At 61.6% G+C, this 55,956-nt stretch carries 54 protein-coding genes, 1 tRNA gene and 1 riboswitch (2 of these 56 running past the window's edge); of the genes, 27 read left to right on the forward strand and 28 right to left on the reverse strand.

The genetic code is table 11. From position 1 onward, the window contains the following. Positions 1-364, forward strand: partial view of an alpha/beta fold hydrolase gene (locus tag CLV85_RS08770; RefSeq protein ID WP_100389147.1) — the end only. The gene continues 581 nt to the left of window position 1, outside the view; the window shows 364 of its 945 coding nt (coding positions 582-945); its start codon lies off the left edge, out of view; it ends in the stop codon at positions 362-364. Positions 365-420: 56 nt separating this feature from the next. Here CLV85_RS08770 and CLV85_RS08775 read toward each other — a convergent pair whose 3' ends face one another. Continuing rightward, positions 421-2,043, reverse strand: coding sequence for a bifunctional NAD(P)/FAD-dependent oxidoreductase/class I SAM-dependent methyltransferase (locus CLV85_RS08775; RefSeq protein WP_100389148.1), 1,623 nt, complete (start codon positions 2,041-2,043; stop codon positions 421-423). 107 nt (positions 2,044-2,150) lie between these two features. On the opposite strand from CLV85_RS08775, the gene CLV85_RS08780 reads away from it, so the two are divergent. Next, positions 2,151-2,702: a helix-turn-helix domain-containing protein gene (locus CLV85_RS08780; RefSeq protein WP_100389149.1), complete on the forward strand. Its 552-nt coding sequence runs from the start codon at positions 2,151-2,153 to the stop codon at positions 2,700-2,702. Between the two features lie 46 nt (positions 2,703-2,748). Here the strand turns inward: CLV85_RS08780 and CLV85_RS08785 are convergent, their stop codons facing one another. Continuing rightward, positions 2,749-3,600 carry a M23 family metallopeptidase gene (locus tag CLV85_RS08785; RefSeq protein ID WP_100389150.1) on the reverse strand — a complete coding sequence of 284 codons (852 nt, stop codon included), beginning with the start codon at positions 3,598-3,600 and terminating at the stop codon, positions 2,749-2,751. Positions 3,601-3,679: 79 nt separating this feature from the next. Further along, positions 3,680-4,870: a RimK family alpha-L-glutamate ligase gene (locus CLV85_RS08790; protein WP_100389151.1), complete on the reverse strand. Its 1,191-nt coding sequence runs from the start codon at positions 4,868-4,870 to the stop codon at positions 3,680-3,682. 18 nt (positions 4,871-4,888) lie between these two features. Here CLV85_RS08790 and CLV85_RS08795 point away from each other — a divergent pair, with 18 nt between their 5' ends. After that, complete coding sequence (locus CLV85_RS08795) at positions 4,889-5,377, forward strand: ATP-dependent zinc protease family protein (RefSeq protein ID WP_100389152.1); 489 nt, start codon at positions 4,889-4,891, stop codon at positions 5,375-5,377. A 120-nt stretch (positions 5,378-5,497) separates the two neighbouring features. Further along, positions 5,498-6,631: a baeRF11 domain-containing protein gene (locus tag CLV85_RS08800; RefSeq protein ID WP_100389153.1), complete on the forward strand. Its 1,134-nt coding sequence runs from the start codon at positions 5,498-5,500 to the stop codon at positions 6,629-6,631. 65 nt (positions 6,632-6,696) lie between these two features. On the opposite strand, the gene CLV85_RS08805 is transcribed toward CLV85_RS08800, so the two are convergent. Both CLV85_RS08805 and CLV85_RS08810 read right to left on the reverse strand, forming a co-directional pair. Next, positions 6,697-7,221, reverse strand: a complete 525-nt coding sequence (locus CLV85_RS08805; RefSeq protein ID WP_100389154.1) for a DUF427 domain-containing protein — start codon at positions 7,219-7,221, stop codon at positions 6,697-6,699. Positions 7,222-7,270: 49 nt separating this feature from the next. Continuing rightward, positions 7,271-7,906 (reverse strand): phosphatase PAP2 family protein, encoded by a 636-nt coding sequence (locus tag CLV85_RS08810; RefSeq protein WP_229820204.1) that lies wholly within the window; start codon positions 7,904-7,906, stop codon positions 7,271-7,273. Positions 7,907-8,101: 195 nt separating this feature from the next. Between CLV85_RS08810 and CLV85_RS08815 the strand changes: the two genes are divergently transcribed. Beyond that, positions 8,102-8,911, forward strand: a complete 810-nt coding sequence (locus CLV85_RS08815) for a DUF1206 domain-containing protein (protein ID WP_100389155.1) — start codon at positions 8,102-8,104, stop codon at positions 8,909-8,911. Position 8,912: 1 nt separating this feature from the next. Here CLV85_RS08815 and CLV85_RS08820 read toward each other — a convergent pair whose 3' ends face one another. Then, complete coding sequence (locus tag CLV85_RS08820; RefSeq protein ID WP_169925784.1) at positions 8,913-9,590, reverse strand: phosphatase PAP2 family protein; 678 nt, start codon at positions 9,588-9,590, stop codon at positions 8,913-8,915. 181 nt (positions 9,591-9,771) lie between these two features. Between CLV85_RS08820 and CLV85_RS08825 the strand changes: the two genes are divergently transcribed. Further along, complete coding sequence (locus CLV85_RS08825; protein WP_100389156.1) at positions 9,772-10,776, forward strand: diacylglycerol/lipid kinase family protein; 1,005 nt, start codon at positions 9,772-9,774, stop codon at positions 10,774-10,776. On the opposite strand, the gene CLV85_RS08830 is transcribed toward CLV85_RS08825, so the two are convergent. Then, positions 10,773-11,957: an FUSC family protein gene (locus CLV85_RS08830; RefSeq protein WP_229820202.1), complete on the reverse strand. Its 1,185-nt coding sequence runs from the start codon at positions 11,955-11,957 to the stop codon at positions 10,773-10,775. The genes CLV85_RS08825 and CLV85_RS08830 overlap by 4 nt on opposite strands. Then, on the reverse strand, positions 11,954-12,634 hold the full coding sequence (locus tag CLV85_RS08835; RefSeq protein WP_100389157.1) for a helix-turn-helix transcriptional regulator: 681 nt from the start codon (positions 12,632-12,634) through the stop codon (positions 11,954-11,956). Before CLV85_RS08835 ends, CLV85_RS08830 begins: the two co-directional genes overlap by 4 nt. Positions 12,635-12,805: 171 nt before the next feature. On the opposite strand from CLV85_RS08835, the gene CLV85_RS08840 reads away from it, so the two are divergent. Both CLV85_RS08840 and CLV85_RS13435 read left to right on the forward strand, forming a co-directional pair. Continuing rightward, a complete protein-coding gene (locus CLV85_RS08840; protein ID WP_100389158.1) occupies positions 12,806-12,979 on the forward strand; it encodes a CsbD family protein in 174 nt (57 codons plus the stop codon). Between the two features lie 51 nt (positions 12,980-13,030). Continuing rightward, positions 13,031-13,192 carry a DUF2207 domain-containing protein gene (locus CLV85_RS13435; RefSeq protein ID WP_147433359.1) on the forward strand — a complete coding sequence of 54 codons (162 nt, stop codon included), beginning with the start codon at positions 13,031-13,033 and terminating at the stop codon, positions 13,190-13,192. Positions 13,193-13,527: 335 nt separating this feature from the next. Here CLV85_RS13435 and CLV85_RS08845 read toward each other — a convergent pair whose 3' ends face one another. Beyond that, complete coding sequence (locus tag CLV85_RS08845; protein WP_100389159.1) at positions 13,528-14,229, reverse strand: polyamine aminopropyltransferase; 702 nt, start codon at positions 14,227-14,229, stop codon at positions 13,528-13,530. Positions 14,230-14,369: 140 nt separating this feature from the next. Here CLV85_RS08845 and CLV85_RS08850 point away from each other — a divergent pair, with 140 nt between their 5' ends. Continuing rightward, positions 14,370-15,095, forward strand: coding sequence for a tyrosine-protein phosphatase (locus CLV85_RS08850; protein ID WP_100389160.1), 726 nt, complete (start codon positions 14,370-14,372; stop codon positions 15,093-15,095). Positions 15,096-15,137: 42 nt separating this feature from the next. On the opposite strand, the gene CLV85_RS08855 is transcribed toward CLV85_RS08850, so the two are convergent. From CLV85_RS08855 to CLV85_RS08875, 5 genes are all read right to left on the reverse strand, one after another. After that, the gene (locus tag CLV85_RS08855) at positions 15,138-16,109 is read right to left on the reverse strand and encodes an FHA domain-containing protein (protein ID WP_189621806.1); all 972 of its coding nucleotides are present in this window, start codon (positions 16,107-16,109) and stop codon (positions 15,138-15,140) included. A 2-nt stretch (positions 16,110-16,111) separates the two neighbouring features. After that, complete coding sequence (locus CLV85_RS08860) at positions 16,112-16,375, reverse strand: hypothetical protein (RefSeq protein WP_100389322.1); 264 nt, start codon at positions 16,373-16,375, stop codon at positions 16,112-16,114. A 172-nt stretch (positions 16,376-16,547) separates the two neighbouring features. Continuing rightward, a complete protein-coding gene (locus CLV85_RS08865) occupies positions 16,548-17,114 on the reverse strand; it encodes a DUF4395 domain-containing protein (RefSeq protein ID WP_100389161.1) in 567 nt (188 codons plus the stop codon). An 82-nt stretch (positions 17,115-17,196) separates the two neighbouring features. Next, positions 17,197-17,652, reverse strand: a complete 456-nt coding sequence (locus tag CLV85_RS08870) for a TlpA family protein disulfide reductase (RefSeq protein ID WP_100389323.1) — start codon at positions 17,650-17,652, stop codon at positions 17,197-17,199. A gap of 155 nt (positions 17,653-17,807) precedes the next feature. Then, the gene (locus CLV85_RS08875; protein ID WP_157847487.1) at positions 17,808-18,608 is read right to left on the reverse strand and encodes an SDR family NAD(P)-dependent oxidoreductase; all 801 of its coding nucleotides are present in this window, start codon (positions 18,606-18,608) and stop codon (positions 17,808-17,810) included. A gap of 225 nt (positions 18,609-18,833) precedes the next feature. Between CLV85_RS08875 and CLV85_RS08880 the strand changes: the two genes are divergently transcribed. The 10 genes from CLV85_RS08880 (at position 18,834) to CLV85_RS08925 (ending at position 29,220) form a co-directional block, all read left to right on the forward strand. Then, on the forward strand, positions 18,834-20,564 hold the full coding sequence (locus tag CLV85_RS08880; RefSeq protein ID WP_100389163.1) for a dihydroxyacetone kinase family protein: 1,731 nt from the start codon (positions 18,834-18,836) through the stop codon (positions 20,562-20,564). 47 nt (positions 20,565-20,611) lie between these two features. Next, complete coding sequence (locus CLV85_RS08885; protein WP_100389164.1) at positions 20,612-21,073, forward strand: ribose-5-phosphate isomerase; 462 nt, start codon at positions 20,612-20,614, stop codon at positions 21,071-21,073. Positions 21,074-21,075: 2 nt separating this feature from the next. Further along, positions 21,076-21,894 carry a triose-phosphate isomerase family protein gene (locus tag CLV85_RS08890; RefSeq protein ID WP_229820200.1) on the forward strand — a complete coding sequence of 273 codons (819 nt, stop codon included), beginning with the start codon at positions 21,076-21,078 and terminating at the stop codon, positions 21,892-21,894. Positions 21,895-21,905: 11 nt separating this feature from the next. Then, the gene (locus CLV85_RS08895; protein ID WP_100389165.1) at positions 21,906-22,622 is read left to right on the forward strand and encodes a GntR family transcriptional regulator; all 717 of its coding nucleotides are present in this window, start codon (positions 21,906-21,908) and stop codon (positions 22,620-22,622) included. Positions 22,623-22,904: 282 nt separating this feature from the next. Further along, positions 22,905-23,669, forward strand: a complete 765-nt coding sequence (locus CLV85_RS08900) for an SDR family NAD(P)-dependent oxidoreductase (RefSeq protein WP_100389166.1) — start codon at positions 22,905-22,907, stop codon at positions 23,667-23,669. Between the two features lie 99 nt (positions 23,670-23,768). Continuing rightward, positions 23,769-24,707: a sugar phosphate isomerase/epimerase family protein gene (locus tag CLV85_RS08905; RefSeq protein ID WP_229820198.1), complete on the forward strand. Its 939-nt coding sequence runs from the start codon at positions 23,769-23,771 to the stop codon at positions 24,705-24,707. A 128-nt stretch (positions 24,708-24,835) separates the two neighbouring features. Further along, on the forward strand, positions 24,836-25,816 hold the full coding sequence (locus tag CLV85_RS08910) for an ABC transporter permease (RefSeq protein WP_147433361.1): 981 nt from the start codon (positions 24,836-24,838) through the stop codon (positions 25,814-25,816). 46 nt (positions 25,817-25,862) lie between these two features. After that, complete coding sequence (locus tag CLV85_RS08915) at positions 25,863-26,864, forward strand: substrate-binding domain-containing protein (protein WP_100389169.1); 1,002 nt, start codon at positions 25,863-25,865, stop codon at positions 26,862-26,864. A 15-nt stretch (positions 26,865-26,879) separates the two neighbouring features. Then, on the forward strand, positions 26,880-28,394 hold the full coding sequence (locus CLV85_RS08920; RefSeq protein ID WP_100389170.1) for a sugar ABC transporter ATP-binding protein: 1,515 nt from the start codon (positions 26,880-26,882) through the stop codon (positions 28,392-28,394). A gap of 28 nt (positions 28,395-28,422) precedes the next feature. Continuing rightward, on the forward strand, positions 28,423-29,220 hold the full coding sequence (locus CLV85_RS08925; RefSeq protein ID WP_205030347.1) for a cyclase family protein: 798 nt from the start codon (positions 28,423-28,425) through the stop codon (positions 29,218-29,220). A 26-nt stretch (positions 29,221-29,246) separates the two neighbouring features. Here CLV85_RS08925 and CLV85_RS08930 read toward each other — a convergent pair whose 3' ends face one another. Continuing rightward, positions 29,247-30,650: a threonine/serine exporter family protein gene (locus CLV85_RS08930; RefSeq protein WP_229820195.1), complete on the reverse strand. Its 1,404-nt coding sequence runs from the start codon at positions 30,648-30,650 to the stop codon at positions 29,247-29,249. 192 nt (positions 30,651-30,842) lie between these two features. Between CLV85_RS08930 and CLV85_RS08935 the strand changes: the two genes are divergently transcribed. Next, positions 30,843-31,799 carry a DUF368 domain-containing protein gene (locus CLV85_RS08935; protein WP_100389172.1) on the forward strand — a complete coding sequence of 319 codons (957 nt, stop codon included), beginning with the start codon at positions 30,843-30,845 and terminating at the stop codon, positions 31,797-31,799. Positions 31,800-32,185: 386 nt separating this feature from the next. Here CLV85_RS08935 and CLV85_RS08940 read toward each other — a convergent pair whose 3' ends face one another. After that, complete coding sequence (locus CLV85_RS08940; RefSeq protein ID WP_100389173.1) at positions 32,186-33,370, reverse strand: DNA cytosine methyltransferase; 1,185 nt, start codon at positions 33,368-33,370, stop codon at positions 32,186-32,188. Positions 33,371-33,496: 126 nt separating this feature from the next. On the opposite strand from CLV85_RS08940, the gene CLV85_RS08945 reads away from it, so the two are divergent. After that, positions 33,497-35,671 carry an ATP-binding protein gene (locus CLV85_RS08945; RefSeq protein WP_100389174.1) on the forward strand — a complete coding sequence of 725 codons (2,175 nt, stop codon included), beginning with the start codon at positions 33,497-33,499 and terminating at the stop codon, positions 35,669-35,671. Between the two features lie 223 nt (positions 35,672-35,894). On the opposite strand, the gene CLV85_RS13530 is transcribed toward CLV85_RS08945, so the two are convergent. Then, positions 35,895-36,968 carry a helix-turn-helix transcriptional regulator gene (locus tag CLV85_RS13530; protein WP_229820194.1) on the reverse strand — a complete coding sequence of 358 codons (1,074 nt, stop codon included), beginning with the start codon at positions 36,966-36,968 and terminating at the stop codon, positions 35,895-35,897. Positions 36,969-37,045: 77 nt separating this feature from the next. On the opposite strand from CLV85_RS13530, the gene CLV85_RS08955 reads away from it, so the two are divergent. The 4 genes from CLV85_RS08955 to CLV85_RS08970 all read left to right on the forward strand — a co-directional run bounded on the left by CLV85_RS08955 (position 37,046) and on the right by CLV85_RS08970 (position 42,565). Then, positions 37,046-37,660 (forward strand): hypothetical protein, encoded by a 615-nt coding sequence (locus tag CLV85_RS08955; protein ID WP_100389175.1) that lies wholly within the window; start codon positions 37,046-37,048, stop codon positions 37,658-37,660. A gap of 146 nt (positions 37,661-37,806) precedes the next feature. Continuing rightward, positions 37,807-38,829 (forward strand): 3-oxoacyl-ACP synthase III, encoded by a 1,023-nt coding sequence (locus tag CLV85_RS08960; protein ID WP_100389176.1) that lies wholly within the window; start codon positions 37,807-37,809, stop codon positions 38,827-38,829. Continuing rightward, positions 38,823-41,603 carry an alpha/beta fold hydrolase gene (locus CLV85_RS08965; protein ID WP_100389177.1) on the forward strand — a complete coding sequence of 927 codons (2,781 nt, stop codon included), beginning with the start codon at positions 38,823-38,825 and terminating at the stop codon, positions 41,601-41,603. Before CLV85_RS08960 ends, CLV85_RS08965 begins: the two co-directional genes overlap by 7 nt. Next, a complete protein-coding gene (locus CLV85_RS08970) occupies positions 41,600-42,565 on the forward strand; it encodes an NAD-dependent epimerase/dehydratase family protein (protein ID WP_100389178.1) in 966 nt (321 codons plus the stop codon). The genes CLV85_RS08965 and CLV85_RS08970 overlap by 4 nt, the downstream gene beginning before the upstream one ends. 343 nt (positions 42,566-42,908) lie before the next feature. Here CLV85_RS08970 and CLV85_RS08975 read toward each other — a convergent pair whose 3' ends face one another. Further along, entirely contained in the window at positions 42,909-44,468 is a 1,560-nt protein-coding gene (locus tag CLV85_RS08975) for an MFS transporter (RefSeq protein WP_100389179.1), read from the reverse strand. 165 nt (positions 44,469-44,633) lie between these two features. On the opposite strand from CLV85_RS08975, the gene CLV85_RS08980 reads away from it, so the two are divergent. Then, the gene (locus CLV85_RS08980; protein WP_100389180.1) at positions 44,634-45,221 is read left to right on the forward strand and encodes a helix-turn-helix domain-containing protein; all 588 of its coding nucleotides are present in this window, start codon (positions 44,634-44,636) and stop codon (positions 45,219-45,221) included. A 288-nt stretch (positions 45,222-45,509) separates the two neighbouring features. On the opposite strand, the gene CLV85_RS08985 is transcribed toward CLV85_RS08980, so the two are convergent. The 4 genes from CLV85_RS08985 to thiM form a co-directional block, all read right to left on the reverse strand. Beyond that, a tRNA-Pro gene (locus CLV85_RS08985) sits at positions 45,510-45,583 on the reverse strand. A 76-nt stretch (positions 45,584-45,659) separates the two neighbouring features. After that, entirely contained in the window at positions 45,660-47,189 is a 1,530-nt protein-coding gene (locus tag CLV85_RS08990) for a bifunctional hydroxymethylpyrimidine kinase/phosphomethylpyrimidine kinase (protein ID WP_100389181.1), read from the reverse strand. Beyond that, the gene (gene thiE, locus CLV85_RS08995; protein ID WP_100389182.1) at positions 47,186-47,896 is read right to left on the reverse strand and encodes a thiamine phosphate synthase; all 711 of its coding nucleotides are present in this window, start codon (positions 47,894-47,896) and stop codon (positions 47,186-47,188) included. The genes CLV85_RS08990 and thiE overlap by 4 nt, the downstream gene beginning before the upstream one ends. Positions 47,897-47,919: 23 nt before the next feature. Continuing rightward, positions 47,920-48,729 carry a hydroxyethylthiazole kinase gene (thiM, locus tag CLV85_RS09000; protein ID WP_100389183.1) on the reverse strand — a complete coding sequence of 270 codons (810 nt, stop codon included), beginning with the start codon at positions 48,727-48,729 and terminating at the stop codon, positions 47,920-47,922. After that, positions 48,721-48,812: riboswitch (TPP riboswitch) on the reverse strand. Its footprint overlaps the gene before it by 9 nt. A 243-nt stretch (positions 48,813-49,055) precedes the next feature. On the opposite strand from thiM, the gene CLV85_RS09005 reads away from it, so the two are divergent. Then, positions 49,056-50,573, forward strand: a complete 1,518-nt coding sequence (locus CLV85_RS09005; RefSeq protein WP_100389184.1) for an MDR family MFS transporter — start codon at positions 49,056-49,058, stop codon at positions 50,571-50,573. Between the two features lie 141 nt (positions 50,574-50,714). Here the strand turns inward: CLV85_RS09005 and der are convergent, their stop codons facing one another. The 6 genes in view from der to CLV85_RS09035 are tightly spaced (at most 14 nt apart) and all read right to left on the reverse strand, a layout consistent with a single transcriptional unit that may run on beyond the window. Beyond that, on the reverse strand, positions 50,715-52,235 hold the full coding sequence (gene der, locus CLV85_RS09010) for a ribosome biogenesis GTPase Der (RefSeq protein ID WP_100389185.1): 1,521 nt from the start codon (positions 52,233-52,235) through the stop codon (positions 50,715-50,717). A 14-nt stretch (positions 52,236-52,249) separates the two neighbouring features. Continuing rightward, positions 52,250-52,924: a (d)CMP kinase gene (gene cmk / locus CLV85_RS09015; protein ID WP_100389186.1), complete on the reverse strand. Its 675-nt coding sequence runs from the start codon at positions 52,922-52,924 to the stop codon at positions 52,250-52,252. After that, positions 52,921-54,003, reverse strand: a complete 1,083-nt coding sequence (locus CLV85_RS09020; protein WP_100389187.1) for a prephenate dehydrogenase — start codon at positions 54,001-54,003, stop codon at positions 52,921-52,923. The genes cmk and CLV85_RS09020 overlap by 4 nt, the downstream gene beginning before the upstream one ends. Continuing rightward, entirely contained in the window at positions 54,000-54,773 is a 774-nt protein-coding gene (locus CLV85_RS09025) for a pseudouridine synthase (protein WP_100389188.1), read from the reverse strand. Before CLV85_RS09025 ends, CLV85_RS09020 begins: the two co-directional genes overlap by 4 nt. Further along, positions 54,760-55,398: an SMC-Scp complex subunit ScpB gene (gene scpB / locus CLV85_RS09030; protein ID WP_100389189.1), complete on the reverse strand. Its 639-nt coding sequence runs from the start codon at positions 55,396-55,398 to the stop codon at positions 54,760-54,762. The genes CLV85_RS09025 and scpB overlap by 14 nt, the downstream gene beginning before the upstream one ends. Then, positions 55,388-55,956 carry the 3' portion of a segregation and condensation protein A gene (locus CLV85_RS09035; RefSeq protein ID WP_100389190.1) on the reverse strand. 298 nt of this gene lie beyond the right edge of the window, so only the last 569 of its 867 coding nucleotides appear in the window; its start codon lies off the right edge, out of view; it ends in the stop codon at positions 55,388-55,390. Before CLV85_RS09035 ends, scpB begins: the two co-directional genes overlap by 11 nt.

Genomic DNA, 55,956 nt, shown 5'->3' on the forward strand with positions numbered 1-55,956 from the left:
CGTTCGAACGCTTCACCGCCTTCGACTGCTCGGCCCGCTGGGCTCTCCCCTGTTCGCACACCGCGGCACGCTCGATAGCTCAGTGATCGATTCGCTGGCGTCAGAGGTCCGACCCACGGCGTTCGTTCGCGCGGCGGTGGCTGCAGCACGATACGACGAAACGCAGTGGGCGAGCATCCAGTGCCCCGTTACTCTCGTACGCGGTGACCGCGACGTATTCGTGAGTTCCGCGGATGATGACTGGTTCGCGTCGGTCCTCCCGCACGCGTCGCAGCAAGTTGCCTCGAATGCTGGACACTTCGCCCACATCGAATCGTTCGAGGCACCGCACTCGACGACCGACGGAACCCACCTCGCCGCCTAGCAACCCACCTCGCGCGCGCAACCACACTCTGGCAGCTCACGCTCTGACAGCGCGCCCTAAGAGCGCCGCACCAGCACGACCGAGTCTTCGATGGTGAAGGGATCAGCATCCGGTCGCGTGATCGTTCGCGGCCGCAGCTCCTTGAGCACGACTGTCCACTCAGCGGGATCGAGACGGAGCCTTTCCAGTTCCTTATCCGGAGTGGGAAAGTCGGCCTCGAAAGAGTGAGTCTGAGTCTGATCGTGGTCGTGATCGTGGTCTTCGCCACCAATGCCAGAAAAGGGGGATGTGGCGTGAGCTGTGACCAACAAATGACCGCCAGGAGCAACCATGCTTGTCGCCGCGCGGAGAATCTCAGCGCGGGCGAGACGCACGGGCGACTGTAAGAAGCTCGCGGTTACTAGGTCGAAACTGTCTTCTGGCTCGAACTCCGACAAGTCCGTGACGACAAAGCGAAGTTGGTCGCTGGAAAGTTGCGCCGCGTTAGCTGCGACTTGCGCACGCTCGAGGGCAGTCCGTGAGATGTCCACTCCTGTGGTCTTCCACCCCCGCGCGGCAAGCCACAGCGCGTCTCCGCCCTCTCCGCACCCTAGGTCGATTGCAGTTCGTTGACCAAGGGCGCCGCCGGGGGTTTCGGCAGCCAAACGTTGCTCGATTGACACAACCACGTCAGCGAGAACCGCGTTGGCATGACCAGACCACACTTGAGTGTTGTGGGCATACCGTTGTTCCCAGAATTCAGTTGGCGTCAGTGTTCGTTCTGCCAGATCGAAGTCTTCCACCACGAGTATTCCATTGACGGCGGCCCCTGCCATCGCTCCCGCCCCGATGGACATGGGAACGGTCAGCATCGGGTTCACCACGTTGCCCGCAGCCCAGATGCGATCGTGGCTCGTCTTACCGGCGGCATCGACCGCGACCATCGAAACGCCCGCAATCTCAGCGCGCGCGAGCTGCAAATCGGTCAGGAACGAATCGTGTGGCCGCGGCGTTCCTGCGGTGAACAGAGCATCGATGGACGTCACGAGGCCGTCGGCGGTGTGCACTGCGATCGGCCCGCCTGCCTCACCCGCAAGCTCCACCACGGGAGAATCGATGAGCTTCACTCCTCGAGATCGCAAGCGCGCGACGGTCTCCTCTGGAACATCACCCACCGCGGCCGTGAAGACCGTGACGTTGTCGCTCCACTGGCGGGCGAGAAAGGCCTGATGGAGTCCGACGAATTCTGTCGCGAGAACCCCCAGGGCGGAGTCGCGAATCTCCCACCCGTGGCAGTAAGGGCAGTGAATTACGCTGCTGCCCCACCGCTCGGCGAGGCCCGGGATCTCAGCGAGCACATCGGCGATTCCTGTTGCGACCACTACGGCGCGGGTCGTCAGCACGCTGCCGTCCTGCAACGCGACGCGCACGCCATCACTCACATCATCCAAGCGATCGACCGCGCCGGCAACGACCTCGACGCCGTATATCCCGAGCTCGGCTTCGCCTGTGTGGCGCAACTGCTGCGGAGAGGATCCCTCGTGCCCCAGCACCCCATGCATATGAGCAGCGAAACGATTACGGGGCTCCCCCGCATCCACGACAAGCGTGCGGCGGCGTGCGCGACCGAGTAAAAGCGCAGCACTCAGGCCTGCGGGCCCGGCGCCGATGACAACAGCATCCCAGTGAGTATTTTCCATGTCAGCAGTGTGAGCGCGAGTGTATAGTTTCTGCAAGAAGATTTGCCGAATCGGCAAATATACGAAAGCGTGCCAGCGCTGCTTTACGTCGCTGACAGAGGATCACCATGCTCGATGAACTAGACCACGTTGGCCCACGCCTCCGTGCCGCACGCCAACGGCTCGGCCTCACTCTCGAAGAGACTGCCAGCCGCGCGTCAATGTCGGCGAGCACGCTGTCTCGCCTTGAGTCTGGCAAACGACAGGCATCACTCGAACTACTCGTGCCCCTGACCCGACACCTCGGGATCAGGATCGATGACCTCCTTCAGCCTGAGACTCGTGATCCGCGAGTGCACCGCCCCGTGGTCACTCGCGACGGGCTGACGATCGCGCCGCTTGCTCCCGACAGCTCTGCCATCCAGACTTACAAAATCACGTACCCACCCACAGAAAAACTCCCTGAACTGCGCGTGCATGACGGCTTCGAGTGGGTATATGTGCTCGCCGGCAAGCTACGACTGAGGCTCGGGGACCAAGATCTCGTTCTCACCCGAGGCGAAGCAGCCGAGTTCGACACCCGGACCCCGCACGCCGTATGCGCTGCGGGATCCTCACCCGCTCAGGTGATCAGCATCTTCAACAGCGAGGGCGAACGGATGCACACCCACCTCTCCTAGCGCGTTACTTTCTTCGCTAATTGATGCTGCGTATCGCCGGGGAAGACTACAACGCGGTGAGGTGCTCGTTTTCGGCGGGCATCGCATCGCGCTTCTCTGTTTCATCGTCGATAACGATGTCAGCGAAAAGCATAGGCAGTCCGTGGCCTGTCCACGCGGATGCCCGATCCATGAGTTGAGCGTGAACGTGCGGTTCGCTGGAGTTGCCCGAGTTTCCGCACGCGGCGATGGGCTGACCTGCCACCACAGTGTCACCGACTGCGACGAGAGCCGAATGCTGCTTCACGTGCGCGATAAGCGCGAACACACCATCCTCACCGCGAATGGTGATGTGGTTGCCGATGATGAGGCGGGGGCCGCCGATCTCTCGAATCGTGCCTTCCATCAGCATGTAGATGTAACCGAGGACTGAGGACCGAGCGCGATGATCACGCTGCGCGTCACTAGCGCGCACGACGACGCCATCGATCATTGCTCGAACGGGCTCGCCGAAAGCCGGGTACTCATTCGGATACCGCAGCGCCATTCCCGTGTCGAAGGCGGGTCGGGCACGTTCCTTCGGATCGAAAACGAGGTCGACTGCGTAGGTTTGGCCATAGGCCCGAACGCCGTGACTGGGCACCTGCGTCGCGGGGCTATTTAGCGCAGACCATCGCCCCGTTACGGGAGCCGCGACGGTCAGGGGCTCACGATTAGGCACGAGCTTGAGCCCCGGAACCAGCACAGCGAGCACCAGCAGCATTCCCACGATTCCTACCAATGGCAGCAGCGTGAGCACGGTTTTTACGAGGGCTATCGGAATGACTTGAGCGCCGACGGTTCCGGCAAAAATGATCATGACCGAGATGTACATGATCACCACGCGAGCACGATAAATGCCCGCGATCACCCGCCTCATGCTGCGGCCACTAGCGCGTCGCGAAGCGCCCCGGGGAACGCGAATTCAGATACCGGAAGATCGTCGATCTCTGCCACGTCTAGTCTTCGACGATCGGCTCGGGAGGCAGCTTGCGCACCTTCGCCCGGCGGCGACGACGAGCCGGAATCATGGCCCGCATTTCTTCGAGCTTGCCGAAGCAGAGCAGGCGGTCGTTCGCTTCGAGAACAGTGCTGCGGCGAGGGTTGGGCACCACGTTGGAGCCACGGTGCAGAGTGAGCACCGTGATGTCCTTCTCTCCCAAACCGGATTCGCCCAGCTGCTTGCCCACGAAGTCCGCGTCGCTACCAACAACGATCTCGGCGACGCCATAGCCCGTCGAGACGCTGAGGCGCTGGCGAACATCGATCTCGGGGAACGCCACCTGGTTGGCGATGTAGTCAATGATCGCGCCCGCGACATCCAACTCGGTGGCTCGCTCGATGCCTTCGAGTCCGGGCGACGAGTTGACCTCCATCACGAGGGGGCCATCTTTGCCCTCAAGCATGTCGACGCCGGCAACACGCAGACCCATGATCTGGGCGGCCTTCACCGCGGCGCGGTGGTATTCGGGCGAAAGCTCAACGGCTTCAACATTGCCACCACGGTGCACGTTCGAACGGAACTCGTCCCCCACCGCAACACGACGCATGGCAGCAACCACACGGTCACCCACCACGAGGGCCCGGATGTCACGGCCCTTGCTTTCGGAGATGAAGCTCTGAATCAGCACGTTCTGCTTCGTTGAGTGCAGAGTCTCGATGATCGCCTTGGCGACCTGAGTGTCGGGAGCAAGGATTACGCCAATCCCCTGCGTGCCCTCGAGCAGCTTGATCACGACGGGTGCACCGCCGACGCGCTCGATGGCCATCTCGACATCCGCCCGGTTGTGCACAAAGGTGGTCGCCGGCATAGCGATGTCGTGGCGAGAAAGAATCTGGGTGGCACGCAACTTGTCGCGCGAGTTCGTGATGCCACTCGAGGTGTTGGGCGTGTAGACATCCATTTGCTCGAACTGGCGAACAACAGCCGTACCGAAGTAGGTGATCGAGTTGCCGATGCGGGGCAGGATGGCGTCGTAGTCCGAAAGGAGTTTGCCGCGGTACTGCAGGTCAGGTTCGTCACCCGTGAGATCAATCGCGAACCGCAAAGTGTTGAGCACTTTGACCGTGTGGCCTCGCTGCTCGGCAGCCGCACGAAGTCGCTGCGTGGAATATGCATGCGGCGCACGGGAGAGGATAGCGAGTTTCATGGGGCGACCTGTCAAGATATGGGGGTGATAGAACCTACCCATTCAAACACGGTCGCGGGCTGGCGTGAGTGGGTCGCCCTACCCGAAATCGGCGTTTCGTGGATTAAAGCCAAACTCGACACGGGTGCGCACAGTTCTGCCATCCACGCGACGAATGTTGAAGAATTCACCGGCGCCGATGGCAGCGATTGGGTTCGGTTCACGGTCGTGCCATGGCAGAAGTCGGATGCCGACGCTGCGGTTGTCGAACGCGAGATTCACGATCGTCGTGCCGTGCGCAGCTCTTCTGGTCACAGTGAGGACCGCATCGTGGTTTTGCTGCACGTCGAGCTCTTCGGGCAGACGGTCACCGCGGAGACCACGCTGACGGATCGCAGCGACATGGGCTTCCGGATGCTCATAGGGCGTGAGGCCCTCGGCCAGGGGTTCTTGATCGACTCGAGCGCCTCGTTCTTGGGCGGTCGTGCCCCGCGCGCCATTCGTCGCCGCAATCAAGGCCGCGGCTAGCGGGCATCCGCCTCACGCTGAATGCAATTGCGCTCAGTCGCGGTCGCGCCACAAACGCCCTCTTCCAGTCAACCATAATGACCTGATTGCGTTCCCAGTCGCTCTCGATATGGTGACGGCATGAGCATCGATATCCCCACTCATGAAGACCTTGTAGAACTCTCGCAGCAACGGAATGCGGCAAGCGTTTCCTTGTATGTGTCACCGGGATCCACCGATGGCGGTCCCCCCATCGGCCGCGATACTGAGGCTGCACGCCTCGCCCTTCGCTCCTCCGCTACGGAAGCGATTGCCGAACTCGGCGTGCTCGGTGTCGAGAAGGCCGAGTTGGATGCGATCGGCCAGGCATTGGCCGCGCTTGATCACGACACCAACTTCTGGTCATCATCCGCTCGCTCCGTGGCGGTCTTCAGTTCGCCTGAAGTCACGCGAGCGTTTCGTGTGCGCAACGAACTTCCCTCTCATGTCGCCACTGGCGATCGGTTCGACCTCGGCCCGCTGCTCCGCGCCACGACTTTCGGGCACTCGGGCTATGTGCTCGCGCTCACTCAGGGCAGCGTGCGGCTATTGGCTCTCAATGCTGACGATTCGAGCGTGGAACTCGCTCTGCCGACCCTTCCCGACGACCTCGGGCGTTCCCTCGAAACCGCCGACAACGAGGGCAAGGCAGATATGCCCCGAGCCGATGGCGCCCTAGGACCCAAGGTCGAACTTCGACGCTATTGTTCTCGCGTGCAAGAAGCAGTACTTGATGTCATCGGCGCATCCGGACTGCCGCTCGTGCTCGCCGCATCCTCCGACCTGCAGCCTGCTTACTACGAGGTCTCGACGTATCGTGGACTACTTTCCTCTTCGATCGATGCGAACCCCAGCTCACTGTCAATCGACGACTTGGAAGTTCGCGGCCGCGCCCTCCTGGCCGACAGCCACTCGGCTGAGTTGGAATCGTGGCGCTCGAGTTTCGGCAACAAACAAAGCAACGGTCTAGCGAGCTCTCAGCTGAGTGACGTCGCTCATGCGGCGACCGCTGGCCTCGTTGACACCCTGTTGTTCGACCTCACTTCAGTCGACGAAGGCACTATCGACGAGTATGGCAACACCACGTTCGCGAACGAACCAGGCCCCAGCACCTATGGCCTAGTCGACGAGATCGCGGCGCGAGTCTTGCGTACGGGTGGCACGGTAAAGGCGGTCCGCAGCGACGACCTTCCGGATGACTCCCCCGTTGCCGCCACGTTCCGCGGGCCGCTCTAGGCCGACACTGCACGAACCGGCAGCCGCCCGAGCGGTGGGTTGCTGCGCCTAGTCAACGGCGGCAGTTACCAACCCATCGTTCCGGGCGCACCTTTAAACGGGCCAACGAGGTTCTTGGTGATCCAGCCACCATAAAAATCGCCAGCTTGCGAGGTGACGAGCTCGCCATCGATCTCGCACGAATCCATCTGGCCCGGGTACAGCGCCACCCGCGTTGCCAGCTCTTCGAAGCGGCGCGTGGGCTCGGGGTAGATCCAGCCTGCGCGCTCGGCCACGACTCCCCCGGCTACCACATCAAAGTAGTGGGCCTCTCCCTTGAATTCGCAGAAGCTTGTTCCCTGAAGCGGCACGAGCACGCCCTCAGGGAAGGCCGCGATCGGAACGTAATAGACCGGCGGATGACTCGTCTCGAGCACTCGGACGGCATCCGTAGTGTCGACGATCACCGTGCCGCCCAGCCGCACCACAACGCGCTGAGGCATGTGCTCCACGCGCGGAGGTCGCGGATAGTCCCACACCGATTCTTGCCCGGCCTTCGGCTTTACGGGCTTGGGGCGCGGTAGGGGGCGGGGGTAGCCGGCGGGAGTCATGGCTCCATCCTGCAACCCTGCGCTGGGATGCTCCTGCACGCGACTGCTGCTAGAGCGTTGCGCTTTCAGTCTCCGCTGGAACGCGAGCCGTTCGATGAGTATCGATCGCAATCACCGAGCCTACGACGACGAGGGAGAGCGCCATCGAAGCAAGCACATCACTAGTCCAGTGATATCCCAAGTACAGGCGACTGAGCGCCGTTCCTATGACGAATACCACTGCGACCACGTAAGCGAGAGCGGCGATCCATGGAGCACGGCGGCGGGAGAAGACCAGGAAGGTCAGGATTAGAAAGAAGTCTGCAACGCCCAGAACATGGCCGGAGGGAAATGAAAACGTCATGTCCGGTCCGTAGAGCATGAGATCGACCGGCGGGCGATCACGTTGCACCACCCGAGTAATGATCTGCACGATGATGACGCCAGATAGTGTGCCCGCAGCAAGCACGAACGGACGCCACGAATGCTCAGCACGGATGCCCCAAGTAAGCGTGACCACGAGCACGATTATGGGGAGCGCGATCGGCCCAAAAACTTCGGTGAAGACCACCATGAGCACAGTGAGGCTTTCGGTCTGCTGTGACTTGAGCCACGCTTGAACCGCGGTATCCATAGGCTCGAGAACCGAGGGCTGCAGTACTGCCCACCACAGAAAACCGAGCGCTAGGGCCCCTGTCGCGACCATGACGGCAGCGAGGACTAATAACCGCTTCTTAGCGTCAACGGTGAGGACACGTTTTTCCGTGAATAAGCGCGCGTGCAAGCGCTCTCGCCGAGAATGACCTACGGCTGAAGTGCGATCGTTCATGCTCCGGCTTTCGAGTTTGTCGTGGGCATAGGAGATGGTAACCCGAGAGATGACTCGCATACACTGTCCGTCATGAATCATGCTTCCGCATCGAGCGCAGCCCGCAGCGCCCAGAACAGCACGGCACTTCGCATTCTGGCTCGTCTGGGGTTTGCTGTGAACGGTCTCGTTCACATTCTGATTGGCTCCTTAGCGATCGGCATCGCTATAGATGGCGGCGGCACTGACGCGGATCAGTCGGGAGCATTCCGCCAGCTTGCGTCGACGCCGGGCGGCGTATTTCTCTTGTGGTCCGTCGTCATTGGGATGTTTGCGCTCGGTCTCTGGCTACTCATTTCAGCGTTCCTGATGAAGGGCGGCGATTCGAAACGTCGGTGGGCTCGACGCGCCGCGGAGGCAGCAAAGGGGCTCACCTATTTAGCGTTGGGCTCAAGCGCGATTCCGTTCGCGCTGGGCGGCTCTAGCGATTCGTCGAGCAGCACGAGCAGCCTCAGCGCGAAGTTGATGGAGAATCCTGTCGGCTTGGTCGTGCTTGGCATTGCAGGCGTGGCTGTTGTCGGTGTTGGCGCGTACTTCATCTACAAAGGCGTCACAAAGAAATTCACGGAAGTCATCTCGCTGCCGCGCGAGCCACTGCGAAAAACAGTCTTAGGGCTGGGCATCTCGGGGTACGTGGCCAAGGGCATCGCTATCGGCATAGCGGGAGTGCTCGTGGTGGCGGCAGCCATCACCCACGACCCCAGCAAATCGTCCGGCCTGGATGGCGCGTTGACGAGCCTCATCGGGTTGCCGTTCGGCGTCGCACTGCTGATCGTGATCGCCATCGGTCTTATGGGGTATGGCGTCTACTGCTTTGTTCGTGCTCGTTTCGCACGCTTGTAGATCAGACCTGACTGCTGCGGATCCGGCGTTCGCCGTCGATTTTTGCCGCCAACGGAGCCGCGACCACGACAGCTATCCCGACTCCGAGTAAGAGTGCACCAACGGTGTCCGTGAGCCAGTGCGCACCGAGGTAAGTGCGGCTGAGCATCATGATGATCGTGTAAAGCGTTCCCGCAACCCACACCCACACGCGGGGAAACAGAATTGCCAAGCTAAACGCCATCACCGCGGCATTCCCGACGTGACCTGAGGGGAACGATCCGAAATCAACGGTGACCAAGATAGTGTCGGGGCGCGTCCGCGCGAAGAGGTGTTTGAGCAATTGCACGGCCCCGCCGGTGAGCACCGTCGCGAGTGTGAAATAGAGGGCGCCCCACGGCCGTCTTCTCAGCAGCAGCAAAATGATGATTGCACCGGGGACAACGAAACTCGCAACTATGCCCGCTCCCAGAAAATTCATTGCGAGCGACACTGATTGCAGAACCGGGTTGGAGTTCTCGGTGAGCAGCGTCATCCACCACGAATCGATGCCGAGTGGGTTGCCATTTTCTCGAAGAACGATGAGTGCTCCCAGAGCGACAGCCAAACCGAGTGCGACACAGCCACTCACGAGCGGCCAATGACGCCGAACGCGGTGGGCACTTTCGACCGCTGCAACTTCGGGATGTGAGTTCACCATGGCGTAATGCTAAAACTTTGATCGGCGGGTTGCATACCTTCTCAGAACTCCATCGCTTGGGAACGACTAGAGTCATCTCACTGTCGGCTCCGGCCGCCACAACGACAGCATTCCGCTGTTCGACCGTCGCGAAGCGACGCCGCCAAAAATGCGAACTGCATGGCTTACTTGAGGGAGACCGATGACCGAGAAGTCCACCAGCGATAGCTCGTCGCCGCGAGCTGTGGCCGTTGTCTACAACCCCATCAAGGTCGATCTCGACGCGATCAAGGCAGCCGTGGCAGCTCTCGAGAGCGAGACCGGTTCACAGCCGACAACCTTCCACGCCACCAGCAAGGAAGACCCTGGTGTCGGTGCCACGAAAGAGGCTCTGGATGCTGGCGCCGACGTCGTGATCGTCGCAGGCGGTGATGGCACAGTGCGAGCCGTCGCCGAAGCTCTGCACGACAGTGACGCCGCTCTCGCGTTGATGCCCTCAGGCACAGGAAACCTGTTCGCCCGCAACTTGGGGCTTCCGCTCGACGATGTGGAAGGTGCGGTGCGAACCGCATTCACCGGAGTCGATCGGTCGGTCGACATCGGCCTCATTGACATCCGTGACGAGAACGAGAAGCTCTCTCGGCATGCCTTTGTGGTGATGGCTGGGCTCGGCCTCGACGCCAAGATGCTCGCCAACACCGACGACGATCTCAAAGCGAAAATTGGTTGGTTGGCGTACGTGAGCGCAACTGTAAAAGCCGTCGCAGACGACAGCGAGTTGCGTTTGAAGTATCGTCTCGACTCCCGGCGTTCACGATCGGCTCGAGCCCACACCGTCATTGTCGGCAATTGCGGATCGTTGACTGCCAATGTGCTGCTGCTGCCCGATGCCGCTCCCGACGACGGATTCCTTGATGTTGCGGTCATGCGGCCACAGGGCCTCATCGGCTGGGTGCAAATTCTCGTGAAAGTGCTGTGGGAGAACGGGGTACTTCGTCGCATCAAGGGCGGCCATCACTTGACGACCAAAGACGTTCGGGCGCTCAGCTATGTCAAGGCACAACAATTGACAGTTCGCCTCGACAAGCCAGAAGAGATCGAGCTCGACGGCGATGAGTTCGGCAAAGCAATCGCATTCACAACCAAAATCAAGGCTGGCGGCCTCACCGTGCGGGTTCCACAGGAAGCAAATGCGCCCCTGAGCTAGTCGTCGGCCTGCTCAACCTCCGCTGCCTCCGCCTCCTCCGCCGCCTCTTCAGCCTGCTCAAGGCGCGCGTTGAGGGCCGCGAGAATCCTGGCGATGTCCATTGAAATCGCGGCCGAGGCACCCATGCTCGTCGCGTTCGCGTCGGCCTTGCGGGCGTCCAATTCGGCGGTTAGCGCAGCAAGAGCGTCGGTGGCTAGGGCGTGCGCTTCTTCACGATTTTCGAGCGAGTCCCAATCGCGCAGGGCGTCTGCCACCGCAGCAAGCGCAGTACTCAACGCCGGGCGCAGTTCGGGGCGCAGCTGAACTTTGATCGGAGTTCCCCACACGGCGCCGGTGAGTACATCCGTGATGTCCCGCACATGGAAGGTGACGTTTTCGAGAGCGGCGAGGTCTTCGTAGTCCGCTTTGAGGTCACGCCGGTATCGGCGCGCACGCGGGTTCGCTTTGCGGCTCTCGTCCGCCAGCAGCACAGCCGCCCGCACCTCTCCGGAAACTGCGACAAGCGAGTCCTTGCCGGATGCCCAACCGTCCCGTTCGGGCGGCCAACTCTCGGCAAGGGCCTCGGCAATCTCCGAGAGGTGGTCAGAGAGAACCGCGCGAAAGTTTGAGAGCTGCTGATCGACAGCGTTGTGGGTGAGCGCGGGGAAGATGAGGAAGTTCACGAGCAAGCCGACAACGATTCCGAGTGTCGCTTGCTCGAGATATCCCAGCGAATAGTCGTCGGCATCCGGCCCACCAATGATGAGCACGAAGAGCACGGTGACGGGGATGTATTCGCGGTTCGCTCCGAACCAGCCGGTGGCGGCGATCAGTGCGCCGGCACCGACTGCGAGGGACATCGTGAGAACGCTCGGCGAGCTGAAAATAATGACAGCCCCGGCCAGCAGGATTGCGACGGTGAGGCTGCCGAGCGTCTGGGCAGCGTTCTTCATCGATCCCATAAGCGTCGGATACATCGCAACAATGGCACCGAGGGGAGCGTAATAGGGATAGTTGTCGGCCACGCCAGGCAGGTAGGGCGCAATGGTCCAAGCGATGGCGACCGCAACGCCCGTTTTCGCGGCCTGCAGCATGCGCGTGCGGGTGATGTCTGACCGCATCCGTCCGGCCGTCTTAGTCACGGGTTGCAGCTTTGCTTTCACCGGCAGCAGTCGGTCGTCATCGAGCCTGAGGCGTTTCACACGTTCACCGCAACGTCCGCTGTTCCGGGGGTGGGTTCCGGATGCTCGATGCGCACACGATCGGGGCGAAAGCCGTGCTCGATCCCCCACAGCACCGCGTTGGTGCGACTCGTGGCACCGATCGTGCGATAGCAGCTACGAATGTAGGTCTTGATCGAGTTGATCGACAGGTGAGTGCGTTCAGCAATTTCGATGTTGGAGAGGCCCTGCGTGATCAGCGCGAGCACTTCTGCTTCGCGTTCGGTGAGGCCCTCTTCGCGCCCAGGCCAGTCGCCGGCCATGACACTGGGAATGGTTGGCCCGCCAATGTGTACTCGCTCTCCGCCCGCATTGATCTCTTCGAGAGCGGTAACGAGCTTCGCTGCGGGCAGGCCTTTAGAAATATAACCCGCAGCGCCATTAGCGAGAACCGCTGCGATATGCACGGGATCGAGGTTCCACGAATACACAACTACAGCACTAACGGCAGGATTCGTCGCGAGCTGGCGCACCACAGCACGGTCGCCTTGCGTGCCCGCAAAGGTGTCATAGAGCGCGATCGCGACGCGCTCGTCGACCTGCTTGTTGAGGTCGAGTTCGACCACCCGGATGCGGTTGGTATAGGAACGCAGCATGCCGACGACGCCACGCGCCACCACCTCGTAGTCGTTGACGAGAGCAACGTTCAGAACAGTCATGTCTCAACGATAGGTCTCGCCGCCTGAGCGTGGGGAAAGTTCACCCCTAAGGGTGAAGTCGTGCAGGTACCGCCCAGAATATTCTCAGCTTGTGGCGTGCCCGCCGCTCTACGCCAGCGCTGGCAGGCACGCCACGCCAACCCCCACTCCCCCACATGATTAGGAACTCTTATGAGCGCATCAGACAAGTTTGAGAACGCTGCCGAGGATCTCGCTGGCAAGGCAAAAGAGGCCACCGGAAAGGTCACCGACAACGAAGAGCTCGAAGCCGAAGGCCGTGCCGATCAGGCCAAGGCTGACCTGAAGAAGGCCGGCGAAAACGTTAAAGACGCCGTTTCGGAATAGCCCTTCCGCACGTCTCACACTCCCCCTCTAGCTTTTCCCGAAAGGTACATCATGAACACTCTTCTTATCGTCGTGGCAATTATCGCCGTCGCACTGCTCCTCACCGGCGGACTCGTGCAGTCGCTCAACTTCCTCCTTTGGGTTGGAATTGTGCTGGCTGTCATCGCCGTCATCGTCTTCCTCGCTCGCAAGCTCACCGGTGGTCGGGTCTAACACCAACAGTCTGCAGAGCTAGCTGAAGCGGTTCATCAGCCCTCCCCCCAGAGAACGATGAACTGAACGAGGTGCGCGCAACCCCCTGGTTGCGCGCACCTCTCTGTTATCCACGCACGAACCGAGGATCCCGAATGTGCAAAAAAGCTAACGCTCGCTCTACGAACACCCCACAACTTCTGGGTGTGGCTGCTGACCCACCGTGTGACGGGGATTCGGAGGTGATCGCGCCGCCGTTCCCTCCGCTCTCAGCGAGTGAGCACGCAGCACTTCATGCGAACGAAGACCCGATCGCCGAGTGGGTTGAAGAACTTGCCCCTACGACCGAGCCCTAACTAGGCGCGTTTCGTCCCGACATACACGGTGTTGGATGAGACCCCACCGGTCAACGCATTGTCGAAATCGACCGCGTGCGCGATGGGGTTCTCGAAAACCTGCCCCAGGCGCTCCATGAATTCATCGTCACTCGGGTCATCCGACCACAGTGCAAAGACTCCGCCGTCGCTGAGATGAGCGCGCACGCGGCGAAGACCGTCGACGGTGTAGAGGTCAGCGTGGCTGGGGTCGAGCTGGTGGCGAGGTGAGTGGTCGACATCCAGCAGAATCACGTCGTACGGCTCAGTCGGCTCCGCACGCATCACGGCAAAGAAGTCGGCGTGCGTGAGGGTGGTGCGGCTATCGCCGGTAAGTTCTGCGGATACCGGAAGCAGGCCGCGATTGTGCCAATCGATCACGGCGGGCAGGGCATCGATCACTTCGAGTGACCCGACGCGCGAATCGGCAAGCGCGGCAACCGCCGTGTACCCGAGACCGAGCCCGCCGTTGACGACGCGCAAGTTGTCGCCGCTGGCTGCCGCTAGCCCGAGATCAGAGAGAGCGATTTCGGCAACGGTAAAGAGGCTCGACATGAGGTACTCCTCGCCAAGCTTCACCTCGTACACGTCCACGCCGAGCGTGGGCTCTCGTCGGCGCCGCAGGTTGAGCTCCCCCATCGGGGTCTCTTGAAAGTCGAGCTCTTCGAAGCGGGAGATAGCCATGGGTTGAGCCTACGTGGCTTGCGCCGCGCCGCGCTCTGCGGTTGGGCGACGCCGACAACGGAACCGCCTCTTCATCTGAGTTCGCCGTGACTGCTGGCTGAACTATCGCTCTTCGCGCGACACCTCCATATGCTGAGGAAATGACAGCATTAGAGTGGGATGGCTACCTCAACGCGCGCGACTTGGGCGGCTTCCCCACCGCACTCTCCAGCACCGGCAAGACCCACTTCGGTCGGATCGCTCGTGGGCCGCGCCGAGAGCGCTTGACCGAAACCGGGTGGGAACATGCTCGCGGGTGGGGCCTGGCATCCATCGTCGACCTCCGCTGCGCTCACGAAGTTGGGCCCGGTGAGGGCGACCACGCGATTGCCGACCATGTTTTCAACGGCATCGCGATCATCAACGCCCCCACGGAGGATCAGAGCGATCCCGAGTTTTGGGAGACCTGTGCGCCCATTCTCGACTCCCCCGAATACTGGGCTCACAATTGGCGACTGCAGCCCCAGCTCGTGCGCGGTGCTCTCGATGCGATTGCCAGCTCGACACCGGGAACCCTCGTGCATTGCAGCGCGGGCCGTGACCGCACCGGCATGATCAGCGCTCTGCTCCTGGGCAACGCTGGGGTTGAACCGGATGCTGTCGCCGCTGACTATGCGGCATCCGTTCACGCCATGGCGAGCATCGAGTCGCTTGCACCGGGCACTGAGCCACAAGAGATTCGCTCGAGCGCCGAGGTCGATGACTGGATGACCGACAAACTCCCTATCGTTCACGACACCGCTGCTCGCACTCACGAGATCTTTGACGACCTCGGTGTTTCAATTGCGACGCGTTCAACATTGCGCGGGCTGCTCATCGCTGAGTAGCCCGCGCAGTTCGTCGCGTCGTTTAGTGCCGCATCGGACGCGCTATCGCGTCTCGGGAACTTCCGGCCCTTCCGGCAGCACCACTGGTTCCGCTTCGGCGCGATGACGCCCAGGTTGCGGCTTCTGATGCCCCATCTCGCCTCCGATACGACCGCCAAACGGACGACCGTGGTCGGCGTACTCTTCGCGGAAGAATCCGAGACGCCACTCTCCCATTTCCATTCGCGCGCCCGTTCTGAGCGTGCGCGCACCGGGATCTTGCCCCCTGAGCGGACGCGATCCGCCACCCACCGCTCCGATAGCGTGAAGGACGTACTCGTCGTCATCGTCGTGACGAATCTCGGCGTGGATGGGTTCAAGCCCCGGCAGCTGCAGGTCAGCAGCAGAAGATGACCCAATGGTGGTCACTTCTGATCGCAGTTCGAACTCCCGCGGCATCTGGCCATTCCAGTTTTCCGAGCCGACGACAAAGAAGAGTCGAGGGCGGCCCGCACCCGGCGCGTAGTGAGTCGTGGTGATCTGTCGGCGCACGAAGCGGTCGAACGTCGGTGCGAGCGGCAGTAACGTGCCGGGTGGAAACTGCATTTCGGATGCCGTGGCCCCGGCCGAATCTCGGCGCCGCAAAAGCGGAGCAATCGCAGCGCGGCTGCCGAGGGAGATATGCGGTGAACCAGTGAGCACTCGTTGCGCAACGGAGGGTTTGATTGCCCCGACACGAGCGATGAGCCCGAGGGGCCCGGTGAGCGCCACGGTGAGCCCGCGCTCGGCTAAGGCCTTGGCCGCGATGCGCACGTCTTTGAGCTTGACCGTGCGTGCCTGCAGAAACAGTTCCGGCTTGCTGGAAAAGACTTCAATGTCCGTGCCGCTGGCACTGATCGTTCCGGTCATCTTCTCTGTCTCGAGCGGTGCTGCTCCAGACTCTCCGCTGTCTGAGGACGCGTCATCCGCATCGTCAAAGATTGGTTCGATGAGGGAGAAGGACAGATCGATGTCGAACCTCGTTGAGGTACTCATCGTTACGGGGCGGTCGGTTCGGAGCCGGATCCCTCGCTGGTGGTCACCCGAAGGGTGCCGTTGAATTTCCAGGTCGCGCGCGGCGCATCCTGACCAACATCGCGAGGAACTTCGACCGTCATGTCGATGAAGTTGTAGTCGATTACGGCACTTCGACCGGTGAGATACGACCACATTTCTTTACCAAGATCTGTCCAGTCTTGGATGTTGTGGGCGTCGGGGCCAGAAGCGCTGCTCGAGGCGGAGGGGGTATTGAGATCAGACATGGTTTCTTCCTTTTCGCTCGCGTTGAGGAATCGGGCAACCATCGTGTTCGGTAGCCGCCCACTGTAATGTCACGATAATCGCGCACCGCAGTCGGAGGAAGAGTTGCGGCTCAGGTCACGGCATACTCACTGGGAAGGAGGGCGAGCAGGGCGGATGCTCACGCTCCCCTAATTACGCTGCGGAGCGAGCGCGACCGATCAGACCGGCGCGCACGAGCAGCACGTAGAGCTGGCATCCGAGGCAGTAGTCGAAGACCGAGTTCAGGAACGCGGCGATGAACGCCAGGCCAGCGAAGATCACGAGGGCGTAGGGCACGGCGGCGAGGTGCAGAACGACGCCGAGCACGGTGATGACAAAGCCGACGCCCTGCGAAAACGTGGGTGGGCGCGGGTCTTCGAGGTGGCTGGGTGCGCTCAAGCGCGGACGAACCACTGCCTTGAAGAAGAGACCGTAGGGGTGACGCTGGATGCCGGCGAAGGCACCCCACGCGAAGAGCGCAGCGATGACGGCAAAGAGAATGAACGACGGCTGGCTGGCGCGCTCGGCGAGTGTGGCCGGGAGCGCTGCTGCGGCATCCAATCCGAGACCGATCACGGTGAGCAAGAGCACGGCGGTAATGCCAGCGCCGAAGCGGGGACCGCGCGGGTCGATTCCGGCTTGGCCGGGCTTGGCGGCGAGAGCTGCTTTGGAACCAGAGAGCTGAGCCGCTCCGGCGGCGTGGGTGTCATTCGTAGTCATGGAAGTCGCTATCTGTGATGCGCTGGGTGCGGGTGCGGGGTGCGGGCGCTGTCTCGGGGTGGACGGGTTCGAAAACTGGTCGTTAGACCAACGCGGGGGCGAGCATCCGCCCCAGTTCGGCACGGAGGTCGTTGATCTTGGGGGCGCCGCCGATGCGGGCCTGCAGCACACCGTTGCCATCGAGGATGAACGTGGTCGGAGACTGCAACAGGTTGAACTGGTTGGCGATCTCGGGGCGCGAGGTGACATCCACGTCGACGTGAACGACTGAGCCGGTTCCGTCATGGAACTCGTCGGCGAGGGCGCTCAACTGGGTGCGGACCGTGGGGCAGATTGCGCAGGCTTCGGTGGAGAACTGGAGCAGAGTGACGCGGCTGCCGAACGGGGCGGCACCCGGAATCGAGATGCGATTCTCTTCGGATGCGGCGGTCGAGTCGTCAGTTCGAGTGTGCTTGATGCGGCCAGTTCGGGCACGCCAGACCAGGCCCAGCACGGTGGCGAGTGCCACGAGGCCGAGAAGCACAGTCAGGGTTTCCACAGCGTTCACCTTTCGAGGTTATTGCGAGTTCGGGCCTGTCGGCGTTGTGTGACGGGAGGTTACTGGCCCCACGTGCCACTGTGACGACAAAAGCCCCACTCGACTTGGTACTCAGAGAACAAGTCGAATGGGGCCTCAGATATTCCGTTCGACAGCTAGATGCTGTTGTGGTCCTTTACTGCGGCTTCCATGTCGGCCAGACCAGGCGCCATTGCGGCGTCGACGGCGAGTGGGTTGGACGCGTTGAGCTCCTGCATCCCACGGCCATCGGGTGCCGATGCGTTGATCTCGTGCTCGTCTGAGGCAAGTCCGGTCATGACCTGAGCGACGACGTCAGAAACGGGGCGGCGAGTCCAGTCGGCGTTCTGACTGCTCATCATCTCCGTGTCAGTAGCGCCCGGGTAAACGGTGGCCACGTGCACGCCGGTGCCGTGCAGTTCGCGACGCATCGCTTCACCGAACGCAGCAAGGCCGGACTTGGTGGCGGCGTAGACCGCGTAGAACGGCATCGCAACGAGGGCGATCTCGCTCGAGATGTTCAGGATGAGGCTGCCGTTGGCTGCCCCACTGGTGCGCAGCTGAGGCAACAATGCCTGCGTGAGCAGCACGGGTGCGGTGAGGTTGAGGTCGATCATCGCGGTGGCTTCAGCTGCGGTGGACTCTTCGAGCCGTCCGGCACGCACGTTGCCGGCGTTGTTCACGAGAAGGTCAATGGTGTCCCACGACTTCACAGCGTCAGCCACGTTCTGCGCGCCATCCGCTTGGCCGAGGTCTTGAACCAGAATGTCGGATGTTCCACCCGCCTCTTTCACGAGGTCAGCAGTCTTCTGCAGGGTGGCTTCCGTGCGCCCGACGAGCAGCAAGTGTGCTCCCTTCGCGGCAAATTCGAGGGCAAGGGCTTGGCCGATTCCTTGGCCAGCTCCGGTGATGATTCCGCGACGATTTGTGAGATCCATTGTGGGGATCCTTCCTGATGTGGGGACGGATCGCGGTGGCGACCCGGAAGCGAACTCGCGTTCTGTACCGAACGGTAACACGACATTCTGAGATTTACTACCGAACGGTTTCATATCAACATCGGCGCACGAAACGGGGACGCATCGCATCACTTCCTATTTCCTATAGTATCTTTGAATGCGCGATTGCGTAGAACTGCAGCTCAACGATGAGGAGCGAGAACAATGACCCGTTTGTGGAACGAACCAGCGGACTTTGCCAACGAAATGGTCGACGGATTCATCCGCGCCAACACCAAGTGGGTCCGCAAAACTTCGGGTGGTGTGGCTCGCTCCACCCGCTCCGAAAGCCCGGAAGTGGCAGTCGTCATCGGCGGCGGCTCAGGCCACTATCCCGCCTTCGCCGGACTCGTCGGACCGGGACTGGCGCACGGCGCGGCCATGGGCAACCTCTTCGCCTCCCCCTCCGCCCGCCAAGTGGAATCAGTAATCCAAGCGACGCACCAGGGGCGCGGTGTGCTTCTGAGCTACGGCAACTATGCCGGAGACGTCATGCACTTCTCTACCGCTCAGAATGCAGCACGAGCCGCCGGTATCGAGTGCCGCTCCGTTGTCGTGACCGATGACATCTTCAGCGCTCCGCCCACCCACAAAGAAAAGCGGCGCGGTATCGCTGGCGACCTTACGGTCTTCAAAGTCGCGGGCGCCGCAGCGGCAGCCGGTCACGACCTCGACAACGTCGAGCGCGTTGCGCTCCTAGCCAACGAACGAACCCGCACCATGGGCGTCGCATTCTCCGGATGCACGCTCCCAGGTGCATCGGAGCCACTGTTCTCGGTGCCAGAGGGCCGTATGGCTATCGGCTTAGGCATCCACGGCGAACCGGGCCTCGAAGAGACTGATGTACCCACCGCAAACGAACTGTCTGAACTCTTCGTCGAACGACTTCTGGCCGAAGCAGAGATTCCTGACGGCGTAACGCCTCAGGGCGCTCGTGTGGTTCCGGTACTTAACGGGTTGGGCTCTGTTAAGAACGAAGAGCTCTTCGTGCTGTTCTCCCGCATTGCCGAGTTGCTCGAGACCGCTGGCATCACCATCGTTGACCCTCAGGTGGGCGAGTTTTGCACGAGCTTCGACATGGCGGGGGTCTCTCTGACCCTGTTCTGGCTCAACGACGAACTCGAAGAACTCTGGAACGCGCCGGCAAACACACCAGCTTTCCGAACAGGTTCAGCGCACTCGGGTTCGCTCATTGCCGCCGAAGACGAGAACGCGGCGGTCGCTGACGACGCGATTGCGGAGGCCAGCGTCGCATCACAGACGGCAGCGGCCAGGATCACCACCATGCTTTCGGCCATGAGCAACTTGGTCGCCGAGAATGCCGATGAACTTGGACGCCTGGATTCCGTCGCCGGTGACGGCGATCACGGTATCGGCATGCAACGTGGAGTGAACGCTGCCGCCGCCGCCGCCGCGAAAGCTGCAGAGCGTGGGGCAGGCGCACAGACCTTGCTCAACCGCGCTGCCGATGAATGGTCAGATCGCGCCGGTGGCACCTCGGGCGCACTGTGGGGAGTGATCCTGAAGAGTATCGGCGAGCACCTCGGCGACACCGCCGAGATCACAGCCGGCTCGGTCAGCGCCGGAGTCAGCGCCGCCAGCGACGCCGTCATGGCGTATGGCGGAGCAGCGGTGGGCGACAAGACGCTAGTAGACGCCTTGGTTCCTTTCGCCACCTCACTTCACGAGCGGGTGGCGGCCGGCGACAGCCTGGCCGCGGCGTGGGCCGAGGCCGCACGACTAGCGACTCACGCTACCGAACGCACAAGCGACATGATGCCCGGGCTCGGGCGGGCGCGCTCCCACGGCGAGAAGTCGCTGGGAACGCCAGATCCCGGCGCGGTGTCGCTGTCACTGATCGTGACAATGCTCGGCGCCCAACTCGCTGACGCCTAAATCTTCCACCGAGTTCATCATCCATTACAGAGAAAGTAGAGAACACTATGTCCACGACATGGCGCGTTGTCATCGGCTCAGACGAGGCCGGATTCGACTATAAAGAGATCATCAAACGCGATCTGGAGAACAATTCACTTGTTACTTCAGTTATTGACGTTGGGGTGTCGGCCGATGCTGCGAAAAACTACCCCGGCGTAGCACTTTCTGCAGCCGAGACAGTGGCAGCAGGCGACGCTGACCGCGCTGTCTTGATCTGTGGCACCGGTTTGGGAGTCGCAATCGCCGCCAACAAAGTTGCCGGCATTCGTGCGGTCACCGCACACGATTCTTTCTCGGTAGAACGAAGCATCCTTTCCAATGACGCTCAGATCTTGTGCATGGGCCAGCGCGTTGTTGGCATCGAGCTTGCACGCCGCAATGTGCGCGAGTGGCTGACCTACGAGTTCGACGCCACGAGTGCGTCGAATGAGAAGGTGCAAGAGATCTCCGCCTACGAGAACGCGTAGCGGTGAACAACCCCGGCAGCATCACGCCCGTGCAGGTTGGCGTTAGCTTGAAGATGTATTTCAGCCACGAACGTGCTGTTGACTGGTGCACCGCCGTCGCAGAGATCGCCCGCACTCACGAGGTTGTGCTGTCGGGTGCTGTCGAGCTGTTCGTCATCCCTTCGTTCCCCTCTATACCCGCCGCACAACAAATCCTAAAAGGCCTCGCCCGAGTCGGAGCCCAAAACCTGAGCACCGAGGATGTCGGCGCGTTAACCGGCGAGGTCAGCGGCAGCGTTCTTACCGAAATCGGGTGCACCGTCGTCGAGGTCGGCCACGCGGAACGTCGGGAGCTCTTTGGCGAAACGGATGCAGTAGTTCGCGCCAAAACTGCTGCAGCCCTGCGCAACAAGCTGCGCCCCGTGCTGTGCATCGGAGAGTCTCACAAGTCATCGGCCGCTGAGGCTGCGGTGGAGTGCATCCGCCAACTCGATGATGCGCTCCGGGATGCTGACGCCCACGGTTATCAGGGCGCGATTACGGTCGCATACGAGCCGCATTGGGCGATTGGCGCCCCCGAGCCCGCCTCCGCTCAGCACATTCAGGAGGTCTGCACCCGTCTCCGAGCGTACGCCCGCCTCCTTAAGCTGCACCCCGAATCCAGCGTGATCTACGGAGGAAGTGCTGGCCCGGGCCTTTTCACTGAACTCGCCGGCACAGTGGACGGCCTTTTTCTAGGTAGGTTTGCACACGATCCGACAGCTATCCGCTCGATCCTCGATGAAATAGGTAGAATCACTTCCGATCGCACATCCGACCGTCCCGCCGTGGCCGGTCACTAGGGAAGGCTCCAATGACGACTGATTCGCTGTTCACATCGAACTCGTCGCCCTCCATTGAGCGCCGCGGACTGCGCGACCACGTCTACGACCGCGTGCTGGACGTGCTTCTCGGGCCGGGCGTTGAGCCAGGGTCTCGCCTCTCGATCGACACGATAGCTCGTGACCTCGGCGTCTCCCCCACCCCGGTGCGCGAAGCCCTTGTCCAGCTCGAGCGCACCGGCCTCGTTTCCCGTGTAGCCAACAAGGGATACACGGTTGCCGAACCCCTCGCAGCAGACCAGCTCGAGTCGCTATTCGATGCTCGGCTTGTGCTGGAATCGGGATCTGCTGCAATCGCTGCGCGGAATCCGGAAAGCATCCTTCCAGCGCTCGAAGAAGCACTAGCCGAACATCTCAAACTCACGGCGGCAGTTCATGACGCCTCGGAGGCCGGGGATATTCCGCTCGAACTCCTTCGTGAGTACTTCGCTGCGGACTGGAATTTTCACCACCTGATCTTCGAACACACTCACAATCCCTTCTTGATCGACATGTCGGAAGCAATCTCGACTCGCGTCCATCGGATGCGACAAACCGTCGCCACAGGCGTGAGCGATGCAGAAGAAGCAACTGCGGAGCATCGTGCCATTCTTGACGCTTTCTCTCAGGGGCCCGAAGCAGTCGAGGCTGCTATGCGTAGCCACATTCTCAAGGTGCGCGATCGCGCTCGCGATGATTCCGTCCGGTAAGTAACACAACTCTCTCCAAAGGTTTCGGAGCGCTTTCGCGCGCATCCGGTGGCTTGCAACCAGCCCGCCCCAGCTCGACCCTTCCGCCTTCGCCGAGCACTGTATAGGTGTCTCGCCTGGGTGCCGCTTTGCGGGGCCGCAGACGCCTAGATCTGGGCAATCGCTCCGGTTTCGGCGATGCTGCTGACGGTTCATCTTGCGTCCGATTCGAAAGATGCTATATGATCTACGATTAGATGCATCGGGTGAATAAGCCCGAGAATCAACAAAGGAGTTGGCAATATGGATTTCCCCACCGAACGCACCGTAATCGTCACCGGAGCAGTGTCTCCCCGCGGAATCGGTCGCTACACGGCGTCCTATCTGGCAGAGCGCGGCTGGAACATCGGAGTGATCGATGTCGACCACGACAGCTCCGTTGCAGTAGCCGAAGAGCTCGCAACCACTTACGGCGTCAAGGCCCTCGGCTATGGCGCGAACGTCACCGACCCTGAGTCAGTGGATGCCGCCATCACCTCCTTCGAAGCCGGCCTTCCCCAGATCGTTGCTTTGGCCAACATCGCGGGTGTCAGCTCCCCCGTGCCGTACCTCGAGGTCACTCCTTCTGAGTGGTCGCGCGTGATGTCGATCAACCTCGATGGCGTTCACAATGTCTCGCAGCGCGTCGCTCGCATTTTGGTTGCCAACCGCATCGGTCGCATCGTCAATATTTCTTCCGTTTCCGCCCAACGCGGTGGCGGCACGTTCAGCAAGACTCCGTACTCGGCGTCGAAGGCTGGCGTGATCGGCCTGACTCGTTCGGTTGCCCGCGAGCTCGGTGAGTTCAACATCACCGTCAACGCAATTTCTCCTGGTCCGATCGACACGGACATCATGGGCGGCACACTTTCGGATGCTCGCAAAGATGAGCTGACACAAGATCTGCTCACGAGCCGAATTGGTACGCCGCGGGATATCGCCGCAGCCATCCACTTCCTCATTGGCGAAGAGACCGGCTACATCACAGGCCAGACTCTCAACGTCGACGGCGGACTTTACCTTCACTAACGATCGGGCTCACTTCAGCAATCGCTGAGTTATCCGTTCTCTTTTCCCTTCTGCACTTTCGCCCGGCTACGGTCGCGCCATAAACGTAAGGACAATGACGTGTCCGCTTATACCGCCGAAAATTGGCCCATCACCAGCTGCATGCTGGGGCTGGATACCACCACGCGCAATGGAACGCCTGCCCAAGTTGCGGGTCCAGAATTCTGGAAAAAGCAGCTCGCCAAGATTGCGAACCAGGGTTTCACGAATGTGGAGCTGTCTGACGCGTGGCTGAAGCCTGCTTTGTTGAGCAGCGGCGAACGGGCCGAGCTGGTTTCCATCGCAGCAGAGCTCGGGATGAAGATTCCGTCAGTTCACATCCAGCGAGTCAGCGTGATTGAGCCGGGAAAGGAAGCCGAGAACCTGGCGTACCAACACGCCTCAATCGACGCTGCAGCGGAGATGGGCATCAGCGTCTATTCCACAGGGTTGCACCAGCCGTTCAACAAGGCTCAGCGTGACGCTCTCTGGTTCTGGAATGGACAGGGCCCGATTGACCCGGTCGGCGACACCGAGGTCTGGAATACGGCAGTCACTCGCATTCGGGAGCTCGCTCGTCACGCTCAAGACCTCGGAATGATCACGTCGCTTGAGATGTACGAAGATACCTACATCGGCTCTTCCGATAGCGCTGTTCGTTTCGTTGAGGATGTCGGAACCGACCTCGTCGGCATCAACCCTGATGTCGGCAACTTGGTTCGACTGCATCGCGAGGTTGAAGACTGGCGCGAGACCTATGCCAAGACTCTCCCCTACGCCAACTACTGGCACCTCAAGAACTACACCCGCGACGAGGCTGCCGACCACTCCTACTACGCAACCGCCCCGAGCACGCTGCGTGACGGCGTTATCAACTACCGCGAGGTAGTCGAACTCGCTGTTTCGTTGGGATACAGCGGGATTCTTACATGCGAGCACTATGGTGGCGATTCGATCAGCGTGTGCGGCGAGAACCAACGCCATCTCCGCGGGCTGCTTGCCGAAACCCTGGCTAGCTAGACCGTTGATCTGACAACCACCCCGCCCGACCCTCGACGTTAGAGAACCGGCGAATCCCGAAGTGATTTTGCCACGACCCAGGAGACAATGATGACTCTCAGCATCAACCGAACCGCTGGACTTTCAGCGTGACCGCGACAGTAGCCGAGCAGCGTACGCCGCGCTCGGGGTGGAGCAAGTTCGTTGCCACATATCGCATTGAGGCAGCTATGTTGGGTGCGCTTGTCGTGCTCGCTGTTGTGTTGACGATCATTGAGCCGCGCTTCTTGTCATCGTCAAATATGCAGAACATCCTGTCGCAGGTCATGGTGTTGGGCATCATCGCGATCGGGCAGACACTGGTCGTCCTCACGGGCGGCATTGACTTGTCGGTCGGTGGCATCGCTGCCGTTTCCATTGTGATGGGCGGCTTAGTCATGCCGAGTGCCGGCGTTCTCGTTGGCGTCAGCGTCATGTTGCTCGTCGGACTGCTGGCGGGGCTCGTCAACGGAATCCTAGTCGCCTACGTCAAACTCGCGCCGTTCATTGTGACGCTCGGGATGATGTCGATCACTGCGTCGCTGGCGTATGTGCTCTCTGACGGCCGCTCGATCTTCAACTTGCCCGACGCATTCGCCTTCTTTGGCAAAGGCAACATTGCCGGCGTCAAGTTTTACGTGATCGTTTTCGTCGTGCTCTACATCGCCGCCCACATTTTCCTCACCCGCAGCAAGCCGGGTCGATTCATTTATGCGATCGGCTCGAACCCTGAGGCAGCTCGCCTTTCGGGCATCCGGGTCTCCTTCTATCAGGTGATCCCCTACGCCGTCACGGGTCTGCTCTGCGCTTTGGCGATGACGATCGAGTCGTCTCGACTCGGCACCATCGACCCCAACACGGGTAGCGGTTTCGAGCTGACCACGATCGCCGCCGTCGTCATCGGTGGCGCTTCGCTCATGGGCGGCAAGGGCAGCGTGCTTGGCACACTCATCGGGATCTTCCTCATCGGCGTTCTTCAGAACGGGCTCAACATCATCGGTGTCAACGCCTTCTGGCAGGGCACCGCGCTGGGAACTGTGATCATCCTCGCGGTCGTCCTCGACCGGTTGGTCCGCGTTCGCAAGCGGTAATTTTTCACCCGCACAAACACAGCAACACACATATCAAAGGAGAATCATGCGTGTATCTAAACCCATCATCGCCGCAGCGGCTATGGCAGCGTCAGCGCTGGTGCTGACCGGCTGCTCTATCGATGGAGCCGACTCAAGTGGTGCAAACCCTGAGATCACGGTTGCGGGGTGTGAGGGCGCCAACGTCGCGTACATCACCTCCGCGACGAGCGTGGCCTTCTGGCGTTCGCTGTCAGTCGGCATCCAGGATGCTGCGGCAGACGCTAACGCTGAGGTCACGGTCTACGATTCAGACAACAGCCAGAGCAAGCAGCTTCAGAATGCTCAAGATGCGATTACTGCTGGCGTTGACGCCATCATCTTGTCGCCGACTGACACTGCCTCGGCTCCGGCCGTGCTGGATGCAGCTTCTGCTGCCGGCGTTCCCGTCATCATCGCTGATATTGGCACCGATAGCGGCGACTATGTCTCGCTGATCAAGACTGACAACGTTGCAGCGGCAGAGGGTGCCGGGGAAGAGCTCGTCGCAGCCCTGCAGGCCGCAGGGTTCGACGAGGGCGAAGTTGGCATCATTGGCATCTCGCAGACTCGCCAAAACGGCAAGGACCGCACCGAAGGGTTCTCCGGGCCGGTTGAAGCAGCGGGATACACCATCGTGCCCCTGTTGGAATCAGCTGATTACACCCGTTCGGAAAGCCTCGGATTCACTCAGGACCTCCTGGCTGGACACCCTGACCTTCTCGGCATCTTCACCGAGCACGACGAAGCAACTCAGGGCGCGCTGACCGCAATCGATGGAGCAGAAACCCCCATCGTTGTTGGCTTCGACGGCAGCCCCGATACGCTGGCATCCATCAAGGCGGGTGACGTAGCCGCTGCAGCGATGCAGCAGCCCGTGCTGATGGGTCAAGAAGCTTTCACGGCAGCGTGCAGCTTCCTTGACGGCGAAGACGTTGATGCAGAGATCAGCGTCGAGACGATCTTGGTCACGACCGAGAACGTGCTCGCCATCGAAGACCAGGTACAAGACACCGTTTTCAAAGAGTAGACATCGAGAACTGGCATGACTGTTAACATTCCACTCCTCGAAGCTTCGGGGATTCAGAAGAGCTACGGTGCCACGCGCGCTCTGGCCGGTGTCAACTTTGACATCGGCCGGGGCGAGGTCGTCGCACTGGTCGGAGAGAATGGCGCCGGCAAATCAACGCTCGGCAAGATTCTTGCTGGCGCGACTGAGATGGATGAGGGCACGGTTTCCGTGAACGGCATGCCAGTCTCCTTCCACTCAACCAAGGACGCTCTCGACCACGGTGTCGCGATCGTTCTTCAAGAGTTCAATCTCATTCCTGAGATGACTGTGGCGGAGAACCTTTTCCTCACCCGCCCCACGGGCTACCGCTGGGGATGGTGGAAAACTCGCAAGTCGCAGGTTGACCAGGCCTCGAAGGCTATTGCGGACGCGTACATGGACTTCGGCATTGATCCCGAAGCTCTCGTATCTGAACTCAGCGTTGCTCAGCAGCAGATCGTTGAGATCATCCGTTCGCTATCGGTCGACGCTCAGCTGTTTATCTTGGATGAGCCTTCCGCCGCCCTCGGGCGTCGCGAGACTGATTCGTTGCTGCAGCTCATTCGCCGACTCCGCGACGATGGCCGCTCGGTAATCATTGTGACCCACCGTCTCGATGAGGTTTACGCGGTTGCTGACCGCATCTTTGTTCTTCGCGACGGCATCGCCCGCGGAGAGTTTGATCCGGCGAGCACCAGCACCGACGAGCTCGTGGCAGCAATGGTGGGCCGTGCTCTCGACAAAGAGATGCACGAGGCTCGCACGATCCAGACGCCCGGTGATGCAGTGCTCACGGTCGACAAACTTGTTGTTCAGGGCTCGTCATCCGAGTGCTCGTTCCAGGTGCGCCGCGGCGAAATCGTGGGAGTAGCGGGGCTCGTGGGCTCCGGCCGTACCGAGCTGATCCGCGCTATTTTCGGGGCAGATCCGGCGGTCAGCGGCACGGTGGTGTTGGGCGGCACGACAGGCGTCATCCGCTCGCCGCTCGCTGCTGTTCGCGCTGGCGCTGCCATGGTCTCGGAAGACCGCAAGCAGCTCGGCCTTCACACGGCACTCACTATCCACGACAACGTTGTGCTCTCCTACTTGGCGAAGTACGGCAAGTTTTGGCTCAATCGCAAGAAGCTCGATGCCGATGTTGCGCAGCAGGTCGATGACCTGCGCATTAAGATCGGCGGAAGCTGGTTGGACGCCGGCGTGCTCAGCGGAGGAAACCAACAGAAGGTCGTGTTGGCCAAGTGGTTACTCTCCAAGCCCGAGCTGCTGATTCTGGATGAACCGACTCGCGGAATCGATGTTGGTGCTCGCGCTGAGTTTTACAGAGTGGTCGACGATCTCGTCGCTCAGGGCATGGCGGTGCTGATGGTATCGTCCGAGATGCCTGAAGTGCTGGCGCTCTCTGACCGAGTGCTTGTGATGAGCAAGGGTGCGATCGTCACTGAGCTGAGCCGAGAAGAAGCAACCGAGGAACGAATTCTTTCCTTCACCGAGGTCATGGCCGCCGCGTAAGCGTTGGCCCAAAGAGAACGGATACCCGATGGCTTTCCCCCACGGCACAATTGTTGATCTCACCCTTCTCTTGGCAGAGGAGCTCCCCTGCACCTGGCCGGGCCACATGCCCTACCAGCAGAAGACGTTCAACTTCTTTGAGGATGGCGGAACCACCGAGGCTCATCTCCAAGCCCACTGCGGCAGCTACCAGACGCGGTGGCTCCTCATAGACGAGCACACGGGAACCCACATGGATGCGCCGGCGCACTTCCTCCCGGGTTCCCACACCGACATTGACGGCGCTTCGGAGGTCGGCGACATAACGGCCGAACATGTTCCGCTTGAACAATTAATGGGCCCTGCCGTCGTGATCGATATCGAGTACTTATTGGATGCCGAGATGGCACCCGGCGTAAGCCCAGCAATCACTGCCGACCACATCCGCGATTTTGAGCAGGCGCACGGCGAGATCGCTGCTGGAGACATCATCCTGTTCCGCTCGCGGTGGGACGAAAAGCACTACCGCGCTGGCATCGACGGACGTGCCTACGCGCATGACGGCGTGATCTTGAAGACCGGGCCGGCCTGGCCTGCACCCATCGCTGAAACGCTCGTTTACCTGATCGCTAAGGGTGTGCGCTGTGTCGGTACGGACAGCCCCAGCATGGGTTCGGCCCATGACGGCAGCGGCGTACACCTTGCTGGTCTCGGCAACGGGGCCATCTTCATCGAAGCGCTGGGCAACCTCGGTGCACTGCCCACTCGCGGGGCGGACTTCATCTTTGCGCCGCTCAAGGTAGCGCGCGGCAGCGGAGCACCGGGACGCGCATTCGCATTCGTCTAGATTTGCAACCGGGCGGGCTCACGCAGCTAGCGCGGCGTGCGCGACCGCTTCAGCGCGAGCATGGCCGCGCGGTCGAAGCCGAAGGTGCGACGAGCAATGAAGCCGCCAATAGTGGTGCCTGCAGCCAAACCGAGGCCGGTGGCGAGTGCCATCACCATCGAGGGCAGCGCTTCGCTGACCCCAAACTCGGAATCCATGAGCGCGTAGATACCGCGGTACAGGGCGAGACCGGGCAGCAGCGCGATAATGCCGACCATGTTGGTGGCGCCTTCTGGCACCTTCAGCCAGCGGTAAAGGAGGTAGCTCACGACGCCGGCCGCTGTTCCGGCAATGGCAGGAGCAAGCCCGGGCGACGACGCCAAGGGCAGCACGAACCAGTAGACGGCGTATACGAGGGCGGCACCCATCGCCATGATCGGGAGCAACCGCATCCGCACATAAGAAGCAAGGGCGAAGCCGACGGCGATGATGGCCGAGCCGATCATCCCCGAGACAACACTGCGGCTGTCCCCCAGCGAGTCACCGATCGCCACGGGAATTCCGAGGCGCAACGAGATGCTCAGCACGATCGAGATGCCGACCGCGAGACCGAGCGTCATCATGATGACCTCCATGCCGCGAGCAGTGGCGGTGACGTAGTAGCCGCCGATCGCGTCACTGGCCGCAGACGTGAGGCCGACACCGGACAGCAGCATGATGATTCCGGAGATTACAATCACGGTCGGGCTGTTCGATCCGGGGATATCGATGCCGATTGACCGCAGCCAAAACATGAACACCGCAATGAGGCTGATGACGCCGGCAGCAGCCATCTGGGCGAAGAAGGCGGGGACAGACAAGCGCTCAAGACGACGCGTCATTATGTCTGAGATGGCGGCGGATGCTGCAGCCACAAGCACGAGCACGAAACTGGCACCGAAAATCACAACGACACCTGCCGCGAGGATCGCCTTACCGGCGGTCACGACCCAGCGACGGTACGGATGCGGCGTGGTCAGAATCGCGCTCAGCTGCTCGCGCGCTTCATCCACATCGCCGGGGCCATCGGGGCCGGTGATTTGGTCGATGAGCCAGTACACGTTCTGCAGGCGCGTGTAGTCGATGGTGCGCACCTTCACGATGCGCATGATCGACATGGGGTCTTCGTTCATTCCGCGGTGCACCGAAACGGTGAGCGACGTGAAGGTGATGTCGACGTGCATCCCGCTAACGCCATAGGCAGTGCTGAGGCGCAGCACGGTTGCAACGACGTCGGCCGCGGATGCCCCGGTCGCCAACATCGCTTCGCCCGCGCGCAAACAGAGATCGATTACCGAGCGCGCATGACGCTGCGACAGCTGCTGTTCGTTGCCCGGCAAAGAGAGGAGTTGAGTGGGCGCATTGTTGGTGCGCAACGCTCCCCCGGCCATAGTGATGAGGGATCGGCTCACTCGCTGTTGAAATGTCCGCAGTCGGTTGCCGTTGCCCTTAGTCACCCGTCAAGGCTACGGGCTATCGGGTGCCCGCCGATACCCGGCTGCACGTTCAGCCTTCGCCACCTAAACTAAATCGACCTCCCCGCGCTGGGGCAGCACGCTGCCTCGACTTGCGCGTGATGACTACGAGAAGAAAACGAGTTCGCGATGGCCCGTCTGCACCCCGTCATACGCACTGTTGGCGACGCCTTCCGAGGCTCACTGATTGGCTTCGCTGAGATCGTTCCCGGAGTCAGCGGCGGCACCATCGCCCTTCTGGTCGGCGTGTACGACACCCTCATCGACGGCGCCGGGCATCTCGCTCGCGGTGTGGCTCTTGCTGTTGCGGATGGCGTTCGCGGTCGCGGCTTCTCTCGTGCTGGTGCGCACTTCCGTTCGGTGCGCTGGAACGTCGTGTTACCTATCGGCATCGGGATGCTCCTCGCCATCGTCGCTGGCGCGGCAGTGCTCGCTCCCCTGCTCGAGGCTTACCCCACTGGCACTCGCGCCGTCTCGGCTGGCCTCATTGCGGCATCCCTCATCGTTCCGGCCCGCATGGTTGGCGGACGCTGGACCTTCCTCGAAGTCATCGTCGGCCTGCTCGCCGCCGGCGTCGCCGTTGCCCTCACAAGCTTGCCGCGTGGCGGGGATGTCGAACCTGCGCTGATCATTGTGTCGTTCGCAGCAGCGTTGGCGGTCTGCGCTCTCATCCTGCCCGGAGTATCGGGCTCCTACCTTCTGCTGATCCTCGGGATGTACGCCCCCACACTCGCGGCCGTCAACGACCGCAACTTCGCCTACCTCGGCGCGTTCATCGTCGGTGCGATCGTCGGCCTAGGCCTCTTCGTCTCGGGCCTGCAGTGGCTACTGAAGAACCGCCGCCGCATCACCCTCGTGATCATGACAGGCCTCATGCTCGGCTCGCTGCGCGCCCTCTGGCCCTGGCAAACCGAGTCAGGCGAAGTCTTGGCACCCGAAGGCGACCTCGGACTCGTACTGATCCTCATCGCCATCGGAGCCGTGGTCGTGCTGGGAATTTTGGCCGCAGAAGCTGCGCTCGTGAAGCGGCGGATGCTCTCGCCCGAGATCGTCGCTGATCCTGAGCCGCATGACGCTCAGGTGTAACGGTCGTTCGCCTCAATGCGCGATGTCGAAAACCGTAAGATTCAATTCTTCTCATTCGACAAGGCGCTAGGTCATTTCGACACTTTGAGCATGCGGCGGCCTAACAACGGCACAGCTCGTTGCAGTCTAAACTCGCTCAACCTTTGGGATTCTTCTGCGAATGCGACGGCCGTTCGTTTTGTAACGATCGAGACGTGGGGATCGTTCGGACGTCAATACACGACCTAAGTTTTTAGGCCTGGCTGGAGCGTTACGGTTTTGCTCGTGAGCAACGAAAAACTTCCTCTTTCGACCCGCCGCCCAGACCGTCGCAACGCAGTTCGGAAAGGCGTGCTCCACATTCGATCTCAAAGATTCATCACGTTCTCGAGACCCACACACCGATCTCACCGGCTCGATGAGAGCGGGACTTCTTTGGCAATTCCTGTGCGGAGCGCTGGGATGATGGCGTTTCTCGCTAGCCACTCTACAACCGGGACACAAACTGCGTCACCGAAACCGGAGTAAATATCCCGTGTCTTTTGATCTGACAACTCGAAATAGGGCGCACCCATTAGTTTGGCGTATTCAGCGGGGGTCATCCAACGCACGCCCACCTTCCCTCGGCCCGCGAGAACTACAGCTTGAACTGACGACCCCCCGCTCGCAGTCCTGAGACAACCCGCGATGTCGTCGCGTCGGATCTCCCAGCGCGCCGCCCCATTCCGCATACGCCGAAAAGCGGTTCTGAAGGTTGGTTCATCCTGAGAAGCGAGGTGGGCCAAACGTGTTGATTGGATTGCTGTCAACGAACTTGTAAAGGACGCAACCTTCGTCTTGTCCCACCAACGGATGTCGTGCTCATCCACCCGGTCAGCCAGTGCTGAGAAGCCAGATGCAAGAAGCTCCGGGGGCTCAGGAAGCGCCGCCCGATGCGTGCGTAAAGCAGGATCCGCAAAAACCCACTCGAGGGCATGCGGACGCAATACCGAAGGGCGCGGATCCTCGATGACCTTTCCGAGAACTGCCAGCAAAAATAGTCGGGGCCGGGACTGCGGGACAAACCTTCGGGCATCGATTGACAGTACATCCACCGAGTACCCAAGCCCGTTTAGTGCAGATATCGCGGTTGAGAGGTCTCGCCCTTGGTTGCTGTTCGCGAACCCAGTGACGTTCTCGATCGCGAGCACTTTTGGCTTATACGTTCCTAGCGCAGAAATGTTTCTAATAAAGCTCCAGTACGCCGCGCTAGATCCGGCATGAATGCCGCCCCGTGCGCCCGCTAGAGAAAGATCTGTGCAGGGAAATGAAGCCCAGCCAATATCTACTCCGCTAGGCATTTCCTCCGCAGAGACATCAGCAAGATCGCCAACGAAGAGTTCATGCCCTGATTCGTCATCTCCGAATTGCGAACGAAACAGAGCAGCCTTCTTCCGGGAAATATCGTTCGACCAAACGACTTCGATTCCAGCATTCTCAAGCCCTATTCGTGCCAACCCGATACCGGCAAAGTATTCGCTGGCGCGCAACTTACCCATTCTTGTGTTCTGCAACGCTTGCCGCCTCAACAATCCCGAAAACTCGAGGGCCATGACCAAACATTCGACCCGAAATATGCACTCTAGTCGCGTAGCTGGAATGTGGACTATTTCAGCTCTCTAGATACGCCCCTTGACTCCGTCAGCGTGCGCACCGATACTCTGGCAGCGGAGGTTCGAATGAGTGATGAGAATTCTGTTGAGTTTAGTTTCAGCTGGCTTGCGCTTCGGCTGTTGGGGAGAGGACTGTACTCAAATCCTTGGAGTGCATTATCCGAGCTTGTCGCTAACGGGTTCGATGCGGGCGCGGACACGGTCTATCTATACATAGATATGAAAGACAAGACAAAGGCGACTGTCGAAGTATTTGACAATGGCACGGGCATGGACGTTGACGGCCTAAGACTTTACGCGACAGTGGGGTACGACAAACGAGCCGCTGCGCAAACATCACTCGATGCTCAGATGAAAGACGATGACGGCGACGTCATCGAAAAGCCTCCGGCTACCGATTACATGGGCCGAAAAGGCATCGGCAAATTAGCGGCCTTATACCTATCCCAGGAATTCTTCATACGAACGAAGACCAATACCTCAGACACAACATGGACACTCGACGCTGGAGCGGCATCCAATGAGCCGGACGGGATCCCATCTCTACAACGCTCAGAAGGCTTGCCGCCGAGTCCAGTCTTGGGCAGGTGGGAGCCGTTCGATACGGGGACGTTCGTGAGCCTCCGCAACGTCGATTTGCGCGGGTACGGTGAGCAAGGGCTGAAGATGCTACGCGCTCGACTCGCGAACCAATTCCTGCTAAAAGCACGAGATAAGAATGAGTCGACTCGCGAGATCAAAGTTCGGGTAGATGGCAATGACGATACAAAAGACTCTGACTTTAAACGAGCTCAAAAACGAATCGCGTTCGGCAACTTAGCCTACGTGGAAGCCAATTTTCCCAACTATGCGGACATGCCTAATCAGCTCACTAGCGAGGCAGCCGAAGTTCTCTTGCCCGCGCCAGGCTTGTTGGACAAAATGTACCGGCACGAACGCTCGATCCATCGTTTTGTCGCAAGCCCCGATACGGCAAGCCCTGAGTGGAAGAATATTGCGGAACGGGTTGATATCGAAAAGTCCGAGTTCGACGGGTACAAATACGAACTAACTGGCTGGCTAGGTGTGCACGCGAGTATTGAGAAAGATGCGGCGCGACTGAACGACCCGTTATTTGACAAGAATCGTTACTATAACCCCGCACAAATACGACTCTACGTTCGAGGAAAGCTGGCGAGCGATCGCCTTCTCGGGCAACTCGGCCTCACCGGAACCTACACAAACTACATCGAAGGCGAGATTAGTTTCGACTTCCTAGACCACGATGAATTCCCCGACATCGCCACATCAAATCGCCAGGATTACGATGAAACCGACGGCAGAGTAAAGCTGCTTCGCGCATTGCTCAGGCCTCTCGTGCGCGGGCTCGTCAGCAAGCGACAGAATCTCGCGAAAGAAATTCGGAAGCTCGAATCCGACCGCAAACAGAAAGCCGCAGCCGCGGGAAAAGAGCAATTCGCCAAGACGCTCAACAGCGACCTTGCCAGCATGAGCGAGCTATCGGAAGACACGAGAAACGAAATCCAATTTCTCGCAGTCAACAAAATCAAGGGGGCGGTAGAAGCCAAGACGGATTACCGAATTTTTATCTCGCACTCAAGTGCCGACGCTGCATTCACGAACTTCCTGTACGAACTCTTGCTTTCTCGTGGAGCCCAGCCGAACGAAATCTTTTACACATCGAAGCCCGATGAAATATCGCAGTACAGCGACCCGAACGCGCTCGCGTCCGTGGTGCGAGAGTCAATCAGATCGGCAAATACACTTCTTTTCTACTTTGTGAGCCACAACTTTCGAGCGAGTCAATACTGCATGTTCGAGGGGGGAGCCGGCTGGGTTACCCGCTCAGTTAGGGAGTTCCTAATGCTCTCGACGACCTACAGTGAGATTCCGAACTTCCTGACACAGGGCGAGTCCCAGATGAGTTTGCTGGATAGCACAGGTGGAATTACTCTCCGCCCAGACCTTCACAATTACATAATCGAATGCCTACTGAACCCGATGATTTCACACCTCAATCGAGGTCGAGAGATTGAGGGAACAAAGGAGATGAACCTATTCGAGAAGAGTGAGTTCCCGACGCAAGTTATCTTGGATCGTGAAAATAAGGTGAAGGAAGATTATTTCGATCCAACAATTGTTGAGCACTGGGCTTCGCATATCGGGCCGAAAGCTACCGAATATATCGCGCTCCGCGCTAAAGCAAGCAGGCGGGCGAAAGCAGCCAGCGACGCTGAATAGAACTTTCTCTGCCCCGACTTCGCGTGAGAAAGTTGCGGGCTAGTTGGACTGTGTTCTCGCGCCGAGTCAAGCCGTCATGAAGACGCTCAATCGTTTTTGTCCGGAGCGCGGAATCCGCGGCGAAGACCCTCTAGCTGCCTGTTAGCGTTTGAAGCTTCTCCGCCACCACAGGGCTTTCGTTTCGGATAGACGAGGGAAGAATCAGTTGCCGCGAGAAGGAATCTTATTTATGTCGCTGGTTATTTATCGGCGACGAAACGGGTCGACTCGCTCCAAAACTGGTGAGTTCACGCAACCGCAGCACCGCCGCAGCCCGACTAGTGACCTGCAGCACCCGAAACACTCCTTCGAGGTGCTTCTTCACGGTCGACTCCGACATGCCTAGTTCGCGCGCGAGCTCGTTGTTCGAACCTCCGGTGCGCGCGAGCGTGAGCAGCACTTCGGCCTGACGAGGGGTGAGGCCCGCCACCAAGAGCGCGTTCGTGTCGGCAGCGACATCCTGTTGCCGGCGCAAGAGCAGCACCGTCGGGCCTAGCCGCACCGGATGCACGATGCAGTGCCACCGGTGCGTGCCGATGAGCACATCGTGACGAGAATCGCTGCCCGGCGCTTGCGCGGTGTCGGCAATGATCGACGCGAGGCTGTCGGGAACCCGGGCTCCGGCATCCAATACCATCGACGACGACGCCTCCACCACGCCATCCGAGCGCACCGAAACGACCGCCCAGGCGTAGCGATCCATCTCCGCATCCACGAGGCGGGAACGCTCAGCGTCAAGCGAAGAGCGGTGGTGCATCGCGAGATGACCGCTCAGGGCGTCCATGACGGCAACGTCGCGATCGCTGAACTCCCCCATCTGCTCGCTACGGTTCAGTGCATAGGCGACCACGACATCCGGCGGCGACGGCAGCTGTGTCACCAGCTGAAAGCGCACACCGAACGGGCCGTAGAAGTGGCGGTAGAGGTCAGTTTCGGTGACATCCGCGCCGCCCGCAACATCGCAGAAGCGGATAGCGCCGAGCCCGCGCTCGGAGTTCGCGGCGGCGTTCAACGGATGCTGGTGAAAGTACTTGTCGTACTCAGGCTTGAGCCGGGTCGCTTTAGCAACTTCGCTGGCGGGCGACATGACGTACCGAAAGTCGCGGGTGGCGAGCACCATGTCATTGAAGGATGCGCTGTCGCAGTCGATGATCTCGCGCACAGCCTCGAGCACATCCGCAAATTCGAGGGGCGGATGCTGCGTGAGCCGGCTGGCAACTCGCAAGACCGCTTGCGCGTCAGAATCGCTAAGTCCCATGCTCAAACACCCTACTCGCGCGGCTACGCCGAAAGACGTATTGCACAACCACTCCGCCGGCGAGGAACCTTGATCTCATGACAACTGCGCACTCGTCCCTCATGCCGTCTCCTCTTTCTTGGGTGCGCACAGCGCGGGTCGCAGCAATCGCTCTCGCTGTCAGTGCCACGCTCGCGGCCTGCTCCCCCGCCGCTGACGAGCCCGCAGACTCTGCGACGACAGAAGAATCCACGACGGATGAGACCACAGGCGACGAGGGAACCCCAGACGAGCCTGCTGCTGGCGGCTTCACGTCCGATGATGTCGGCAACGCCACGCTGCGTATCAACGGCGTCGAGTTCCCCGACTTCACTGGGGACTGCGATATCAGCCGTCAGGCGGGCAGCGAAGACGTCGGAGACCTGACCATGCCTGGTCTTTTCATGATCCTCGCCCTCGACAACGTGAAAGCGCACGAAGAGATGTCGATGAACTTGGTGTCGGTGGCTGACGGCGGGTTCAGATTCGGTGACCTCACCGGAGCTGCCGGCGTCGGCAGCCCCGCCAAGGGACAACTCACGCCGCAGTCCGAGCTCGGCGCACGAACAGCTGACGGCAGCCGTGACATCGTCGAAGTGCGCTGGGCAGGCGAGTTCGAAGACGGCACTCCGATCGAGGCAGATGTCGTCTGCGAACTGCAGAACAAGCTCTAGTTCACGTACTCATTCGGCGGCTGTCTCGCGACACGCGCGAGTGCTGCTCACGCCCCACCGCCGGGCCAGAAGGCAAGGCTCAGCCAACTGGCATAAACTAGGCCTCTTGATTACTGAGCCCGCGGGGCTCGCTCGACGGAGGTTCCGTGGCCGGAAATGCCAACACGCGCTTCAACAATGTTTCACTGTTGTCGGTCGCGAGCACACTACCCAGCCGGGTAACCACATCAGAAGACCTCGAGGCACGCCTCGCCCCGGCGTTCTCGCGCCTCGCGTTGCCCAGCAGACTCCTGCAACGGGTGGCCGGTGTTCTCGAACGTCGCAACTGGGCTGTCGGCGAAACATCTGACGACGCCACCGTTTCAGCAGGCCAACGCGCGCTTGCCGAAGCTGGTGTGGATGCCTCTGAAGTCGGCCTCCTCATCAACACTTCTGTGAGCCGCAAGCACCTTGAACCCTCGGTGGCGGTGCGCCTGCACCACGGCCTCGGCCTGCCCAGCTCGGCCATCAACTTCGATGTCGCCAACGCGTGCCTCGGCTTCGTGAGCGGCATGAACCTTGCTGCCAACATGATCGAGTCGGGCCAGATCCGCTACGCGATCATCGTCAATGGCGAAGACGCGGATGACATCCAAACCAACACCATCGACCGCCTGCTCAAGCAGGATTCCGATCGTGACGGCTTCATGAGCGAATTCGCGTCGCTCACCCTCGGCTCCGGAGCCGCTGCTGCTGTACTCGGACGCACCGACGAACACCCGGCCGGTCATCCGATTCTCGGCGGCGTCACCCGCGCGGCAACCCAGTTCCACGAACTCTGTGTCGGCAGCGTCGACGGCATGTTCACCGACGCGAAAGCACTTCTCAAAGGTGGCCTCGACCTCGTCGTCTCGGCGTGGAAAGAAGCATCCACCGAATGGGACTGGTCGAAGATGGACCTCTACGTCACCCACCAGGTGTCATCGGTACACACCAACGCCATCGTCAAGGCGGCAAAACTCGACCGAGACCGTGTGCCCACCACCTTCCCGCAGTACGGCAACGTCGGCCCCGCGTCGATTCCCATCACCCTCGACGAAGCGCAAGGGACCCTCAAGAAGGGCGACCGCGTTCTGCTCATGGGCGTCGGCTCCGGCCTCAACACAGCAATGATGGAACTCGCATGGTGACTGAAGCCGCTTCCCGCCCGCCGCACGACCTGCCCGGGCTCGACCCGCGCTTCAGCCGAGTTACCGCCGTACCCGGAAGTGGTGTGGATGCGGGACTCACCCGCGACTGGCACTACCTCGATAACGGCGACGAGTTGGCACGCCTCGGCGTGCCCATCGCCGGCACCATCTTGGCTGTCCACGGCAACCCGACCTGGTCGTATTACTGGCGTGAATTGCTGACGCAGACTCTTCAGGCAGCCGAGGATGGGGCTGCGGCTGACGACGCATCTGCAGCGGCGGCGCCCGCGTGGCGCGTCATCGCCGTCGACCAACTCGACATGGGCTTCTCTGAGCGCACCGGCATCCATCGTCCGCTCGCGCAGCGTGTCGCCGATCTCACCGCGTTCACCGAAGCGCTCTCTCTTGATGGCCCCGTCATCTCGCTCGGTCACGACTGGGGCGGCGTCGTCTCCCTCGGCTGGGCCGTCGACCACGCGGAGCAGCTGACCGGCGTCATGCTGCTGAACACCGCCGTGCATCACGAGACCGGCAAGCCGATTCCGGCACCGCTGCGGCTCGCTCGAGCACGCGGGATGCTGGCGGCATCCACTGTGCGCACCCCCGCGTTCTTAGAGACCACGCTCGCGCTTACGTCTGAGCCGCTCGACCCCGCGGTGAAGGATGCCTACCGTGCGCCGTACCGCACGGCAGCGCGTCGCGGAGGAATCGGCGGCTTCGTTGCCGACATCCCCGTCGATTCCAGCCACGAAAGCTTCAGCGAGCTCGACCGCATCGCGACCGCCGTTGCACAACTCGACCTGCCTGCGCTCATGCTGTGGGGACCGCGCGATCCGATCTTCAGCGACTACTACCTCGATGACCTCATCGAACGACTCCCGCACGCCAACGTCCACCGTTTTGAGGGCGCCGGCCACCTCGTTGCCGAAGACGTGCCGTACGCCGACTTCGTGCTGACCTGGCTCGGCGACAACGCCGCGAGTCTCGCGAGCCCGGGCTCCGACTCTGCCCCGGCCTCGCCGTCGCCGCGGGAAGCGATCGCCGCAGCATCCGCAACCTCAGACGACTCAAGCTTCGTGCCGCTTTGGCACAACCTCGACAAGCGCGCCGACGACACTGCCACCGCTGTAATCGACATGTCGACACGAGGAAACCGCGGTCCCCAGCAGGTCAGTTGGCGCCAACTCAGCGACCGCGTGAACCGCATCGCCGCCGGCCTCACCGCGATCGGCGTGCGCAAGGGCCAGCGGGTTTCCCTGCTCGTGCCGCCCGGGCCGACGCTCACTGCCGTGGTCTACGCCTGCCTGCGCATCGGCGCCGTCATCGTCGTCGCGGATGCCGGCCTCGGCGTCAAGGGACTCACCCGTGCCGTGCGCGGATCCTGGCCCGACTTCGTGATCGGCGAAGCCCCCGGCCTCATCGCCGCCCGCACGCTGGGCTGGCCGGGAGTGCGCATCTCCACCGCGCAACTGCCCAAGGTTTCCGCCGCGACTCTCGGAGTTTCGTACAGTCTGCGCGACCTCATCACACTCGGCGCCAATACGCCTCTCCCCGCCGAACCACGGTCTGGGGATGACGCAGCGATTCTCTTCACCTCGGGCTCAACCGGCCCCGCCAAGGGTGTCGTGTACCGCCACGGTCAGCTCTCCGCCCTGCGCGATGTGCTCGCCAGCCACTTCGAAGTGACCTCCGACACCGGACTCGTCACCGGGTTCGCACCGTTCGCCCTGCTGGGTCCTGCACTCGGCACGCGCTCCGTGACCCCCGAGATGGATGTGTCGGCTCCCCGCACTCTCACGGCTCGAGCTGTCGCGGCTGCCGTCGAGGCATCCGGCGCCAGCATGGTCTTCCTCTCCCCCGCTGCCATCCTCAATGTGGTGGCCACGGCGGGAGATCTCACGTCGAACGACCGCAGTGAACTCGAACGCGTCCGCTCGTTCCTCTCCACCGGCGCACCCATCGGTTCCGAACTACTCGCTTCCGTCGGCACGATCATGCCGAACGCGACCGCGCACTCGCCCTACGGCATGACCGAATGCCTTCTCGTGACCGACATCACGCTCGACGGCATCCGCGCCGCCGCCGGCGGTGCGAACACAGGCGTATGTGTGGGCAAGCCGATCGGCGAGAACCAGCTGCGCATCAGCGCGCTCGATGAACACGGCGCAGCGACTGGGTCGCCCAGCACAGAGCCCGGCGTTCTCGGTGAAATCGTCGTCTCGGCCCCGCACCTCAAGGACCACTACGACCGACTGTGGCTCACCGACCGCGAAGCTGCCCGCGAGACTACGGTCGAGACGGATGCCGTGGGTTCTGCTGCCGCATCGGACGCGACGGATGCACCGGCTGCGCCCGCCGCGCGCTGGCACCGCACCGGCGACGTCGGTCATCTCGATGAGCTCGGCCGCCTCTGGGTCGAAGGTCGACTGCCCCACGTGATCGTGACCTCGACGGGGCCCATCGCTCCGGTCGGCGCCGAACAAGACGTTGAGAGTGTCGCGGCCGTACGCCGAGCTGCCGTCGTCGGCGTCGGGCCGCACCAACTGCGGCAGGCTGTCGCGGTAGTCGAGACTGTGTCGCCGACTCGTCGGCCTGGGCTCGCCAGCCCCGAGCTGACCGCGGCCGTTCGCGAGAGCACGACGCTGCCGCTCGTGGCCGTACTCGCCGTTCCCGAGCTGCCGACCGACATCCGCCACAACTCCAAGATCGACCGCTCGCGGTTGTCAGTGTGGGCGGAGCGACTGCTGGCTGGCGGAAAGCCGACTGCACCATGATCGTGCTCGTTACCGGGGCATCCGGATTTCTTGGACGCGCGGTCGCCGCTGAGGCAGTCGCCGCGGGGCATGACGTGCGCACGCTGCAACGACGACCATCTGGCGTCGACGGCGTCACGGACTTCCTCGGCTCGATTACCGACCCGGATCACGTCGCGACTGCGATGGAAGGCGTCGAAGGCGTGATCCACCTCGCCGCGAAGGTATCGCTCGCCGGTGACCCGCACGCGTTCCACACCGTCAACGTCGAGGGAACCCAGCTCGTGCTCGCCGCAGCCGAAGCAGCCGGCGTTTCCCGCTTTGTGCAGGTGTCGTCGCCCTCGGTCGCGCACTCGGGCTCCGCGCTGGCAGGCGTCGGCGCTGAACCCGCGTCGCCCGAACATGCCCGCAGCGAATATGCGCGCACTAAGGCCACCGCGGAATTGCTTGCTCTCGCCAGCGACAGCGACCGGATGCACGTGGTCGCCATTCGCCCGCATCTCGTCTGGGGCCCGGGCGACACTCAACTCGTCGGCCGCATCGTCGATCGAGCTCGCCGTGGACGCCTGCCCCTGCTCAATGGCGGCACCGCCCTCATCGACACGACCTACATCGACAACGCGGCATCCGGAATCGTGGCCGCCCTGCACCGCGCCGACACGGCCCACGGCAAGGCCTACGTTCTGACCAACGGCGAACCGCGTCCCGTTGCCGACATCTTGGCGGGCATCTGCCTCGCTTCTGGGGTCCAGCCGCCGCGCTGGAGCATCCCGGCCGCCGTGGGACGCACCGCAGGATCCTTGGTCGAGCGGGTATGGGCAGTGCGCCCCGGAGCGGACGAGCCACCCATGACGCGCTTCCTCGCCGAGCAGCTGTCGACGGCGCACTGGTTCGATCAGCGCGACATCCGCGAGGCTCTGGACTGGTCGCCAGCCGTGAGTATTGACGAGGGGCTACACCGACTCTCCCGCCACGAACAATAGCGGGTACGCTCGGGGCACGAGCCACTCGGCTCACAGGAGGACAACGTCATGGCCGATAAATCACCCAAAAAATCATCCGGCAAGACTGTAGCGAGCAAGTCTCTCAAGGAGAAGCGCGCTGACAAGAAAGACAAGGCCGCTAACAAGCGCAAGGACTAGACCTCAGTCAGGCACGGCTCAGCGTCGACAATGTCGAGCGTGCCGTGCTCGACGGGAACCCGTTCTATAGGCCCGTAGACCACGAAAAGGGACCGTCCAGATGGACGGTCCCTTTTCTTATGAGGAAATTATCATCCCGATGGCTCACGTACTCCATAGCGATGATCAGACCATGTGGCGGCTGTTATGGAGAGACTTCGATCTCAGCCGGGGCGGTCTTGGGGCCACGAACGAGGACAAAGAGCATAAGGACGGTCATCACGGCGACTCCGACCCACATGGCCTGCTGCCACCCGGCGACGAACGCCTCCTGCGCGGCAACGAGGATCTGCTCCGCGTACTCACCGGCGTCATGGCTGACGGCGGAGGCGTTGGCGATGCCTTCGCTCGCTGTAGCGGCGAGTTCCTCCGGTACGCCGTCAAGACGAGCTGAGATGGTGTTTTGGTATCCAGCAACAAGGAGGCCGCCAAGCAGGGCGATACCAAGCGCAGAGCCGAGTTCGCGGGTGAGATCGTTGAGTGCGGACGCCACGCCTTGTTGTTCCCGCGGGAGCGAGGAAGTGATGGCCTCGGTCGACGGAGTCATCGCCAGACCTGCGCCAAGTCCCATGGCGATCAGACCGGGAAGAACGCTGAGATAGCCACCTGAAATTGAGACGAGTGCTGCCATGAGTGCAAGCCCTATGGTGGTGATGCTCAGCCCTCCAACCATTGCTGCGCGGGCGCCGATCCGGGCCGCGAGGCGAGGCGCAAGGCCAGACGCGAGCATCATCAGCAGCGCCATCGGCATCAGGCCGAGAGTGGCCAGCAGCCCACTCCAGCCGAGTACGACTTGGAAGAACGGGTACAAAACCAGAGAGACGCCACCCTGTACGCCGAACAGTACGAGCAGCAGCGTGGTTCCGGAGGAAAGTCCACGGGTACGGAAGTGCCTCAGGTCCAGCAGAGGGAACGGGGTGCGCAGCTCCCACGCTACGAACCCAACGGTCGCGATAAGCGCGGCGGCCAGAGTGGCGAGAACGATTGGAGCAGTCCAGCCGAGTCCGGGCGCCTCATGTAGGGCGAAGGTGAATCCTACAGTGGCGATGATCGAGGTGAGAGTGCCGAGCAGGTCGAACCGGCCTGGGGCTAGTTCGCGAGAGTTCGGAACGGCACGGACCCCGATCAGCACCGCTGCAACCGTGAGCACGATGGGCAGCGCGAAGAGCCACCGCCAAGACGCAGCATCCACCAGCAGGGCGGAGAGATACATGCCGAGGATGCCGCCGCCACCGGCCACCGCGGTCCACAAGCCGATCGCTCTGGAACGCTCCTTGTCGGGGAATGAGGAAGTGATCACAGAGAGTGTGACGGGCATGATCATCGCCGCGCCGATACCACTGAGTAGGCGCGCTGCCAGCATGACCTCCACGATAGGGGCGACGGCGGCGGAGATATTCGCGATCCCGAAGACGATCAGCCCAACGATAAGGACGGGCTTGCGTCCCAGCCGGTCGCCTGCTGCGCCTAGCGGCAGCAGGAGAGCCGCGAGAGTGAGGGTGTAGGTATTGATCATCCAGAGCACTTGCCCTTGAGAGGCATCGAAGGTCGTGGCCAACTGTGGCTGGGCCACGTTGAGGCCCGAGACGGAGGCGACGACGGCCATTAAGGCGATGCAGACGGCCCAGAGAATCGCACGCCGACGGCGTGGATCCTCGATGAGCGGCGAGGCCGTGGCCTCATCGGTCGCAGGGGTGGAAGTCATAGTTGAGGAATTCCTTTCACGGTTGGTTCAGCGGGCATCAGCGAGATGCGCTCATCACGAATCTCCCGACCGTGGCAGCGCTCCTGTCGGTCGTGATGTTTGAATCAGACTCCCTCGCTACCGCTCGTTCTGGCAAATATCCTTGCTAAATGGCAAAATGGCGATATGGACGAACCTGCTAGCCAGACTCTCGAGACCGTCGGCCCCCGACTCAAGCACCTACGCCTGCGGCGTGACGTCACCCTGACGTCGCTTGCTGCCGAGACTGGGATATCCGCGAGTACGCTCTCACGGTTGGAGGTCGGTCTACGCCGACCCACGCTCGAGCAACTCCTGCCGTTAGCCCGCTATTACGGCGTCACGCTCGACTCTCTTGTTGACGCGCCCCGCACGGCCAACCCCCGCGTCGATCTTCGCCCCATGTCGTGCACCGACGGGTCGATCATCATCCCGCTCACCCGCCGCCCCGGAGGCATCCAAGCATTCAAGTTTGTTCTCCCCGCGGGCAACGACGATGCCGTGCCTGCTCTCCGCTCTCACGAGGGATACGACTGGGCCTATGTCCTCAACGGCACCCTGCGCCTCGTCCTCGGTGACCACGACTTTATCCTCCACGCGGGAGAAGCCGCCGAATTCGACACACGCACCCCGCACTGGTTTGGCGCGACCAGCGCGGGCCCCGTCGAATACCTCAGCCTTGTCGGGCGGCAGGGCCAACGCGCCCACGTCCGCACTACTACTGATGATCAGTAGCCCCAAGTGCGGCGACCTCCACCTTGTTCAACCGATTCCGCGGTGACCCAAGAAACCGGAATTCCGGATCCACATATCCCGATCAAGAACTGTTATTCCTCAAAGATTTGTATCGACCTGCACCCGGTTGATTATGTCGCCGCCTCGCGCTGCGGCTCCAATCATCGAAATGTGACCTTAGCGATGCGGAGAAAGCTGTGCAAGAAGTCTCATCTGCAGCGTCTTGGAACCAGATGCTCAGAGCACGAAAAAAGGACCGTCCAGATGGACGGTCCTTCTCTCGTATTGTCGGGCTGACAGGATTTGAACCTGCGACCCCTTGACCCCCAGTCAAGTGCGCTACCAAGCTGCGCCACAGCCCGTGACAACTCGAATAGCTTATCGTGAAATTTGGGTACCGATGTTCACATTGGGGTCAAAAGTGGCACAGAATCCGAATCATTTCGAGCTGACCCCGTGCGCGGCGGCGAAGAACTCGCGTTCGTGCTCCGTGGATGCCACGAAAGCGGTGAGCATCGCATCCCGAACCTGCGGGGTTGCGTCTGCCGCGAGCGCCGTCACTATCGTGATGGCTTTCTCTGTGGCATCCGTGAATGCCTCGTCGGCATAGGTGGTCAACCAGTCGGCGTAGGGGTGCTCGGGGTGCGCTAGCGGGTGCAGGCGGGATCCGACGTCGTGGTACACCCAGAAGCACGGCAGAAGGGCCGCAGCGAGCACCGCATAGTCACCGCGGGCGGCTGTCGCCAGCAGGTGGTTGAGGTACCCGGTAGTGGTCGCACTGGGCGAGGCAGCAAACACTTCGCCCTCGGGAGACCACGACTCGTGCAACTGCAGTTCCGTCACGATGCACCCCTCGGCACTTGAGGCCCAGAATGCTTGCTCTGCTGCGGTGGGTGCCAGTCGGGCAGCTTCGGCGAGCGCCCGCGCATAATCGCGCAGGTAGAGGGCATCCTGAGCCAGGTACCAGACGAAGTCGCCTCGGTCGAGAGAACCATCACCCAGTGCCCGCACGAAGTCACCTCCGTCGATCTCAGCCCGCACCGAGGCGATCTGCGCCCACCACTGCTCGCGCACCTCAGCAGCGGTCAGCGCCGTCTCTACGCCGCCGCGCTCCCACAACCCGGCAAAGTGACTAATCGGACCATGCCCGCCACCCACCTGCAACGCTGCACCGGCACGGATGCTCTCGCTCAACCACCGCTTCGACTCCCCCACAGCGGCGGCCCACTCACCGCCGGCCGCAATCCGGGTCGCGAGCGCACTCGACAGCGAACAGCCCGTTCCGTGGGTGTTGCTGGTCTCTATACGGATGCCGTCAAACTCAGTAACGACAGCAGCGTTCCCGGAACGAGCATCCACCAGCGCATCCGGAGCTTCGGCCCCGCTCAAGTGTCCACCCTTGGCCAATACGCGCACCCCGTACGAGGCAGAGACTCGCGCCGCCTGCTCCAGCACCTCGGGCCACGACTCAGCGGCGGGTTCCGCGGCGATGATCGCGAGTTCGGGGATGTTGGGAGTGACAAGGTCACACACCCGCACCAGGTCGCGCAGCGCCTGCTCGGCTTCGGCATCCAGCAGTCGGTCTCCGCTCGTGGCGACCATGACCGGGTCAAGCACAATCAACGGCGGGCGCACGGCCTCGAGCCACTTCCGCACAACCCCCACGACCTCAACGGTGCCGAGCATGCCGATCTTCACGGCATCTATCGCTATATCGTCGCTGAGCGCATCAAGCTGCTCGCGCAAGAACAAGGCGGGCGGCACATGCACTCCGCGCACCCCCTGCGTATTCTGAGCGGTCAACGCGGTAATCGCTGCCATCCCGTAGCCACCATTGGCTGCGATCGACTTCAAGTCGGCCTGGATCCCCGCACCGCCCGAGGGATCACTCCCGGCAATGCTCAGCACCCGAGGAACGCGCACCGCGCTACTGCTGCCGTTACCGTTTTCGCTCCGTGCCCCGCTCACGCGTCTTCTCCCTCGTCATCAGTAGCCACTACGCCAGCCCACGCTGCGGCGAGCGCCCGTGCCGCTTCTCGCGGATCGGCCGCGCCACAGATGGCAGACACGACCGCAGCACCGTCTGCACCGCCCGCCCGCAGCAGCGCGAGGTCATCCACGCCCACACCACCGATAGCGACGGCAGGTAGTGTGCTGAGCGCCATAAGCTCCGCCATGCGTTCATGCCCCAGAGACTCCGGGGCGTCTTTCTTCGTGGTCGTGGGGTGCAGGGCGCCAATACCGACATAGTCGACACCGGCAGAGCCCACACTCGCTTCATACAATTGGTCTTCGGTCGCAGCACTGAGCCCCACGATCGCGTGCGGGCCCACAAGCGCCCGAACAGATCCCGAGGGCAGGTCTCCCTGCCCCACGTGCACTCCAGCGACCTTCGCCCCCATCTCGCGCGCAGCGAGGTATACATCGACGCGGTCATTGACGAGCACGGGCACCTTGCGGGCAACCGCAGTGGAGACGCGCAGCACCAGGTCGAGAAACTCTCGCGCCGGCATGTCCTTCTCGCGCAACTGCACGATGGTGACTCCCCCGGCGACCGCTTCGTAGACGAGATCGACGAGGTCGTGGCCCGCAGCTTTCGCCTGCCCCGAGTCCGTCACCAAATACGTCGAGAGGTCGAAGCTCTCACGAAAACCAGTCACTGCTGCTGCATCCATACTCTTGCCTACGCCAGAACCGCTCACGCGATGACCGCCCGTTCTGCAATGTCGTCCACCGAGACTTCGCTCAGCGCGTCGAGGAGTGCGACCGCGAAGCTGCCCGGCAGCGCCGAACGTTCCGCCGCGAGGTCGGCCGCCACTGTGTACACGCTCGTCGCCGCCACAGCAGCGGTCAGCGCATCCGGCGTCACTGCAGCAAACGCCGCCATGATCGCGCCGAGAGCACAACCACCGCCCGTCACTTTGGTCAGCACCGGATGCCCGTTCGTGAGTCTTACGACACTCACGCCATCGGTCACCACGTCAGTCGCTCCCGATACCGCAACGACGCCGCCAGTTACCCGCGCGAGCATCTGCGAAGCGGTGAGCGCAGCATCCACACTGCTTGTACTGTCGACGCCTCGACCGCCCGTGCCCAGTTCGGCGAGCGCCAGAATCTCGGAGGCGTTACCCCGCACGATGGAGGGGCCGAGGTCACGCAGGCGATACGCCAGCGGAGTTCGCACGGGCAGAGCACCGATGGCGACTGGGTCGAGCACCCACGGCGTTCCGGCAGCGTTGGCTGCTGGCGCCGCTTCGAGGGCTGCAGCACGCTGTTCTTCACGGCAGGTACCGAGATTGATGAGTACTCCGGATGCCACCCCCGCGAACATGCCAGCTTCTTCCGGAATATCCACCATGGCCGGAGCCGCTCCGACAGCGAGCAGAGCATTGGCGGTGAAGCCCACCACCACGCTATTGGTGATGCACTGCACGAGCGGCGACGTCGATCTCACCGCCTCGAGCGCATCTTGAGTGGCGGTCAGTAGGTTCGGTGGCGTACGCGACATGCACGACATCCCTTCGCTAGTTCTAACTAGATCAGGTTCGACGGGTGTGTTCTCAGCCCCGCAGGGCACCCCGTGTCACAAGTTGTGCCTCCACGATAGCGGGTCACACGGATGCTCGGGCAGTGGTAATGCGCCCGCCGCAAGGCCCACTTCCTTCCGTCTTCCGCCCCGCTCTGAGCCCGTTTGAAGCAGACTCCACGCAATTGGGATTATTTTGCTGTCGGATGTCGTTGCACTGAGCGAGAATATAGACGACGACTGATTTGTGCGCCCTTTCGAACTCGGCTGCTGCTTCGTCCTACCGCTTGAGACACGACAGGATTTTCATGACTAGCACCGCGCCGATTACCGGCAGTATCCCCCTCGCCCCACCCGGAGCGGGCTCATCTGCGGGCGCCGTCGACAACAGCGGTCGCAATCGTCTTGTGATCGCGCTCATGCTCGCGGCAACCTTCGTGGTATTCCTCAATGAGACATCGCTTGTCGTTGCCATCCCCCGCATCATGGAAGACCTCAACATCGAGCCCAGCACGGCTCAGTGGTTGTCGACGTCGTTCATGCTCACGATGGCGGTAGTGATTCCGATCACCGGATTCCTCATCCAACGCTTCACGACGCGCAGCATCTTCATCGCCGCGATGTCCCTTTTCACCGCCGGTACTCTGCTGGGAGCTATTGCGCCGACGTTCTTCATCCTCATTGTCGGACGAGTGATCCAGGCCTCCGGTACCGCGATCATGCTGCCGCTGCTCATGACCACCGTCATGACTCTCGTGCCCCCGGCTACCCGCGGTAAGACGATGGGTAACGTGTCCATCGTCATGTCGATGGCTCCCGCCGTTGGCCCCACGGTCGCGGGCCTTGTACTCGCGGTCTTTGACTGGCGCTGGGTCTTCATCGTCATGATCCCTATCTCGGTCACCGCGCTCATGCTCGGCATCACCAAGGTGCGCAACGTCACCGAGCCCCGCAAGGTCTCGATCGACGTGCTCTCGGTCATCCTCTCGGCCGTCGCCTTTGCCGGACTTATCTACGGTCTCTCGAGCCTCGGTGAATCAGCCAGCGGCGAAGTACTCATTGCCCCTGCGATCCCGATCATTGCGGGTGCAGTCAGCCTCGCGCTGTTCATCCTTCGCCAGCTGAAGCTCCAGATGACTGACAGCGCCCTCCTCGACCTTCGCACCTTCGCTGCTTCCGGCTTCGCGATTTCGATTGGTCTCATGATGGTCATGATGGCTGCCCTCTTCGGCACCATCATCCTGCTGCCGATGTTCACGCAAGACGTTCTCGGCCTCGAACCCATCCAGAGCGGACTCCTTGTGCTGCCCGGCAGCCTCATCATGGGCCTTCTCGGGCCGATTGTGGGTCGACTGTACGACAAGGTCGGACCGCGCCCGCTCATGATCCCTGGCGCCATCGTCGTCAGCGCGTCACTCTGGAGCTTCACGATGCTCTCCGAGAACAGTTCAGCGCTCATGGTTGTCGCGATTCACGTGCCCATGAGCATCGGGCTCGCCTTCATGTTCACACCGCTGTTTACCTCGGCACTCGGAACGCTCAAGCCGCACCTGTACTCGCACGGCAGCGCCACCATCGGCACTGTGCAGCAGCTCGCTGGAGCCGCCGGCACCGCGCTGTTCATTGCACTGCTCACGGTGCAGTCCGTCGCGCTTGCCGCGGAAGGAGCCCCCGATACGGAGGCTCTCGCCGCCGGCGTTCGTCTCGCGTTCATGGCGGGTGGCATCATCTCGCTGTTCGCGATCGTCGCCACGTTCTTCGTCAAGCGCAACGACGCCGAGGTCGACTCCGATGCCGACGCTAACGCAGCACCGGTCGGCCACTAACGCTGGAGTGTGAACGGGTGCCCACCGGCATCCGTTCCCACCGCGCCAATCGGCAAACGCAGCACGCCAAACGGCGAGTCACTCTCCTAGGAGAATGACTCGCCGTTTAGTCGTTAAGCCGAAGCCGGTGGTCTCGAGAACCTACTTGCGCTTGCGCTTCTCACGCACACGCATGTTGACCTGGATGGGGCTGCCATCGAAGCCGAAGATCTCACGCAGTCGACGCGTAATGAATCGACGGTACTGCGGGTCCAAGAATCCGGTCGTGAAAAGCACGAACGTTGGCGGGCGGCTCGATGCCTGCGTACCAAAGAGGATGCGCGGCTGCTTGCCACCACGAAGCGGGTGAGGGTGCTCCTGCGTAAGTTCAGCAAGAAGCGCGTTGAACTTACCGGTCGGAATGCGGGTGTCCCACGACTCCAACGCCAGTTCGAGAGCCGGAACCAGCTTCTCCATGTGACGACCGGTCTTAGCCGAGATGTTCACGCGAGGAGCCCAGGCAACGTGGCCGAGGTCCTTGTCGATCTCACGCTCGAGCAGGTCGCGACGTTCGTCGTCGAGAAGGTCCCACTTGTTGAAGGCCAGAACGAGCGCCCGGCCCGATTCGAGCACGAGGTCAACGATCTTGAGGTCTTGAACGCTGAGCGGCTGGCTCACGTCGAAGATGACGACGGCAACTTCAGCCTTTTCCAGCGCGGCACTCGTGCGCAGCGTGGCGTAGAAGTCTGCACCCTGGGCGAGAGCAACACGGCGACGGATGCCGGCGGTGTCAACGAAGCGCCAGAACTTTCCGCCGAGCTCGATTTGCTCGTCGACGGGGTCGCGAGTCGTGCCGGCGAGGTCGTTGACAACAACGCGCTCTTCGCCAGCAGTCTTGTTCAGCAGGCTCGACTTGCCCACGTTCGGGCGACCGAGGATAGCAACGCGGCGCGGGCCACCCACTTCTTCCTTAGCCACAGTCGAGATCTCCGGAAGAACCGTGAGCACGTGGTCGAGAAGGTCAGCAACACCACGGCCGTGAACGGCAGACGACGGCCACGGCTGACCGAGGCCGAGGCTCCAGAGCGCTGCGGCATCCGATTCCTGATGAACGTCGTCAACCTTGTTGGCGACCAAAATAACGGGCTTCTTGGTGGCTCGAAGCATGCGCACGACGTGCTCGTCGGTCGAGGTGGGGCCAACCGTGGCATCCACCACAAAGAGCACAGCGTCGGCGAGGTCGATAGCGATCTCAGCCTGCGCGGCAACCGAAGCGTCGATTCCCTTAGCATCAGGTTCCCAGCCGCCGGTGTCGACGATCGTGAAGTGACGGTTGTTCCACTCGGCCTTGTAGTTCACACGGTCGCGAGTAACACCGGGGGTGTCCTCTACAACAGCCTCACGACGGCCAATGATGCGATTGACGAGAGCCGACTTGCCGACGTTCGGGCGACCAACGATCGCGAGAACGGGCAGAGCGGGAAGGTAGTAGACGGCGTCCGGGTCATCGGATGCTGATTCCAGAACCTGAATGTCGTCGTCGTCGAGGTCGTAGTCGCTCAATCCCGCACGAAGAGCTGAGGTGCGCTGGGCGGCCTCTTCTTCGTTCATGCCGGAGAGTCGCTCGACGAGATCCGGATTCAGTTCGGGAAAGTCGTCGTCGGCGGGCGAATGATCGGCCATGGGTAGTCCTTTGTTTACATGCTGGAGCGAACGAAACTCGCGACGGCCGTCACGGTTTGATCGAAGTCAAGATTGGTGGAGTCAATGGTGATGACTCCATCGGCGGCGTTCATGAAGTCCACGACTTTGGAGTCCTGCGCATCTCGATAACTGAGTTGTTGCGCCGTTGTCGCGCTCGATTCTCCGGAGAGTTCGGCCGCACGCCTTTCCATCCTAGCTTCTTCACTGGCTGTGAGCAGAATTCGCGCCTGAGCATCCGGTGCGACCACCGTGGTGATGTCACGGCCTTCCACCACAATTCCGGGTTTGTCGCTGCCAGCGATGATGCTGCGGAACAGGTTCACCATGTACTCCCGCACTTCGGGAACCCGGGCGATGTTCGACACAACGCCCGTGATGCGAGGTTCGCGGATGTCGTTGGTCACGATCTCCGAGTCGACCTTCACAAAGTAGTTGTCGGGATCGATACCGATGGAGTACTCGAACCGCGGGAGCGTCTCGATCACGTCGCCGGGCCCGAGGGTGTCCACACCGCGCTCGAGGCAGTGCAGCGCGAAACCACGGTAGGCAGCTCCCGTGTCGAGGTAATCGAAGCCGAGTTCGCGAGCGGTCGCCTTCGAGACACTCGACTTTCCGCTGCCGGCCGGGCCATCGACGGCCACAACAACAAACGACGGGTTCTTATTCACGCGAAAGTCTCTGCAATCTTCCAACCGCGAGCTTCGAGCTCGCTCAACAATGTGGCTTCTTTTTCGGGCAACACCGAGATTTCGGCGAGGCCGAACTGGGCACCCGGTGAATGCTCCAGGCGCAAGTCTTCCATGTTCACATTCGCTTCGCCGATTTCGGTGAGCAGTCGTGCGAGCTGACCCGGCTTGTCATCGATGATCACGACGAGGCGACTGAACTGCTTGCTGGTTCCGTGCTTGCCCGGGATGCGGGCCACCCCGTCGTTGCCACCGGCGAGAACTTCGGCCAGGGCGCGGCGCGAGCCCGGAGCATCCGGATTCTCCAGCGCTTCGATAGCGACAGCAAGCTCGGCTTGAAACTCGCGAAGAACAGAAGCTACGGGGCCAGCGTTGGCACCCAAGATTTGAACCCACAGTTCCGGCGCGCTCGACGCAATGCGGGTGGTGTCGCGCAGCCCTTGGCCGGCAAGGCCAACAGCGGCATCGGATGCTCCCGCCAACCGGTGCGCGAGCAAACTCGCCACCACTTGGGGAACATGCGAAATCAGGGCAACCGCGTCGTCGTGCTCGGAGGCCGACATCGTCACGGGGATAGCGCCCAGTTCAATAACAACGTCTTCGATTGCGCGGCGGCGGAAGGGCTCTCCGCGACCAATCACCCACGGGCGACCGATGAAGAGGTCGGCGCGAGCCGAGATGGCTCCCCCGCGTTCGCGTCCGGCGAGCGGATGCGAGCCCACGTAGCGATCGAGGTCGGCACCCAGCGCGATGAGTTCGTCGATCACGCCGACCTTCACACTCGCGACATCCGTCACGGTTGCCTGCGGCCACGCCATGAGTTCGCGCGCGACGACCTCCGCCGTAACATCCGGCGGAACCGCCACGATCACGAGCGACGGCTTGTCATCAGCTTGCGGCGCGCGACCGGCACCGTAGTCAATCGCGAGCGTCGCTGTGGTGCGCGACGCGTCGTGCAAGATCACGTCAACGCCCTTGGCCCGCAGGCCGTGACCGATGCTGGCACCAAGCAATCCCGCACCAACGATGCGAACTTGCCCAGTGATGCGGCCTAGATTCACGAGCGCTCCTCGGCGTCACGGGCGATCGTCAAGACCGCACCCAGCTCCACCTTGGTGAGATTGCGGGTCTTGCCCACGCCGAGGCTGCCGAGGTTGAGCGGCCCAAACTGGCGACGAACGAGCTCGAGCACCGGGTGACCAGCAGCCTCCATCATGCGGCGAACGATGCGGTTACGCCCCGAGTGAAGCGTGAGCTCCACCATGGACTCGTCGTTGACGGCGCGACCGATAACGCGAGCCTTGTCGGCAGCGATCGGGCCGTCTTCAAGCTCAATGCCTTTGGTCAGCTGCGAGACGGTCTGCGCGCTCACGATGCCCTCAACCTTGGCGATGTACGTCTTGGTGACACCGAACGAGGGGTGCGCCAGAACGTGCGCGAGTTCGCCATCGTTCGTGAGCACGATCAGTCCGGAGGTCTGCACGTCGAGACGGCCGACGTTGAACAGTCGCTCGTCGTAGTTACCGGTGAACTGCTGCAGGTCGGGGCGACCACTCTCATCCGCCATCGAGCTCACAACGCCCACTGGCTTGTTGAGCATGACGTAGCGCTTGGTCGTGTCGAGCTGAATGGCCGAGCCATCCACCGTCACCCGGTCGGTCGGCTTAACGCGGCGACCGGCTTCTTCAACGACCTTGCCGTTGACCGCAACGCGGCCCTGGTAGATCAAATCTTCTGACACACGGCGGGAGGCGACTCCGGCTGCGGCCATTACTTTTTGAAGGCGTTCGCCCTCGGGGTGACTGGCGCCTGCGCCATTAGCGTTGTTCATCAAAACCGTCCGAACCATCAGATAAAAGTGGCGAGATGGGAGGCAATTCGGCAATGGAGTTGATCCCCAATTGCACGAGCATGAGCTCCGTTGTTTCGTAATGGATGGCGCCCGTCTCGTTGTCGGTAAACGCCTCCGTAATAAGTCCTCGGCTCAGCAGTGTACGCACTACTGAGTCAACATTCACGGCGCGCACGGCGGCGATCGCCCCGCGACTGATCGGTTGCTTATACGCAATCACGGCAAGAGTCTCCAATGCGGCCTGACTCAAGCGTGAAGGATTCTGTGTATAAACGAAATCGCGCACCGCGGCGTCGTAGTCGGCGCGCACGTAAATACGCCAGCCGCCGCCCACTTCCCGCAGCTCAAAACCACGACGCGGACCCTCGCCTTCGCCATCGAAATCAGCCCGCAGCGCGGTGATCGTCTTACGGATCTCGGCGACAGGAGCGTTCAGTGCAGTCGCAAGACTCACGATGCTCTGTGGCTGATCGGCCACCATGAAGATCGCTTCAAGCCCGCGAGCGAGGTCGACAACGGGGCCGGCAGCGAGTTCTTCCGCGGTCGGTTCGGTGTCGGGCTGCTCGGTGGGCAGGTTTTCGGTCCTCGCGGTGTCAGTTTCCATAATCAGCTCCCAGATTAGCGAGGCTATCGTCTGACCAGTGATCCGCCGTCCAGCGGACCGTCAATTCGCCCAGGGGTTCGATCTGCTCGAACGCCACGTTCGAGCCGCGATACAGCTCCAGCACCGCCAAGAAGCGAGCAACAATGACGCCCTTGAGCTCGGCGCCCGCGATCAGTTGACGGAAGGTCATCGGCTCCCCCGCGCGCAACAGGGCAACGACGTGAGCAGCCTGTTCGCGGATACTGATGAGCGGGGCGTGCAAATGGTCGAGCCCGACGCTCGGAATCTCTCGCGGCGTGAACGCGAGAGTCGCGAGTGCCGCAAAATCGTCGAGGCTCAGCGTCCACACGAGCTCGGGAGTCTGGGTGCGGTATTTCTCTTCCAAACGCACCGAGCGAACCGTGCGCGTGGCTTCCGCCTCGAAGTGGGAACCGAACCAGTCGCTGGCCTGTTTGAAGGCGCGGTACTGCAAGAGGCGAGCGAAGAGCAGGTCGCGCGCCTCGAGGAGAGCGACATCTTCGGCATCCACGAGTTCTCCCTGAGGAAGGAGTCCCGCTA

Source organism: Salinibacterium amurskyense, assembly GCF_002797685.1.
GTDB lineage: Bacteria > Actinomycetota > Actinomycetes > Actinomycetales > Microbacteriaceae > Rhodoglobus > Rhodoglobus amurskyensis.

What these genes read in the sequence shown, in the direction of transcription:
- CLV85_RS08775 (WP_100389148.1), bottom strand. Translation starts at nt 2,043, where the DNA reads ATGGAAAATACTCACTGGGATGCTGTTGTCATCGGCGCCGGGCCCGCA.
- CLV85_RS08780 (WP_100389149.1), top strand. Translation starts at nt 2,151, where the DNA reads ATGCTCGATGAACTAGACCACGTTGGCCCACGCCTCCGTGCCGCACGC.
- CLV85_RS08785 (WP_100389150.1), bottom strand. Translation starts at nt 3,600, where the DNA reads ATGAGGCGGGTGATCGCGGGCATTTATCGTGCTCGCGTGGTGATCATG.
- CLV85_RS08790 (WP_100389151.1), bottom strand. Translation starts at nt 4,870, where the DNA reads ATGAAACTCGCTATCCTCTCCCGTGCGCCGCATGCATATTCCACGCAG.
- CLV85_RS08795 (WP_100389152.1), top strand. Translation starts at nt 4,889, where the DNA reads ATGGGGGTGATAGAACCTACCCATTCAAACACGGTCGCGGGCTGGCGT.
- CLV85_RS08800 (WP_100389153.1), top strand. Translation starts at nt 5,498, where the DNA reads ATGAGCATCGATATCCCCACTCATGAAGACCTTGTAGAACTCTCGCAG.
- CLV85_RS08805 (WP_100389154.1), bottom strand. Translation starts at nt 7,221, where the DNA reads ATGACTCCCGCCGGCTACCCCCGCCCCCTACCGCGCCCCAAGCCCGTA.
- CLV85_RS08810 (WP_229820204.1), bottom strand. Translation starts at nt 7,906, where the DNA reads ATGGTCGCGACAGGGGCCCTAGCGCTCGGTTTTCTGTGGTGGGCAGTA.
- CLV85_RS08815 (WP_100389155.1), top strand. Translation starts at nt 8,102, where the DNA reads ATGAATCATGCTTCCGCATCGAGCGCAGCCCGCAGCGCCCAGAACAGC.
- CLV85_RS08820 (WP_169925784.1), bottom strand. Translation starts at nt 9,590, where the DNA reads ATGGTGAACTCACATCCCGAAGTTGCAGCGGTCGAAAGTGCCCACCGC.
- CLV85_RS08825 (WP_100389156.1), top strand. Translation starts at nt 9,772, where the DNA reads ATGACCGAGAAGTCCACCAGCGATAGCTCGTCGCCGCGAGCTGTGGCC.
- CLV85_RS08835 (WP_100389157.1), bottom strand. Translation starts at nt 12,634, where the DNA reads ATGACTGTTCTGAACGTTGCTCTCGTCAACGACTACGAGGTGGTGGCG.
- CLV85_RS08840 (WP_100389158.1), top strand. Translation starts at nt 12,806, where the DNA reads ATGAGCGCATCAGACAAGTTTGAGAACGCTGCCGAGGATCTCGCTGGC.
- CLV85_RS13435 (WP_147433359.1), top strand. Translation starts at nt 13,031, where the DNA reads ATGAACACTCTTCTTATCGTCGTGGCAATTATCGCCGTCGCACTGCTC.
- CLV85_RS08845 (WP_100389159.1), bottom strand. Translation starts at nt 14,229, where the DNA reads ATGGCTATCTCCCGCTTCGAAGAGCTCGACTTTCAAGAGACCCCGATG.
- CLV85_RS08850 (WP_100389160.1), top strand. Translation starts at nt 14,370, where the DNA reads ATGACAGCATTAGAGTGGGATGGCTACCTCAACGCGCGCGACTTGGGC.
- CLV85_RS08855 (WP_189621806.1), bottom strand. Translation starts at nt 16,109, where the DNA reads ATGAGTACCTCAACGAGGTTCGACATCGATCTGTCCTTCTCCCTCATC.
- CLV85_RS08860 (WP_100389322.1), bottom strand. Translation starts at nt 16,375, where the DNA reads ATGTCTGATCTCAATACCCCCTCCGCCTCGAGCAGCGCTTCTGGCCCC.
- CLV85_RS08865 (WP_100389161.1), bottom strand. Translation starts at nt 17,114, where the DNA reads ATGACTACGAATGACACCCACGCCGCCGGAGCGGCTCAGCTCTCTGGT.
- CLV85_RS08875 (WP_157847487.1), bottom strand. Translation starts at nt 18,608, where the DNA reads ATGGATCTCACAAATCGTCGCGGAATCATCACCGGAGCTGGCCAAGGA.
- CLV85_RS08880 (WP_100389163.1), top strand. Translation starts at nt 18,834, where the DNA reads ATGACCCGTTTGTGGAACGAACCAGCGGACTTTGCCAACGAAATGGTC.
- CLV85_RS08885 (WP_100389164.1), top strand. Translation starts at nt 20,612, where the DNA reads ATGTCCACGACATGGCGCGTTGTCATCGGCTCAGACGAGGCCGGATTC.
- CLV85_RS08895 (WP_100389165.1), top strand. Translation starts at nt 21,906, where the DNA reads ATGACGACTGATTCGCTGTTCACATCGAACTCGTCGCCCTCCATTGAG.
- CLV85_RS08900 (WP_100389166.1), top strand. Translation starts at nt 22,905, where the DNA reads ATGGATTTCCCCACCGAACGCACCGTAATCGTCACCGGAGCAGTGTCT.
- CLV85_RS08915 (WP_100389169.1), top strand. Translation starts at nt 25,863, where the DNA reads ATGCGTGTATCTAAACCCATCATCGCCGCAGCGGCTATGGCAGCGTCA.
- CLV85_RS08920 (WP_100389170.1), top strand. Translation starts at nt 26,880, where the DNA reads ATGACTGTTAACATTCCACTCCTCGAAGCTTCGGGGATTCAGAAGAGC.
- CLV85_RS08925 (WP_205030347.1), top strand. Translation starts at nt 28,423, where the DNA reads ATGGCTTTCCCCCACGGCACAATTGTTGATCTCACCCTTCTCTTGGCA.
- CLV85_RS08935 (WP_100389172.1), top strand. Translation starts at nt 30,843, where the DNA reads ATGGCCCGTCTGCACCCCGTCATACGCACTGTTGGCGACGCCTTCCGA.
- CLV85_RS08940 (WP_100389173.1), bottom strand. Translation starts at nt 33,370, where the DNA reads ATGGCCCTCGAGTTTTCGGGATTGTTGAGGCGGCAAGCGTTGCAGAAC.
- CLV85_RS08945 (WP_100389174.1), top strand. Translation starts at nt 33,497, where the DNA reads ATGAGTGATGAGAATTCTGTTGAGTTTAGTTTCAGCTGGCTTGCGCTT.
- CLV85_RS13530 (WP_229820194.1), bottom strand. Translation starts at nt 36,968, where the DNA reads ATGGGACTTAGCGATTCTGACGCGCAAGCGGTCTTGCGAGTTGCCAGC.
- CLV85_RS08955 (WP_100389175.1), top strand. Translation starts at nt 37,046, where the DNA reads ATGACAACTGCGCACTCGTCCCTCATGCCGTCTCCTCTTTCTTGGGTG.
- CLV85_RS08965 (WP_100389177.1), top strand. Translation starts at nt 38,823, where the DNA reads ATGGTGACTGAAGCCGCTTCCCGCCCGCCGCACGACCTGCCCGGGCTC.
- CLV85_RS08970 (WP_100389178.1), top strand. Translation starts at nt 41,600, where the DNA reads ATGATCGTGCTCGTTACCGGGGCATCCGGATTTCTTGGACGCGCGGTC.
- CLV85_RS08975 (WP_100389179.1), bottom strand. Translation starts at nt 44,468, where the DNA reads ATGACTTCCACCCCTGCGACCGATGAGGCCACGGCCTCGCCGCTCATC.
- CLV85_RS08980 (WP_100389180.1), top strand. Translation starts at nt 44,634, where the DNA reads ATGGACGAACCTGCTAGCCAGACTCTCGAGACCGTCGGCCCCCGACTC.
- thiE (WP_100389182.1), bottom strand. Translation starts at nt 47,896, where the DNA reads ATGGATGCAGCAGCAGTGACTGGTTTTCGTGAGAGCTTCGACCTCTCG.
- thiM (WP_100389183.1), bottom strand. Translation starts at nt 48,729, where the DNA reads ATGTCGCGTACGCCACCGAACCTACTGACCGCCACTCAAGATGCGCTC.
- CLV85_RS09005 (WP_100389184.1), top strand. Translation starts at nt 49,056, where the DNA reads ATGACTAGCACCGCGCCGATTACCGGCAGTATCCCCCTCGCCCCACCC.
- der (WP_100389185.1), bottom strand. Translation starts at nt 52,235, where the DNA reads ATGGCCGATCATTCGCCCGCCGACGACGACTTTCCCGAACTGAATCCG.
- CLV85_RS09025 (WP_100389188.1), bottom strand. Translation starts at nt 54,773, where the DNA reads ATGAACAACGCTAATGGCGCAGGCGCCAGTCACCCCGAGGGCGAACGC.
- scpB (WP_100389189.1), bottom strand. Translation starts at nt 55,398, where the DNA reads ATGGAAACTGACACCGCGAGGACCGAAAACCTGCCCACCGAGCAGCCC.